This is a genomic window from Erythrobacter sp. S227, assembly GCF_057364925.1.
The window spans coordinates 1756206-1810775 of sequence record NZ_CP200280.1 but is presented as its reverse complement, the minus strand read 5'-3'; the positions used below and the strand labels follow the sequence as shown (position 1 = coordinate 1810775).

55 protein-coding genes and 1 riboswitch (2 of these 56 running past the window's edge) are annotated in these 54570 nt (G+C 58.5%); of the genes, 29 read left to right on the top strand and 26 right to left on the bottom strand.

Going from position 1 to position 54570, the window contains the following annotated elements:
* On the bottom strand, positions 1 to 287 hold the start of the coding sequence (gene wecB / locus AC0V6Q_RS08495) for a non-hydrolyzing UDP-N-acetylglucosamine 2-epimerase (protein ID WP_486167959.1). It extends 835 nt beyond the left edge of the window; only the first 287 of its 1122 coding nucleotides appear in the window; the start codon lies at positions 285 to 287; its stop codon lies off the left edge, out of view.
* Positions 288 to 317: 30 nt separating this feature from the next.
* A complete protein-coding gene (locus AC0V6Q_RS08490; RefSeq protein WP_486167958.1) occupies positions 318 to 1379 on the bottom strand; it encodes a CDP-alcohol phosphatidyltransferase family protein in 1062 nt (353 codons plus the stop codon).
* A gap of 135 nt (positions 1380 to 1514) precedes the next feature.
* On the opposite strand from AC0V6Q_RS08490, the gene AC0V6Q_RS08485 reads away from it, so the two are divergent.
* A complete protein-coding gene (locus tag AC0V6Q_RS08485; protein ID WP_486167957.1) occupies positions 1515 to 2414 on the top strand; it encodes a CDP-alcohol phosphatidyltransferase family protein in 900 nt (299 codons plus the stop codon).
* On the opposite strand, the gene AC0V6Q_RS08480 is transcribed toward AC0V6Q_RS08485, so the two are convergent.
* On the bottom strand, positions 2393 to 3514 hold the full coding sequence (locus tag AC0V6Q_RS08480) for a glycosyltransferase family 4 protein (protein ID WP_486167956.1): 1122 nt from the start codon (positions 3512 to 3514) through the stop codon (positions 2393 to 2395). The genes AC0V6Q_RS08485 and AC0V6Q_RS08480 overlap by 22 nt on opposite strands.
* Before the next feature lie 376 nt (positions 3515 to 3890).
* Here AC0V6Q_RS08480 and AC0V6Q_RS08475 point away from each other — a divergent pair, with 376 nt between their 5' ends.
* The 7 genes from AC0V6Q_RS08475 to AC0V6Q_RS08445 all read left to right on the top strand — a co-directional run bounded on the left by AC0V6Q_RS08475 (position 3891) and on the right by AC0V6Q_RS08445 (position 11709).
* Complete coding sequence (locus AC0V6Q_RS08475) at positions 3891 to 4994, top strand: inositol-3-phosphate synthase (RefSeq protein ID WP_486169281.1); 1104 nt, start codon at positions 3891 to 3893, stop codon at positions 4992 to 4994.
* 43 nt (positions 4995 to 5037) lie between these two features.
* Entirely contained in the window at positions 5038 to 5826 is a 789-nt protein-coding gene (locus tag AC0V6Q_RS08470; protein WP_486167955.1) for a phosphocholine cytidylyltransferase family protein, read from the top strand.
* Positions 5823 to 7052 carry a glycosyltransferase family 4 protein gene (locus AC0V6Q_RS08465; RefSeq protein WP_486167954.1) on the top strand — a complete coding sequence of 410 codons (1230 nt, stop codon included), beginning with the start codon at positions 5823 to 5825 and terminating at the stop codon, positions 7050 to 7052. The genes AC0V6Q_RS08470 and AC0V6Q_RS08465 overlap by 4 nt, the downstream gene beginning before the upstream one ends.
* Positions 7046 to 8149 (top strand): KpsE/RkpR family capsule polysaccharide export protein, encoded by a 1104-nt coding sequence (locus tag AC0V6Q_RS08460; protein WP_486167953.1) that lies wholly within the window; start codon positions 7046 to 7048, stop codon positions 8147 to 8149. Before AC0V6Q_RS08465 ends, AC0V6Q_RS08460 begins: the two co-directional genes overlap by 7 nt.
* A complete protein-coding gene (locus AC0V6Q_RS08455; RefSeq protein ID WP_486167952.1) occupies positions 8149 to 8952 on the top strand; it encodes an ABC transporter permease in 804 nt (267 codons plus the stop codon). Before AC0V6Q_RS08460 ends, AC0V6Q_RS08455 begins: the two co-directional genes overlap by 1 nt.
* The gene (locus tag AC0V6Q_RS08450) at positions 8949 to 10403 is read left to right on the top strand and encodes an ABC transporter ATP-binding protein (protein WP_486167951.1); all 1455 of its coding nucleotides are present in this window, start codon (positions 8949 to 8951) and stop codon (positions 10401 to 10403) included. The genes AC0V6Q_RS08455 and AC0V6Q_RS08450 overlap by 4 nt, the downstream gene beginning before the upstream one ends.
* A 115-nt stretch (positions 10404 to 10518) precedes the next feature.
* Positions 10519 to 11709, top strand: coding sequence for a polysaccharide biosynthesis/export family protein (locus AC0V6Q_RS08445; protein WP_486167950.1), 1191 nt, complete (start codon positions 10519 to 10521; stop codon positions 11707 to 11709).
* 13 nt (positions 11710 to 11722) lie between these two features.
* Here AC0V6Q_RS08445 and AC0V6Q_RS08440 read toward each other — a convergent pair whose 3' ends face one another.
* The 3 genes from AC0V6Q_RS08440 to AC0V6Q_RS08430 are packed head-to-tail and all read right to left on the bottom strand — an operon-like array spanning position 11723 to position 14825.
* Positions 11723 to 12820, bottom strand: coding sequence for an acyl-CoA dehydrogenase family protein (locus AC0V6Q_RS08440; protein WP_486167949.1), 1098 nt, complete (start codon positions 12818 to 12820; stop codon positions 11723 to 11725).
* A gap of 5 nt (positions 12821 to 12825) precedes the next feature.
* Entirely contained in the window at positions 12826 to 14034 is a 1209-nt protein-coding gene (locus AC0V6Q_RS08435; RefSeq protein WP_486167948.1) for an acyl-CoA dehydrogenase family protein, read from the bottom strand.
* The gene (locus AC0V6Q_RS08430; protein ID WP_486167947.1) at positions 14031 to 14825 is read right to left on the bottom strand and encodes an SDR family oxidoreductase; all 795 of its coding nucleotides are present in this window, start codon (positions 14823 to 14825) and stop codon (positions 14031 to 14033) included. Before AC0V6Q_RS08430 ends, AC0V6Q_RS08435 begins: the two co-directional genes overlap by 4 nt.
* Before the next feature lie 122 nt (positions 14826 to 14947).
* Here AC0V6Q_RS08430 and AC0V6Q_RS08425 point away from each other — a divergent pair, with 122 nt between their 5' ends.
* From AC0V6Q_RS08425 to AC0V6Q_RS08415, 3 genes are all read left to right on the top strand, one after another.
* Positions 14948 to 15511, top strand: a complete 564-nt coding sequence (locus AC0V6Q_RS08425; protein WP_486167946.1) for a TMEM165/GDT1 family protein — start codon at positions 14948 to 14950, stop codon at positions 15509 to 15511.
* A gap of 68 nt (positions 15512 to 15579) precedes the next feature.
* Positions 15580 to 16200, top strand: a complete 621-nt coding sequence (locus AC0V6Q_RS08420; protein ID WP_486169280.1) for a 6-phosphogluconolactonase — start codon at positions 15580 to 15582, stop codon at positions 16198 to 16200.
* Positions 16188 to 16700: an NUDIX domain-containing protein gene (locus tag AC0V6Q_RS08415; protein ID WP_486167945.1), complete on the top strand. Its 513-nt coding sequence runs from the start codon at positions 16188 to 16190 to the stop codon at positions 16698 to 16700. The genes AC0V6Q_RS08420 and AC0V6Q_RS08415 overlap by 13 nt, the downstream gene beginning before the upstream one ends.
* Here AC0V6Q_RS08415 and dinB read toward each other — a convergent pair.
* Positions 16682 to 17806: a DNA polymerase IV gene (dinB, locus tag AC0V6Q_RS08410; RefSeq protein ID WP_486167944.1), complete on the bottom strand. Its 1125-nt coding sequence runs from the start codon at positions 17804 to 17806 to the stop codon at positions 16682 to 16684. The two genes, AC0V6Q_RS08415 and dinB, sit on opposite strands and share 19 nt — an antisense overlap.
* A 104-nt stretch (positions 17807 to 17910) precedes the next feature.
* Here dinB and AC0V6Q_RS08405 point away from each other — a divergent pair, with 104 nt between their 5' ends.
* Positions 17911 to 19176, top strand: a complete 1266-nt coding sequence (locus AC0V6Q_RS08405) for a multidrug effflux MFS transporter (protein ID WP_486167943.1) — start codon at positions 17911 to 17913, stop codon at positions 19174 to 19176.
* A 10-nt stretch (positions 19177 to 19186) separates the two neighbouring features.
* Here AC0V6Q_RS08405 and AC0V6Q_RS08400 read toward each other — a convergent pair whose 3' ends face one another.
* The 8 genes from AC0V6Q_RS08400 to crtY all read right to left on the bottom strand — a co-directional run bounded on the left by AC0V6Q_RS08400 (position 19187) and on the right by crtY (position 28345).
* Positions 19187 to 20737: an acyl-CoA carboxylase subunit beta gene (locus AC0V6Q_RS08400; RefSeq protein ID WP_486167942.1), complete on the bottom strand. Its 1551-nt coding sequence runs from the start codon at positions 20735 to 20737 to the stop codon at positions 19187 to 19189.
* Between the two features lie 136 nt (positions 20738 to 20873).
* Entirely contained in the window at positions 20874 to 22823 is a 1950-nt protein-coding gene (locus AC0V6Q_RS08395; protein WP_486167941.1) for an acetyl/propionyl/methylcrotonyl-CoA carboxylase subunit alpha, read from the bottom strand.
* Positions 22823 to 23341, bottom strand: coding sequence for a hypothetical protein (locus AC0V6Q_RS08390; protein ID WP_486167940.1), 519 nt, complete (start codon positions 23339 to 23341; stop codon positions 22823 to 22825). The genes AC0V6Q_RS08395 and AC0V6Q_RS08390 overlap by 1 nt, the downstream gene beginning before the upstream one ends.
* A gap of 161 nt (positions 23342 to 23502) precedes the next feature.
* The gene (locus tag AC0V6Q_RS08385) at positions 23503 to 24453 is read right to left on the bottom strand and encodes a phytoene/squalene synthase family protein (protein ID WP_486167939.1); all 951 of its coding nucleotides are present in this window, start codon (positions 24451 to 24453) and stop codon (positions 23503 to 23505) included.
* 12 nt (positions 24454 to 24465) lie between these two features.
* Positions 24466 to 25047: an LOG family protein gene (locus tag AC0V6Q_RS08380; RefSeq protein ID WP_486167938.1), complete on the bottom strand. Its 582-nt coding sequence runs from the start codon at positions 25045 to 25047 to the stop codon at positions 24466 to 24468.
* Positions 25044 to 25496: a hypothetical protein gene (locus AC0V6Q_RS08375; protein ID WP_486167937.1), complete on the bottom strand. Its 453-nt coding sequence runs from the start codon at positions 25494 to 25496 to the stop codon at positions 25044 to 25046. Before AC0V6Q_RS08375 ends, AC0V6Q_RS08380 begins: the two co-directional genes overlap by 4 nt.
* Positions 25493 to 27070, bottom strand: coding sequence for a phytoene desaturase (locus AC0V6Q_RS08370; protein ID WP_486167936.1), 1578 nt, complete (start codon positions 27068 to 27070; stop codon positions 25493 to 25495). Before AC0V6Q_RS08370 ends, AC0V6Q_RS08375 begins: the two co-directional genes overlap by 4 nt.
* A gap of 3 nt (positions 27071 to 27073) precedes the next feature.
* On the bottom strand, positions 27074 to 28345 hold the full coding sequence (gene crtY, locus AC0V6Q_RS08365; protein ID WP_486167935.1) for a lycopene beta-cyclase CrtY: 1272 nt from the start codon (positions 28343 to 28345) through the stop codon (positions 27074 to 27076).
* Between the two features lie 103 nt (positions 28346 to 28448).
* Between crtY and AC0V6Q_RS08360 the strand changes: the two genes are divergently transcribed.
* The 3 genes from AC0V6Q_RS08360 (at position 28449) to AC0V6Q_RS08350 (ending at position 31496) form a co-directional block, all read left to right on the top strand.
* Positions 28449 to 29048 (top strand): DUF2585 family protein, encoded by a 600-nt coding sequence (locus AC0V6Q_RS08360; RefSeq protein WP_486167934.1) that lies wholly within the window; start codon positions 28449 to 28451, stop codon positions 29046 to 29048.
* A 97-nt stretch (positions 29049 to 29145) separates the two neighbouring features.
* Positions 29146 to 30117 carry a MipA/OmpV family protein gene (locus AC0V6Q_RS08355; RefSeq protein WP_486167933.1) on the top strand — a complete coding sequence of 324 codons (972 nt, stop codon included), beginning with the start codon at positions 29146 to 29148 and terminating at the stop codon, positions 30115 to 30117.
* Between the two features lie 74 nt (positions 30118 to 30191).
* On the top strand, positions 30192 to 31496 hold the full coding sequence (locus AC0V6Q_RS08350; protein ID WP_486167932.1) for a metal-dependent hydrolase family protein: 1305 nt from the start codon (positions 30192 to 30194) through the stop codon (positions 31494 to 31496).
* A 21-nt stretch (positions 31497 to 31517) separates the two neighbouring features.
* On the opposite strand, the gene AC0V6Q_RS08345 is transcribed toward AC0V6Q_RS08350, so the two are convergent.
* Genes AC0V6Q_RS08345 through AC0V6Q_RS08335 form a run of 3 tightly spaced genes read right to left on the bottom strand, consistent with a single transcriptional unit; the run spans position 31518 to position 34638 of the window.
* Positions 31518 to 32261, bottom strand: coding sequence for a hypothetical protein (locus AC0V6Q_RS08345; protein WP_486167931.1), 744 nt, complete (start codon positions 32259 to 32261; stop codon positions 31518 to 31520).
* Between the two features lie 10 nt (positions 32262 to 32271).
* On the bottom strand, positions 32272 to 33390 hold the full coding sequence (locus AC0V6Q_RS08340; protein WP_486167930.1) for an NAD(P)H-dependent flavin oxidoreductase: 1119 nt from the start codon (positions 33388 to 33390) through the stop codon (positions 32272 to 32274).
* A gap of 12 nt (positions 33391 to 33402) precedes the next feature.
* Entirely contained in the window at positions 33403 to 34638 is a 1236-nt protein-coding gene (locus tag AC0V6Q_RS08335; protein ID WP_486167929.1) for a cytochrome P450, read from the bottom strand.
* Positions 34639 to 34819: 181 nt separating this feature from the next.
* Between AC0V6Q_RS08335 and AC0V6Q_RS08330 the strand changes: the two genes are divergently transcribed.
* From AC0V6Q_RS08330 to AC0V6Q_RS08320, 3 genes are all read left to right on the top strand, one after another.
* Positions 34820 to 35428: a thiamine biosynthesis protein ThiC gene (locus AC0V6Q_RS08330; protein ID WP_486167928.1), complete on the top strand. Its 609-nt coding sequence runs from the start codon at positions 34820 to 34822 to the stop codon at positions 35426 to 35428.
* Positions 35429 to 35458: 30 nt separating this feature from the next.
* Positions 35459 to 35571, top strand: a riboswitch (TPP riboswitch).
* Between the two features lie 36 nt (positions 35572 to 35607).
* On the top strand, positions 35608 to 37506 hold the full coding sequence (gene thiC / locus AC0V6Q_RS08325; protein WP_486167927.1) for a phosphomethylpyrimidine synthase ThiC: 1899 nt from the start codon (positions 35608 to 35610) through the stop codon (positions 37504 to 37506).
* Between the two features lie 33 nt (positions 37507 to 37539).
* Entirely contained in the window at positions 37540 to 38124 is a 585-nt protein-coding gene (locus AC0V6Q_RS08320; RefSeq protein ID WP_486167926.1) for a hypothetical protein, read from the top strand.
* 369 nt (positions 38125 to 38493) lie between these two features.
* Here AC0V6Q_RS08320 and AC0V6Q_RS08315 read toward each other — a convergent pair whose 3' ends face one another.
* Complete coding sequence (locus tag AC0V6Q_RS08315; RefSeq protein WP_486167925.1) at positions 38494 to 38790, bottom strand: GIY-YIG nuclease family protein; 297 nt, start codon at positions 38788 to 38790, stop codon at positions 38494 to 38496.
* Between the two features lie 156 nt (positions 38791 to 38946).
* On the opposite strand from AC0V6Q_RS08315, the gene AC0V6Q_RS08310 reads away from it, so the two are divergent.
* The gene (locus AC0V6Q_RS08310) at positions 38947 to 39795 is read left to right on the top strand and encodes a RidA family protein (protein WP_486167924.1); all 849 of its coding nucleotides are present in this window, start codon (positions 38947 to 38949) and stop codon (positions 39793 to 39795) included.
* A gap of 31 nt (positions 39796 to 39826) precedes the next feature.
* On the opposite strand, the gene AC0V6Q_RS08305 is transcribed toward AC0V6Q_RS08310, so the two are convergent.
* On the bottom strand, positions 39827 to 40285 hold the full coding sequence (locus tag AC0V6Q_RS08305; protein ID WP_486167923.1) for a YaiI/YqxD family protein: 459 nt from the start codon (positions 40283 to 40285) through the stop codon (positions 39827 to 39829).
* Positions 40282 to 40890: a lipocalin family protein gene (locus AC0V6Q_RS08300; RefSeq protein ID WP_486167922.1), complete on the bottom strand. Its 609-nt coding sequence runs from the start codon at positions 40888 to 40890 to the stop codon at positions 40282 to 40284. Before AC0V6Q_RS08300 ends, AC0V6Q_RS08305 begins: the two co-directional genes overlap by 4 nt.
* Before the next feature lie 91 nt (positions 40891 to 40981).
* On the opposite strand from AC0V6Q_RS08300, the gene AC0V6Q_RS08295 reads away from it, so the two are divergent.
* The 4 genes from AC0V6Q_RS08295 (at position 40982) to AC0V6Q_RS08280 (ending at position 44369) form a co-directional block, all read left to right on the top strand.
* Positions 40982 to 41926, top strand: a complete 945-nt coding sequence (locus AC0V6Q_RS08295) for a hypothetical protein (protein ID WP_486167921.1) — start codon at positions 40982 to 40984, stop codon at positions 41924 to 41926.
* A 197-nt stretch (positions 41927 to 42123) separates the two neighbouring features.
* A complete protein-coding gene (locus tag AC0V6Q_RS08290; protein WP_486167920.1) occupies positions 42124 to 43113 on the top strand; it encodes a hypothetical protein in 990 nt (329 codons plus the stop codon).
* An 82-nt stretch (positions 43114 to 43195) separates the two neighbouring features.
* Positions 43196 to 43720 carry a hypothetical protein gene (locus AC0V6Q_RS08285; protein ID WP_486167919.1) on the top strand — a complete coding sequence of 175 codons (525 nt, stop codon included), beginning with the start codon at positions 43196 to 43198 and terminating at the stop codon, positions 43718 to 43720.
* 304 nt (positions 43721 to 44024) lie between these two features.
* Complete coding sequence (locus AC0V6Q_RS08280) at positions 44025 to 44369, top strand: HPF/RaiA family ribosome-associated protein (RefSeq protein ID WP_486167918.1); 345 nt, start codon at positions 44025 to 44027, stop codon at positions 44367 to 44369.
* A 19-nt stretch (positions 44370 to 44388) separates the two neighbouring features.
* Here the strand turns inward: AC0V6Q_RS08280 and AC0V6Q_RS08275 are convergent, their stop codons facing one another.
* Entirely contained in the window at positions 44389 to 45615 is a 1227-nt protein-coding gene (locus AC0V6Q_RS08275) for an FAD-binding domain-containing protein (protein ID WP_486167917.1), read from the bottom strand.
* A 140-nt stretch (positions 45616 to 45755) separates the two neighbouring features.
* On the opposite strand from AC0V6Q_RS08275, the gene AC0V6Q_RS08270 reads away from it, so the two are divergent.
* On the top strand, positions 45756 to 46337 hold the full coding sequence (locus AC0V6Q_RS08270; RefSeq protein ID WP_486167916.1) for a fasciclin domain-containing protein: 582 nt from the start codon (positions 45756 to 45758) through the stop codon (positions 46335 to 46337).
* Between the two features lie 60 nt (positions 46338 to 46397).
* The gene (locus tag AC0V6Q_RS08265; RefSeq protein WP_486167915.1) at positions 46398 to 46856 is read left to right on the top strand and encodes a COG3650 family protein; all 459 of its coding nucleotides are present in this window, start codon (positions 46398 to 46400) and stop codon (positions 46854 to 46856) included.
* 47 nt (positions 46857 to 46903) lie between these two features.
* Here AC0V6Q_RS08265 and AC0V6Q_RS08260 read toward each other — a convergent pair whose 3' ends face one another.
* Positions 46904 to 48349, bottom strand: a complete 1446-nt coding sequence (locus AC0V6Q_RS08260; RefSeq protein WP_486167914.1) for a S41 family peptidase — start codon at positions 48347 to 48349, stop codon at positions 46904 to 46906.
* 247 nt (positions 48350 to 48596) lie between these two features.
* Between AC0V6Q_RS08260 and AC0V6Q_RS08255 the strand changes: the two genes are divergently transcribed.
* Both AC0V6Q_RS08255 and AC0V6Q_RS08250 read left to right on the top strand, forming a co-directional pair.
* Positions 48597 to 49205, top strand: a complete 609-nt coding sequence (locus AC0V6Q_RS08255; protein WP_486167913.1) for a YbhB/YbcL family Raf kinase inhibitor-like protein — start codon at positions 48597 to 48599, stop codon at positions 49203 to 49205.
* A gap of 44 nt (positions 49206 to 49249) precedes the next feature.
* Positions 49250 to 49501 carry an SWIB/MDM2 domain-containing protein gene (locus tag AC0V6Q_RS08250; protein ID WP_298308976.1) on the top strand — a complete coding sequence of 84 codons (252 nt, stop codon included), beginning with the start codon at positions 49250 to 49252 and terminating at the stop codon, positions 49499 to 49501.
* 72 nt (positions 49502 to 49573) lie between these two features.
* Here the strand turns inward: AC0V6Q_RS08250 and AC0V6Q_RS08245 are convergent, their stop codons facing one another.
* A complete protein-coding gene (locus AC0V6Q_RS08245; protein ID WP_486167912.1) occupies positions 49574 to 49981 on the bottom strand; it encodes a DoxX family protein in 408 nt (135 codons plus the stop codon).
* A 158-nt stretch (positions 49982 to 50139) separates the two neighbouring features.
* On the opposite strand from AC0V6Q_RS08245, the gene AC0V6Q_RS08240 reads away from it, so the two are divergent.
* Positions 50140 to 51474, top strand: a complete 1335-nt coding sequence (locus AC0V6Q_RS08240) for a dipeptidase (protein ID WP_486167911.1) — start codon at positions 50140 to 50142, stop codon at positions 51472 to 51474.
* A gap of 1 nt (position 51475) precedes the next feature.
* Here AC0V6Q_RS08240 and AC0V6Q_RS08235 read toward each other — a convergent pair whose 3' ends face one another.
* Both AC0V6Q_RS08235 and dapD read right to left on the bottom strand, forming a co-directional pair.
* Entirely contained in the window at positions 51476 to 51628 is a 153-nt protein-coding gene (locus tag AC0V6Q_RS08235) for a hypothetical protein (RefSeq protein ID WP_486167910.1), read from the bottom strand.
* A 59-nt stretch (positions 51629 to 51687) separates the two neighbouring features.
* Positions 51688 to 52509, bottom strand: a complete 822-nt coding sequence (dapD, locus tag AC0V6Q_RS08230) for a 2,3,4,5-tetrahydropyridine-2,6-dicarboxylate N-succinyltransferase (RefSeq protein ID WP_486167909.1) — start codon at positions 52507 to 52509, stop codon at positions 51688 to 51690.
* Between the two features lie 165 nt (positions 52510 to 52674).
* On the opposite strand from dapD, the gene AC0V6Q_RS08225 reads away from it, so the two are divergent.
* Positions 52675 to 54570 carry the 5' portion of a S8 family peptidase gene (locus AC0V6Q_RS08225; RefSeq protein ID WP_486167908.1) on the top strand. 576 nt of this gene lie beyond the right edge of the window, so only the first 1896 of its 2472 coding nucleotides appear in the window; it begins with the start codon at positions 52675 to 52677; the stop codon falls past the right edge of the window.

Here is a 54570-nt window from a genome sequence, read left to right as displayed (position 1 = left end):
ACGACCACCCAATCGGGTTTCTCTTCGTCCATGACCTTGCCAAGCCCGGTGAGAGCCGCTGCAGTAAGCGCGTCCAAAGACTGGTTAGGCTTCATCAGGTCAAGATCATGGTGCGGCGTTACCCCCGCGATCTCCAGCACGCTGTCGAGCATCGAGCGGTGCTGTGCCGAGACGCAAATGCGGCTTTCAAACCGGCTGTCTGCCTCCAATGCGTGCAGCAAAGGGAACAGCTTGATCGCTTCTGGCCTTGTGCCGAATACGGTGAGGATGCGCTTTTGCTCTGACATGGCGGCCCTAATAGTCTGTCTTGGTTAGCATTATGTTGCTTTTGTCCTGACCAGGACGATCAGCACGGTGACAAGCCAGATCGCCGCCGCACTCGCAAAAATGAGCAACATCCACTCAGCAAATCCTAGCGCAAAAGTGAGGGCAAAGACGGCGGCATAGACGTCGCGCGAGGTGATCGCGGCTAGAAAACTCGTGATTTTGGAAGGGCGCGCGTGGAAATTGTTCTTCACTGCATCAAATGTGAAAGGACCGCCCATCGCTATGGACCTTAGCCCAAGCGCCGCGAGGCCAACCGCAAGAATCCCGAGGCCCACCGCGCCATAGGTCGCTGCCTCGACCTCGCCTTGCAACCACAGATTAAGTGAGGCGAGGCTGAGGAAGGCCAGATTGGTGATCCCGTCGATGATCGTATCCAGCTTTGCGCCAAATTCGGACGACCGCCTTGTCGCGCGCGCGATCTCCCCATCTACTCCGTCGATGACAGAAGCAGCGTGAAACAGCAGCGCACCGGCGATCAATCCACCAGCACCGCCAAAGATCAGGGCGAGCGCCATCAACACTCCGGTAAAGGCGGCCAATGCGGTTGCATGCATCGGTGTGACGCCCGGAAATTTGAGCAGCAGTTTCGAGATGGAACGCGAAATAGGCCTGTTCAAATAGCGCGAGACAAGACCATCGGACCGCTTGCCGGTCGCCCGAATGATGTCGGAGCCGATGCGATTGAGCAGGCGGATATCGTCTTGATTCTTGTCGCTATCCTCAAGCCACTGCGCCACAGCATCGCTGTTCGCCAGCACAACAGGCTCGCCGCAAAGCACGGAAACACCGTCCATAACCGGGCTTTGGACTGGCAAATTGTTGGCCTGCGGATCGCCCATTGCAATGCGCACCTCGGGCAATAGCCGCGCAAATTCCGACTTTGCCCAGGCCGATGCGTCCCATCCTCCCGGGATCGCAACAACCACGATGTCGCTGCTTCCCAATTCCTCGCTCTGGTGCACGATGACAGCAGCGCGTACAGCAGCGGGAATGCCTGCGATCAGGTGATTGGCATGAGCGCTACTGGAAAAAAGCAGAATTGCTCTTGCCATTACATCGGGGCTTTCAGGACAATAACGTAACTGTGAAACTTCTGGACTTGGGCTAAGACCAGCACAGGTTTGAGCCTAAGCAGTAATAGAAACCTATACAAGCGTGAGCCAAAAGAAGGGCGGCAACCTGCGCCAATGGTCGAGCAAGAGAAACCTGGACACGAGGAACCCGGCGCCAAGACGGCGCAGGGCCGCCCCGCCGAGTTGGAAGACTGGCTGAACGGCCGGATCTATCACCCGCTTTCCATGCGCCTTGCCAGGGCTTTGGTGCCAACGCCGGTTACGCCTAACATGGTGTCGGTTGCAGGCGGCGCGATGATTGTCCTTGCGACCTTTGCCTATGCGCTGGGGAGCACCTGGCCTGCGATCATGCTGGGCCTTGTGCTGCATATGGGCTGGCATGTTTTTGACGGCGCTGACGGGGACTTGGCCCGCATCACCGGAAGGACCAGCAGCACGGGCGAGGTTGTCGACGGCATTTGCGATTATGTCGGACACATCATTCTATACGTCACGCTGGGGACGATGCTCGCCGCCGAAATCGGCGCAGGCATTGCATGGGCATTTGCCATTGGTGCAGGCGCGGGACGTATTGTTCAGGCGGCCCATTACGAGGTGCAGCGCCGCCAGTATCAGCACTGGATCTACGGCACGGACTGGCTTCGTGTTTCTGCCAAAAATCCGGATCAGCCAGGCGGGATCATCAGCTTTTTCGCAAGCTATTATGTGAACCTGGCAAAGCTTCTTGCCCCTGGTGGGCGCGAGGTGGATGCGCTTATGGCTGAAGCAGGTGAGGAACAGCGCCCTGCCTTGCGTGCGATCATTCGCAAAGAGACGATCCCTGTCTTAAGGTCGACTTATCTGCTGAGCGCGAATTACCGCACGCTTGCGCTGGGTGCGTCCATGTTTGCGGGCACGCCGCTCTATTTCTTCGCATTCGAGGCCATTGGTCTGACCCTTGTGCTGATCGCCTCAATCATCACCGCCGCGCGCGCGACCCGCCGGATATGCGATCAGGCCAAAACCTTGCGATAAAGATCGAGGTTGGCTTTCGCAAAGCTCTCCCATGAAAGCTCCTTTGCCCGCGCGAGCCCTTTTGCACTGAGGTCACAGACGAGCGATTCGTCAGAGGCGATTCGCATGAGCGCGGCTGCGATATTTTCGGTGTCATCCGGGTTTATAAGCAAGGCCGCGCCCCCTGCCACCTCGGGCATAGCGCTCAGATTGCTGGTGATGACCGGACATCCGCACGCCATCGCTTCTGCGACCGGATTGCCAAACCCTTCGCACAAGGACGGGTGGAGCAGCGCCAACGCACCCGAATACAGCTCAAGCAGGGTGGGGAAGCTGACCGTGCCGGTAAAATGAACCCTGTTTGCAATGCCAAGCTTGCGCGCCAGCGAGGCAAGCTCGCCTGCGCCTGAATTGCGGCGTTGAACCATCACAAGGCTTATGTCGCTGCGTGATCCAAACGCGCGTGCAAATGCCCTGATCGCGCCATCGTGGTTTTTGAAGGGTGCAAATTGCCCTGCGGTGAGGATGAATTTCTGGCCCGGTTGTATGCCAATCGATGACAGCGTCTCCTCGCGCACTTCCACCGGGTGAAATTCGTCTGACACACCCGAGAGTGTGACCGCAAGTTTCGCTCCTGCATCAGGGCGAAGTCTGGCGATCTCCTGCCGTGTAGAATCGCTAACCGTGGCGATCGCGTCCGAGCGGTTTAGCGCGCGGTTGATCCCGTTGGCGTAAAAGTGGCGCTCGATCAGGCCGTAGAGCGAAGGATTGCACCATTTTGGATGCGTCAGCCACATGACGTCATGGATCGTCGTGACGGTCTTCATGGTGAGGCCGGCGGGCAGGATATTGAACGGGGCATGGAACAGGTCCACCGCGCTCAAATCAGCAATCCGGGGCAGCCACCACATGGTCGCAGGGCTGTTGGCGGGGCTTTTGACGATGGTTTCCGCCACATTGGAAGCATCGCTAAGGCGGCCTTGGTACTGCGGGTTTTTGAGGAAAAGAAAGCGTAAATCTGGGGCAAGCGCGGGCAAATGCCGCAACAGGCCCCAGGTGACCTCGCCAATCCCGCTGGGATTGTTGCCGATATACCTGCAATCGACGCAAACAAGTGTCACTTTGGCTCTATCCCTGTTGACGATTGTGCACCGGTTCTGCGATCCAAATTCATGCGACGTTTCTCGATAGCGTAATATTTCCGGTGCTTTATGTCTTCTTGAATAGCGGTTCTGGAGATGTGGCGCACCTGCCAAGGTTACCAGAGTTTCATCCAAACCGATGTTTTTAAGGTTGTATGCACGATAAAATTGTGGGACGCAGCATTCAGGTAATACTGGCGTTTTGCAAAATAGCGTGGCCGATGGGGATGGCCACTCATTGCTGCAGTTTGAAGCGGTGTGTGTTCAGGCTGTATATATCAGCAAATACCAAGGGGAGGGGGCAAAGTAGCCGCGTTTTCTAGAGCGCGGTATCATGGGTGTACTAGGAAATATGATGCATTCGATTAGAGTCGCTATCGTTGGTATTGGCAATTGTGCAAGCTCACTTGTTCAGGGAATTGACTTTTACAGAGCGAACAATTCGACCAGCGGTTTGATACGAGAGATTGTCGGCGGTTATTCCGTGTCCGACATCCAGTTCGTCCTTGGTATCGACGTGGACGATCGCAAAGTTGGCAAGGACCTGTCCGAGGCCATTTTTGCCCAACCCAACAACACAACCGTTTTTCATGCAGATGTCGCCTCAAACGGCGCGAAGGTTATTCGCGGGCCCTCGCTTGATGGTGTTGCGGAGCACATGACCAAAGCGGGCGACCGCGGCTTTATGCTCTCCGACAGCGAAATCCCCGTTTCCAAAGACGAAATCGTCTCTGCTCTGCGCGAGGCGAAGGCTGATATTCTGGTCAACTTCCTGCCTGTCGGCTCTCAGAAGGCGACCGAATTCTACATGGAATGCGCGCTTGAAGCAGGCTGCGCAGTGGTCAATTGCATCCCTGTTTTCATCGCCAGCGATGAGGCATGGGAGGCGCGCTTCAAGGCGAAAGGTCTGCCAATTGTCGGAGACGATATCAAAGCGCAGGTCGGAGCGACCATCGTTCACCGCGCTTTGTCGAGCCTGTTTGCAGCGCGCGGCGCCAATATTGAGCGCACCTACCAGCTTAACACCGGCGGCAATACGGACTTCATGAACATGCTCGACCGTGACCGGTTGAGCGACAAGAAAGAATCCAAGACCATGGCGGTGCAGGCAGCGCTGGCAACGCGTCTTGCAGATGAGAATATCCTTATCGGCCCGTCCGAATATGTCGCGTGGCAAAAAGACAATAAGGTCTGTTTCCTGCGCGTCGAGGGAACGCAGTGGGGCGATGTCCCGATGAACCTTGAGCTGCGCCTGTCGGTTGAAGACAGCCCGAATGCGGCGGCCTGCGTCGTCGATGCAATCCGTTTTTGCAAGCAAGCGCTTGACCGCGGCGAGAGCGGGGCACTGACCCTTCCTTCCGCCTATTATTGCAAGCACCCGCCAGAGCAGATCCCCGAAGACGTGGCGAACAGCCTGCTCGACCAATATCAAACCGCATTGCCAGAAGCGGCCGAGTAATTCGGGCGCCTGGCGCGAGGAAAGCAACAAAAGAGGATCGACTATGGACGGTCTCATTCTTGCTGCGGGTTTTGGAAGCCGGCTGCGCGATCTGTTCGCCTCAAAGCCTCTGGCCAAGGTGAACGGCGTTACCCTGCTTGAAATCGCTGTCCGCCAGCTTGCGAGCGCTGGCGTGACGCGAATTGTCGTTGTGACCGGCTATCAGGCGGATTTGGTCGAGGCGGCGGCGGCTGACCTGCGGTCCCGGCTTGGCCTGGATATCGTCACAACACGGGTCGATGATTGGGAAAAGCCCAACGGATATTCGGTCGTCGCGGGCGCTGCGCTTTTGCCAGCGAATTACCTTTTGGTGATGTGCGACCATATTTTGTCGAGCGCTATCCTGCGTGGCTTGGCGAGGCAGGGTCATAGAGGGTACGGCGATAAAGATCACGGCGTCACCCTTGCGATTGATCGGCAAACCGTCAGCCCGCTGATCGATCCCGACGATGCGACCTGGGTGCAAACGGGCGAAGACGGTCGGATCGCGCGGATCGGCAAAGACCTTCAGACCTACGACGCCGTTGATTGCGGGGCGTTCCTCGCAACGCCGGCATTGGCTAAGGCGATCCTCAAGGCCATCGATCAGGGCAAGCAGGGCTCTTTGTCTGACGGTATGCAAATGCTGGCGAATCAGGGGCGCGCGGCCACACTCGATATTGGTGATGCATGGTGGATGGACGTTGACGATCCCAAGGCCCACCACATGGCAGAAAAGTTGCTCGACGAGCGGTTTTCCCTCCTTGGCAATATGGCTTGGGGTCAAGGTGTGAAGGCAGACGCACTATCATGAGCACCGAAATGCTTCTGGATGTGACGCGGCTTGTCTCGCGCAGTTGGACCAATCGCAGTTCAACCGGCATCGACCGCGTATGCGATGCATACGCCAGACACTTTCGCGAGCGTGCGCGTGCGGTGGTCCAACATCGCGGGGTGGTAAAGGTGCTGAGCCGCCGCGACTCTGACAAATTGTTCGAAATGCTTTTGCAGCCGGGTGAGCGTTTCCGTTCGAAATTGCTGCGGTTTGCACCTTTGGCACTTGCCCGTTCGCCGTCCCGAATTGCGGGCAACGGTATGCTGTATATCAATCCCAGCCACACCGATTTCGACTTGCCAACGCACCATGAATGGGTCGGGAAAAGCGATCTTCGCTCGGTGTATTTCCTGCACGATCTGATCCCGCTAACCCACCCGAGGTTGACGAGCGCCCATGCGGTCAAGCGGCATCTGGGAAGGGTTCGCGGACTGCTTCGACACGGCTATGGCGCGATTGTGAACACGCGCGCGACAATGGTTGAGCTGGCAAAATTTGCAGGCAAGCGGCGACTTGAATTGCCGCCGGTCACTGTTGCCCCGCTTGCAGGGGCGCATTTGGACGATCCGCGGGCCGCCAATCGCGATCGGCATCAGAACATGACCACCCCCACAGCCGAAAATGACCCTTACTTCTTGTGCATTGGCACAATCGAGCGCCGGAAGAATTATGGGATGCTTTTGCGGATATGGGAAGAAATGGCCCGCGAATTCGGGGCGTCATGTCCTAGACTGGTTATCGTCGGGCAAGAGGGCCCGCAAAGCGCGCCGATCTTCGAAACCTACCGCGCCAAACCTGCGCTGTCGAAACTGGTAAAGTTTGAAACGGGCGCAAAGGACGGTGATGTCGGGGCGCTGCTAAAGGGGGCGCGTGCCTTGTTGATGCCCACCCACGCTGAAGGATACGGCCTGCCTGTTGTTGAAGCCTTGCAGCATGGCACCCCTGTAATCGCCAACAACATCCCAAGTTTTCAAGAAATTGGGCAAGGCATCCCGATGCTGCTAGATGTCGAGAATGAAGGCGCATGGAAGCGGGCGATTGGCCGCTTTGCTTTCACAGATCACGAGCGTGATCGACAAATCAACATGATGGGACGTTTCGTTCCTCCTACCTGGCAAAATCATTTTGCGATTATAGACCCTTGGCTTGAAAATCTGGCTAGTGTCGAACAGGTGGCAATCGAGAGAATGCAAGCCGAGTGTTAGATCGTCTGAAGTTCATCAATCCGCTTTTCATCGTAACGGTCATTGTGCCGACCCTTTTGGCTGTCGTGTATTTCGGTTTCCTGGCGAGCGATGTGTATATTTCGGAAAGCCGCTTTGTCGTGCGGTCTCCGTCAAAAAGCTCTGTATCGCCTTTCACTGCTGTACTGGGTCAGGCGGGCATTAACGCAGGCGGCGATGTCGAAAGCACCGATTCTGTCGAGCAATATGTCCTCTCGCGCGGCGCTCTGGAAGAGGCAAATGAGGACGGATATGTCCGCAGCGCCTACACCGGTGATGATGTGTTCTTCCTTGACCGGTTCGGGGCACTGTTCGGCACCAGCAAAGAGCAATTGTACGAATATTTCACTGGCAAGGTCCTGATAGAACAAGGTGTTACCAGTCAGGTGATGAGCTTGCGGGTGAGCGCGTTTGATCCTGTGGAAGCCAAAGAGATCAACACCCGCCTTTTGACCCAGTCAGAGGCCCTGGTGAACAGCCTGTCCGAACGCGCCCGCGCTGATTCCCTCGGCGTTGCGCAAGAGCAAGTGGACGAAGCCACCGAAAAAGCGCGTTCCGCGCGGCTGGAGCTGGCCGAATTTCGCGGCGCCAAAGGGATTGTCGATCCGGAGGCGCAATCTCTTGCTGGTCTTCAGATGATCGGCAAGCTCCAGGATGAACTGATCGCATCGAAAACGCAGCTGCGCCAATTGCAAACCTACACGCCGCAAGCCTCGCAGATTCCGTTTTTGCGGACGCAGGTGCGCGCGATTGAACAAGAGATCGAAAAGACGCGAGAGGCGCTTGCAGGCGGGGGCTCTTCCTCGCTTTCTTCTGCCATGGTGCGTTATCAGGAATTAGCGGTGAACGCCGAATTTGCAGAGCAGCAATTGGGCATCGCGCTGGCCTCGCTTCAAGAAGCGCAAGCCGAAGCCCGCCGTAAGCGCGCCTATGTCGAGCGTATTTCGGACCCCAGCCTGCCCGATTATGCCGAAGAACCGCGCCGCATTCGCAGCATCCTTGCAACGCTCGTAATGGGTCTTCTTGCGTGGGGCGTTTTGTCGATGCTTATGATTGGTGTGAGGGAGCACCGCGACTAATGGCTTCCCGGCCTCTCGACAGACCTCCTTTACGCGAAAGCCTGAAAGTCCAGGGCCGGGTAATCGGTGCCTTGCTTATCCGCGAAACGCTGACCCGCTATGGCCGGCACAATATCGGCTTTTTATGGCTGTTTGTGGAGCCGATGCTGTTCACACTGGGTGTGACGGCGCTTTGGACAGCGATAAAATCTGTGCACGGCAGCGACCTGCCTATCGTTGCTTTTGCGCTTACCGGATATTCGAGCGTGCTTTTGTGGCGGAATATGCCAGGGCGCTGCATCGGCGCATTGATGGCTAATTCCAACCTTTTGTATCACCGCAATATCAAGGCGCTGGACATTTATGCGGCGCGTGTTTTGCTTGAATTTGGCGGTGCGACCATATCCTTTTTCACATTGGCGGTCGTCTTTATCAGCATCGGCTGGCTTGAGCCGCCGGAGGATTTCCTCACTGTGGCGGCAGGGTGGCTCATCATCGCATGGTTCGGGGCAGGACTTGCTATCACGCTTGGCGCGCTGTCTTACCTTAACGAGCTTGTCGACAAGTTCTGGCACCCCGCATCCTACCTCATGTTCCCGCTTTCGGGTGCAGGTTTTATCGTTGCAGCACTGCCGGAATTCGCTCAGGAAATTGTGCTGTGGGTGCCCATGGTTCACGGGATCGAGATGGTCCGTGACGGATATTTCGGCAGCCAGGCACGGGCAATTTATGACCTGTCTTACGTCATTCCGGTGAACATGGTGATCATCACTGTTGCCCTTCTGCTGACGCGCTATGTCTCCAAACGACTGGTGCCCGGATGATCCAGGTTCAGAACGTCTCCAAGATTTACCCGACGCGCTTCGGGGAAAAGCTGGTTCTCGATAACATCAGCTTTAATCTGGATCGCGGTGAGAAACTGGGCGTTCTGGGCCGCAATGGCGCGGGCAAATCGACCCTTGTGCGCCTTATCAGCGGGGCAGAGCTTCCCACGAAAGGCCGTATCGACACCAGCATGAGCGTTTCATGGCCGCTTGCCTTTGGCGGGGCGTTTCAGGACACGCTGACCGGCGTTGACAATGTCCGTTTCATCAGCCGCATCTACAATCAGGACTTTGAAAAGAATCTCGCCTTTGTTGAGGATTTTTCCGAGCTTGGCGCCTATTTGCGCGAAGAAGTGCGGACCTATTCATCGGGTATGCGGGCAAGGCTGGCCTTTGCGATTTCGATGATCATTGAGTTTGATTGCTTCCTCATCGACGAGGTGGGCGCAGTTGGCGATGCGCGCTTTCACCAGCGCTGCAACCAAGAATTGTTCGGCAATCGCGGCGACCGGGCGATGGTTATCATCTCGCACGATGCCTCCTATGTGCGCGACCATTGCACCCGCTTTGCGGTCTTGAACGAAGGGCAATTTGTCGAGTTCGACGATTTTGAGCTCGCCTATGCCGACTTTCGCGAGAAGATTGGGATCAGCGAGAAAAAGCAATCGAAACGCGAAGAATTGGCTGCCGATCGCAAACAACTGGTCGAGAGCACCCACTTGGTGGCCGTGCGCGATGATGCGTTTATGGTTCTGGTGCAGGACGCGGATTGGAAACGCGATCAGAAACGCTGGGAAGAGGCCGAGGCGGACTATGCCGCGGCGCTCGCGCTCTACCCCTATCAACGCTCCTATTGGGTGCAAAAGGGCCATTGCGCCAAGGAGGCAGGCGCATATCTTCGCGCAGAAGCAGCCTACCGCACGGCCTGCGCATTGGGAGAGCCGTATCTTGATGTGCAGCCGCACCTCAATTTTACGATGAAGAAACAGAAAGTCTCTCCTGAAACCTACCCCGTGCCGGCCTATTCCGGCGGGACGGGCGAGAAAACGGCTGCAAAGAACCAGCCACCCGGTATTCCCGACATCGAATTGTTCGCGCGCGCCGTCTGGTTAAGCGAAGAGATTTCCGACGAGGATGTGCTGGGCCTCTTGCGCACCCATCAGACATGCGATGCGCTTTTGGCAGCGATGATTGATGATGCACGATTTGCCGCAAGTGCCGATACGGGGGAGCCTTCAGCCAGCAGCGAAGCGCAGGACACTTCTACTCCTGAAGCATGGGCGAAAAACCTTGTGGTGATCGCCCGGCCAAGCAGCGCGTCCGAGGATGCCCTGTCGATTGCGAGCCGTATCTCGTTACCCCAGGATGCGTGGCCGCAATTGATGCAGGTTGATGGCTTTGCCGGTTGGCCCCTCACACAGGCCGCGATTGAGCGCCGGACCCTATCGTGAGGCAAGGGAACATGCGACAATGCGCCATCAAACAAGATCACATGGAATTTGGGGCCCCGCGACAATACGAGACTGGACGATTGAAATGAATGTTAAGCCCTCAAGGAAACCGAATATGGTCTCAGGCAAAATGGTCTCAGGCGTTGCCCTTCTGGCGATGACAGCGGCGCTCGCGGGCTGCTCCACCCTAGGCGCAAGCGGTCCGACCGGCGGCAATGTGCGTGAGGCGGCCGAGCAAAGCTATCAAGGCGAAGGCATTGAAATCGTCGAGCTGGACGGCAGAGCGCTCTCCCGGCTTCAACAATATGGGCGGTCATCCCAGTTTGCCGAAGTGTTCACCCAGCCTGCGCCTTCTATCGAACTCATCGGATTTGGCGATGTGCTCGATATTGCCATTTGGGAAGCGCCGCCTGCGGTCTTGTTCGGGGCAGGAGCGCTAAGCTCTAGCGCAGCCGCAGGTGTGCCCGATGTTGCCCAGCAGGCAAGCATTCCCCAGCAGATGGTGAACGATGATGGCACCGTAAATGTGCCCTTCGTCGGCGCTGTGAATGTGGTGGGCCGCAAGGTTTCTGCGGTTGAACGGGAAATCGTCTCAAAGCTTTCGGGCCGGGCGCATAACCCGCAAGTGATTGTGCGGCTGGTTCAAAATGACAACCGCGCGGTCACAGTGCTTGGCGAAGTTGCAAACAGCACGCGCATGACTTTGACGGCGCGCGGAGAGCGCCTGCTCGACGCGGTGGCCACAGCAGGGGGCACGCGCGGTCCGGCTGACCGGTCGATTGTGCAGATCACCCGCGGGGAAACCGTCGCCGCAATGCCGCTACAACGTGTGGTAAAAGACCCTGCTCAAAATGTGCAGCTTCACCCTGATGATGTTGTCACCGTGTTGCAGCAACCCTTCAGCTTTGTCGCCCTTGGCGCGGTCCGCAACAGCACCGAGGTGCCCTTTGATGGCGCGGGTGTGACCCTCGCAGAGGCTCTGGGCCGGGTCGGCGGGCTCAATGACAACCGCGCGGATGTGAAGGGCGTCTTTGTCTTCCGCCTCGAAGACCGTGAGGCACTGGGAGAGGGGCTTGATGGCGATGTGCGAACGCTTGCCGATGGCCGCGTGCCGGTGATTTATCGCCTCGACCTGTCAGACCCCGCCAGCCTTTTTGCGATGCAGGATTTCGCCGTTCAGGACGATGATGTCCTCTATGTTTCCACTGCGCCTGGCGCCGATCTTCAGCGGTTCGTCTCAACCATATCCAGCGCGGCCTTCTCCGTCATTGGCATCACCAACGCGCTTTCGACGAACAACAATTGATCAGGCGCGGTGGTCAGGCCATCTGCCCGACTCTGCGCAAGTGAAAGGCGTACCCGCCAAGGCTGGCGTCAAAGGTGAGGATGCGTTTGTGGAAATGGCTGACGCTAAGCTCGTCGGTCATGCCAACCCCGCCATGCGTCTGGATCGCCGCTTCCCCGATTTCACGGCCAAGCTTACCCATCTGCCCCTTTAGCGTCGCAATATCGCGGGGGGTGGCCGCGCCAGAATTGGCAAGCGCGGTGGTATAGGTGAGCGTTGAAAGCGCCTTGGTGTAAGCGATTTTCATGTCCGCCAGTCGGTGCGCAACCACTTGAAACATGCCGATGGGCTGGCCGAATTGCTTTCGGGTCATGGCATATTCGGACGTGAGGGCTAGCAGCGCCTTCATCGCGCCCAAGGCCTCAGCGGACGCGACAATAATCGCCTTAGCAAGGATCGCGTCCAGCGCTTCGCCTGCGTCTTTGAGAAGGATTGAAGCGCGCACATTGTTGAAGGAGATTGTCGCTGCGGCGCGCCCGTCGATGGTTTTGTAGGGGCGGGTGGTGAGCCCGCTCGCGTCCTTTTCAACGAGGCAGAAACCCAGCTTTCCTTTGTCCGCATCCCTCGCGACAACGACCAGCGCATCTGCCGCATCGCCTGCGATCACAAGGCGTTTCTCGCCGGTTAGAGTGACGACGTCGCCCGCCGTGCCCGCCGTCATCGCAATTTGCTCAGGAGTGGCGGTGCCGTTCCCTTCCTCATAGGCGAAAGCGAGGGTGACCTCGCCGCCGCCCAGCTTTTCGATCCATTCGAGGGCCAGCGGCGTACCGCTAGCGGCCAGCGCGCCGCCTGCAAGGATTATGGAGGCCACATAAGGCTCCACCACCAGATGCTCACCGAATACCCCTGCAAAGGCGACACAATCGGCGACTGATCCGCCAAGCCCGCCTTGCTCCTCGCTAAAAGGCAGCATGGTCAGGCCAAGCTCTGCGAACTGTGCCCAAACTTCCGCCGACCAAGGCGCGTCGGACGCCACAAGCGCTTGGCGTGTGTCGAAATCGTAATTGCGTTCCAACAGTTTCGCGACACTCTCGCGCAGCATGTCTTGTTCTTGTGAGAAGCTGAAATCCATGGGGTTTAAGCTCCCGCCGCCAAGCTGCGCGAGATGAGATCGCGCTGGACCTCGTTCGAGCCAGCGTAAATCGAGGCCGCGCGGCTGTTCAAATAGAGCGGCATGGAGATGAGATCGAACTCGCTTCCCTGCGGTTCGACGTTCGAGCCCACCCGCAAGGCTTCCAATTGCCGCGCCAGACCGCCGACGCCTGAGACCTTGCTCATCAAGGTCGAGGCGCGCTGGAGAAGCTCTGAATTGATCGTCTTGTTGAGCGATGGGTAAGCGGGGTCATCGGCAATCGGATGCCCGCTGATCGCAAGCTTTTCCATATGGCCAAGGCTTGCAACATCGGCGTGAAGTTCGCCAAATTCGCTTTGGAATACGGGATCATCGGCCAGCATTCCGCCAAAGGGCGAGGGCGTCACCGCCGCGGCCTCCTTGGCCTTTTCAAGATAGCGCACGAGGGTCGGCGAGGCGGCAGAACCGCCGCGTTCGTGTTTGAGAAGGTGCTTCGCAACGCTCCACCCGTCGTTTTCTGCGCCCACGCAGCCCGATTGGGGAACGCGGCAATTGTCGAAGAACACCTCGCATTGTTCGGGCATTCCATCGAGCCCGACGATGGGGCGGATTTCCATGCCGGGATAGTCGACCCGGTCGAGCAGAAGGAATGTGATTCCCTGCTGTTTCTTGCCCGAATTGTCGGTGCGCACCAGCATGAACATGCGGTTGGCGTGGTGAGCGTAAGTGGTCCAGATTTTGGAGCCGTTGATGATGTAATCATCGCCATCCGGCTCGGCGCGGCATTGGAGCGAGGCAAGGTCAGAACCGGAGCCCGGCTCTGAATACCCTTGCGCCCAGAAGTCATGGCCAGCGAGGATCGGCGGCAGATACTTTGCCTTCTGTTCCTCAGTTCCAATGTCGATCAGCAGCGGCCCGACCATGCCAAGGCTTTGCGGCAGAAGCGGGGGGAGGTCGGCCTTGCGGTATTCTTCGGCGAAGATGAAGCGCTGCTCCACGCTCCACCCTGTGCCGCCATACTCGACTGGCCAATGCGGTGCAGACCACCCCTTTCTGGCGAGGATCTGGTGCCATTCCATACACTGGTCAAACGGTGCGAACACGCTCGTTGTCTTGCGCCCTGCCTCACGGATGGCAGGCGTTGGAGCGGTGGCGAAGAATTCGGCGACTTCAGCGCGAAAGGCTTCGAGCTCGGGTGAAAATTCAACGTTCATTTAGGGGGCATCCTGATTGCACCGTCCAAACGGAACTGGTGGCCGTTGATATAGCTATTGCCCGCAATCTCGCAGATGAGCGAGGCGAATTCTTCGGGCTCGCCCAAGCGCTTGGGGAAGGGGACACTGGCATTCAGCTGGTCCCACATTTGCGGATTGCGATCCTTCATCCCCAGCATTAGCGGCGTCGCAAATATACCCGGCATCACGCTGTTCACGCGGATGCCAAGGTCCATCAAATCGCGCGCCATTGGTAGCACCAGCCCGTTCACCCCCGACTTGCACGAACCGTAAATCACCTGACCAATCTGGCCGTCTTGTGCCGCGACACTGGCGGTCAAGGTGATCGAGCCGCGCTCGCCATCGTCATTGACGGGATCGCTGTTCGCCATGCCAAGCGCCGAGATACTGGCGACGCGGTAACTCGCGACCAGAATGCCCTCTGCTCCAAAGGCATAATCTACTGTCGGAAGGCGCTTGAACCCGCCTGTGGTCTTGTCAAAGCCGATGGTCTTGCCGCGTTTACTCGCCATGGCGCAGTGGACGGTGACGCGCTCCTGACCATTGGCGGCGCGCGCGGCGGCAAAGCCTGCCTCGACGCTTTCCTCGTCCATAATATCGACATGGTGGAAGGTGCCGCCAATCGCCTTGGCATGAGCCTCGCCATCCTCGTCATTGATATCGAAAATTGCGACTTTCAGGCCTTTATCCGCCAGCGCCGCAGCGCTCGCCCGGCCAAGTCCTGATGCGCCGCCGGTTACAACCGCGGCCATTCCAGCTTCGAGTTTCATTGCCTCTCCTATCCTCTCTGGCACAGGCGTAACGCGTATTTTGCTCTCACGCTAGGTTTCAAATCGCAATTGTTTCACGCCGCCCCACTAGTCAGCGGCCATGCCCATGCTAGAGGGCGCATATGGACGCGTTTTTGCTCGCCTTGATCCTGACATTTCTGATCGCGCTTGGTGGGCGCGAACAGATGATTGTCGCGCAGTTTTCCTCCGCAACGGATCGCAATGTGCCGCTGCTTATTATCGGTGTCGCCTGTGCCATCGCGACCGCTGTGGTGATGGCTTATGCGGGCTCTACAATGGCCGAAATCCTGCCCCGGCGCGCAGCGGAAATGCTTGTGGCCTTTGCCCTCATTGCAGGTGCGGTGGAACTTGCGTGGCCGGTCAAAATCAAGCCGATGAAAGAGCCCACCCGCTCTTATGTGGCAATCGGCGCGGTGCTGATCTTCCGCCAGATGCAGGATGCCGCGCGCTTCGCCATATTCGCGCTCGCCGCCTGGGCGGTGTTCCCGACAACCGCGCTTTTGGGAGGCGCATTGGCCGGTGTCGCAGCGGTGGTTCTGGGGTGGTCGCTTGGCGCAGAGACTTTGCGCAAGATGCCGCTCAGAACCATTCGTCTGGTGTTTGCCTTCTGCATGGGAATTGCGGGCGCTGTAATCGGCCTGAACGCGCGGCTCCAGTTTCTCTAAACGTCCGCAAACGTATTCTGGTCGCATTGCACTGGCCCAATACGGCCGGTTTGCTATGCATGGAAGCTATGGACAATGTGACCTTACTTGGCGGCCAAAGCGCCAGCGATATCGCGCAGTGGATTGCGGTTAGGCTGAGCGCTGCTCTAGCCGCATCAGACGGCGAGATCGCGATTAGCGTGCCAGGCGGCTCGACCCCGTTTCCGATATTCGAAGAGTTGGTAAAGGCGCCTCTTGATTGGTCGCGCATCGCGGTGTGGCCGGGTGATGACCGGATTGTGCCAGAGGACCACGAAGCGTCCAACACAGGCAAAATCCGCAAGCTTTTCGAGCCTGTCGGAGCGAGTGTAGCAACGCTTAGCGAGGACGCTGTACCACCGCATTTCACGCTGTGCTGGATGGGTATGGGCGGCGATGGGCATATAGCCTCGCTTTTCCCGAACACTGATCCGCAAGTGGATGACGCAAAGGTCATGCGCCGCCTCACGCCGGACCCGCTGCCACCCGAAGCGCCCTTTGACCGGATCACTTTAACGATCCCCGCGTTGTTGAACAGCGAGGCAATTATGTTTGTGATCAGAGGCGACGATAAACTGAGCGTAATTAACGCGGCTATGGCAGGCGAGCACGACCTGCCCATTGCACGCCTGTTAGGGGCGGCGAACCAGCAGGTCACATGCTTCACCTGATGGAGAAGGCCGCTGGGGCGGTATTGCCGCCAAAGCTGCACCGTTCGGCTTTGCAAGCCGCGCACAAGGTCCGCCATCGCTGGCGCAAATGGCGCAAAACTCCGATTTCCGGGATCAGTGTGATCGTCACCAATGAGGCGGGTGAGGTGATGCTTTTAAAGCACTCCTATGGCCCGAAAGCCTGGGGACTTCCCGGTGGCGGTATGGCGGCGGGCGAGGATGCAGCTGACTGTGCGCGGCGCGAGCTTCGCGAAGAAGTCGGCCTTGAGGTGAAGGACTTGAAGCCGCTGGGTGTCTTGAAAGAGACGCTTTCAGGCTCTCCGCACAGCTCGCACATCTTCACAGTTCAGGTGTCGCAAGACCCCAAGCCTGACGGACGGGAAATTCTGGAGGCGCGATTTTTTGCAGCCGATGCTCTGCCAGAATTGCTCACCCGCAACGTGCCGAAGCGCTTGGCGATCTGGCGCGATTACAAGGCGTCTCACAACAAGGAAAGCTGAGCGCTGTCTTCCTTGGGGCTCTCATCCTCGCCGTGATCGAGGTTTGAAAGCGTCAATCCCATCAAGCGGATCGGCATGGGGAGGGGAAGCGCCTCTTCCAAAAGCTCGCGGGCGAGCCTTGCCCATTCCTCTTTGGTCTCGATCCAGTGGGTGACGGATTTGGAGCGCGTCATGTTTTTGAAGTCGTTGAACTTGACTTTGAGCGTCACAGTGCGCCCGCGCGCTTTGGTGCGCTCAATACTCTCCCAGACATAGTCGATCGTATTTTCCAGCGTCTCGCGAAGCATGCTGCCGCTGGAGATGTCTTCGCTAAAGGTGCGTTCCCCGCCAACGGATTTGCGGACCCGATGCGCGCGAACCGGGCGCAGGTCGATGCCCCGTGCCGCGCGGTAGAGATAGTCGGCAAAGCTCCCGAAGTTTGCGCGCAAAAACGCGATATCCTTGGTCGCCAAATCTCCGCCCGTTTCAATCCCGAGCCGCTTCATCTTCTCCTCGGCCTTTGGCCCGACGCCGTGAAAGCGGCGAATGGGAAGGCCCGCGACAAAGTCCGCACCTTCACCAGGCCGGATCACACACATGCCATCGGGCTTGTTCTGATCGCTCGCAATCTTGGCGAGAAATTTGTTGTAGGAGATACCAGCGCTCGCGGTGAGTCTGGTCTTCGCCCGGATCTCTTGCCGGATGAGTTCCGCAATGCGGGTGGCAGACCCAATGCCAAGCCTATCCTCGGTCACATCCAGATACGCCTCATCAAGGCTAAGCGGCTCCACATGCGGCGTGTGATGCTCAAAGATTGCACGGATGGTCCGGCTGGCCTCTTTATACGCGTCGAACCGGTGGCGCACGAAAATGAGGTCCGGGCACAGCCGCTTGGCCGTCACCGATGGCATCGCGCTGCGCACACCGAACCGCCTCGCCTCATAGCTCGCCGCCGCCACAACGCCGCGCCCGCCAGAGCCGCCCACTGCGACAGGTTTGCCGCGCAATTCCGGATTGTCCCGCTGCTCTACGCTCGCAAAAAACGCGTCCATATCGACATGGATAATCTTGCGCAGACCAGCTGTCTCATCGGGCAATTCGTCTTCGTTTCGCGCATCGTCAGCCATCGGCGTCAAACTAGTGACTTTCCGCGCCCGAAGAAAGTGCGAGGGCAATGCCGCGCTGGAACCATGCGCAGGCCCACCCATTTTGTTCGCATGCGCAACAATTTGTGGCCAATCTTAACGCTAACGTGCAAAGCCGCATGATGTCTGCGTCCATTCCTCTAAATCCTGAGCAAAAGCCGCTGGGACAGCGCGAATTGATCGTGCTTATGGCGATGCTGATGAGCCTTCAGGCGTTTGGCATTGACGCGATGTTGCCAGCGCTTGGCGATATTGCGCGCGATCTGTCAGCGCAAGGCAATGACCGCCAGCTTGTGATCGGGATCTATTTCCTTGGCGCAGGGATCGGGGCGCTTTTCCCGGGCGCATTGGCAGACCGGTTTGGACGCCGGCCCATCCTGTTTATCTCGCTTGCGACCTATATCGGCTTCTCGCTTGCCTGCATGTTTGTGCCTGATTTTCAGAGCCTTTTGGTGATGCGTTTTACCCAAGGGCTGTGCACTGCGGGCCTCAGCGTGCTTCCCGCAGCCATCGTGCGGGACCGCGTGGGCGGCGACCAGATGGCAAAGCTGATGAGCCTTATCATGATGACCTTTCTGGTCGTGCCCCTTATCGCGCCTGCAATCGGGCAATTGATCCAAATGGTGGCCGGGTGGAAGGCGATTTTCGGCTTTATGGCATTCATGGGCATTGGCGTCGGGGCCTGGGCCTATTTCCGCATGCCCGAGACATTGGCCCCTGAAAACGCGCAAACCATCCGTCCGGGCACTATCGCACGCAACATGGCTGAGGCGCTCTCCAACCGTAGTGCTATCGGATATGTGATCGGCTCTGCCCTTGTGTTCGGATCGCTGTTCGGCTTCCTCAATTCCTCGCAGCAATTGATCGCCGAGAGCTTTGGCATGGGCGATTACTTTGCCATCATCTTTGGCGGCTGTGTGCTGGGCATGGTGCTCGCCAACTTCCTCAATTCGCGCATCGTTGAACGGTTCGGCGCGCGGCGGGTGAGCCAGACTGCGCTTTTCGCCTTCATCATATCGGCCAGCCTTCAGATGTGGTCAGCGAGCGACGGGCAACAGACCTTGTGGGAATTCCTTCCGCTTTTGAGCGTCAACATGGCGATGCTGGGTTTCGTCGGCGCGAATTTCGGCTCCATCGCAATGCAGCCGTTCTACCATATCGCAGGGGCGGCAAGCTCGATCCACACCGCTTTGCGCATGACCGCAGGCGGCGCTTTGGGCGCAGTGATCGGCGCATATTATGACGGCACCGCTTTCCCGCTCGCTACCGCGATGGTCGTGTGCTCGTTAACGACGGTTTGCTTTGTTCTCTTCAGCGAGAAGGGCAAGCTGTTCACACGCCCTAACGCTTGAGGCCTAACGCTTAGCCGTCAGCTTTAAGCCTTCGCCAAGCCAGATCCGCAAATTCGCACAGCAGTGGCCGCGTGTCGCGCGGGTCGATGATATCCTCGACGTTGAAGAGTTCTGCCGAGCGGAAAGGGCTGGTGACTTTGTTTAGGCGCTCTTTGATCTTCTCAAGCTCGGCTTCTGGGTCATCGGACGCGGCGATTTCCGACTTATAGGCGACTTCCAAACCGCCGGCGATGGGCAGGCTCCCCCAATCGCCCGACGGCCAGCAATAGCGATATTGATACAGATCCGCATTGCTCATCGCGCTGCCCGCAATGCCATAGGCGCGGCGCATGACCACGCTCGCCAGCGGCACGGTGGCGCGGTAGATCGCGTTCATCGCTTGGACGCCATATCGGATCGTCCCCGCCATCTCCGCCTCGCGCCCGATCATGAAGCCGGGGTTGTCGACCAGATGCACTATCGGCAGGCGGAATTGATCGGCGAGTTTGACGAAGCGCTCGACCTTTTCGCTCGTTTTCGCCTCCCATGATCCGCCAAGGTAGCTGGGGTCGCTCGCCACAACGGCAACGGGCCAGCCATCGAGGCGCGCGAGTGCCGTGATTGCCGCGCGGCCCCAATTCTTGCCGATCTCGAACACAGTGCCTGTATCGAGGATCAAGTCCATCGCGCGGCGCATGGAATAGACTTGTTTGGGATCGCGCGGGACGAGGCTGAGCAGCGCTTCCTCGCGCCGGTCAATGGGGTCGGTGGGCGCGGTGCGGCGGGCGTGCTGGCCTACATGCTCCGGCATAAAGGAGAGGAAATAGCGCGCCCTTGCAAAGGCTTCCGCTTCGCTCGCCACCTCATCATCGACCACGCCGTTGCGGGTATGGATGTCGACACCGCCAAGCTCTTCCTTGGCCTGTTGGTGATCTTCGGCGCTTTTGTAAGCCTCGCCCAAACCATCGACCACCGCAGGGCCCGCTGCGAACAATTGAGAGAGCCCGCGCACCATGATCGAATAATGGCTTGCCGCAATCCGCGCCGCGCCAAGGCCAGCGGTTGGGCCAAGCGCCAGAGCGACCACGGGCACCGTGTCCAAGTTCTTGACCGTATCGCCCCATCCCGGAACCGCGGGAATGTAAGTGGCGCCGATTTGCTCAAGCGTTTTGACGGAGCCCCCGCCGCCGGTGCCGTCGATCATCTTGATGATGGGGAGCTTTAGCTCATGCGCCATCTGCTCGGCCTGCACCATCTTGCGCTTGATGCCAGCGTCCGCCGCGCCCCCGCGAATGGTGAAGTCGTCTGCGGTGGCGACTACGGGCCGGCCGTTTACCGTCGCCTTGCCGAAGAGGAAGGGGGCGGGGGTGACGCCTTGTAGGTCGCCATTCTCGTCATAATGGCCCTTGCCCGCGATCTTGCCGATCTCGCGGAAGGAACCGGGGTCGCAGATCGCATCAAGCCGAGCGCGCGCATCCATCTTGCCGCGAGAATGCTGGCGCGCGACTTTGTCTGCTCCGCCCATTTCCTCGGCGTGGCGCTGGCGGTGGCGCAATTCTTCGAGTTCTTTTTCCCAGGTCATCAGTCCTCCCCAGCATGGGGAGGGGGACCGCCCGCAGGGTGGTGGAGGGGTACGTACCGCAAGCGCGACGTCGGCACGTGCAGGTAGTACCCCTCCGTCAGCGCTTCGCGCTGCGACCTCCCCGGATCGGGGAGGATCATGAGCCCTCATCCGCTTTCGACGGCTCCACCACACAAAGCACCGCCTCGACCTGCACCTGCCCGCCTGTCGAGGCCGTGAGGCCCGTCACAGTCCCATCAAAGGGCGCGGTGAGCGCGTGCTCCATCTTCATCGCCTCCAAGACCATCAGCCGCTGCCCAGCGGTGACTTGGTCCCCCTCGGCCACGTCGACAGCGATGACCTTGCCCGGCATGGGCGCGAGGATAGCACCGTCGGCGGCTGAAGCGGTCGCTCCCCCGTCCACACGAACCTTGGCCAACGCAGCCTCGCCGTAATCAAAAACGACGAGGCCATCTTGCGTTATTTCGCTTGAAACGTAGCGGGTTTCCCAATCATGCGCCTGTTCGACAATCTCATGGGGCTGTCCATTGAACGAGAAGGCTACCGATGTTTTCGGTTCCGCATTTAATCTAATTCCCGGCTTTGCTCTCCAGACCGATTGAGCGAAACGCCGCTCATTTGCGATAGAACCATAGATGGTTCCAGTGGCCGTCATTTGCGAAGCAATAAGCGCGGCTGCTGCTTCGAGCTTAAGCGAGCTCATCACTCTGGAGTTATCGAGCAACTGCTCTTCGTACTTCTCGATAAATGCGGTGGTTAATTCACCATTGATGAAACCCTGATGATCGAGCGCCCGCATCAAAAAACCTGCATTGGTTTTGATAGGCCAAACCTCAGTCCCCGCACACATGTCCGCCAAGTCAGCAATGGCCGTTTCGCGCTCATCTGCATGAGCAATGAGTTTGGCGATCATTGGATCATAAAACGGAGAGATTTCAGATTGGTCGGTAATTCCGAAATCAACACGTGCGTTTACGCCCGTTGGCTGCGGAATTATGAGATGCTCCAATCGCCCCGTGCTCGGCAAAAAGCCCTTCGCGGGGTCTTCCGCATAGAGCCGCGCCTCAATCGCCCACCCGTTGATGGAGAGCTCATCCTGCTTCAGCGGGATTGGCTCACCGCTTGCCACGCGCAGTTGCCACTCGACCAAGTCCACGCCGGTGATCTCTTCGGTGACGGGGTGTTCAACCTGAAGCCTGGTGTTCATCTCCATAAAGAAGATGCGGTCGGCCCGCAGGCCCTCAGACGCGTCGGCGATGAATTCGATGGTGCCCGCGCCCTCATAGTCCACCGCTTTGGCAGCGCGCACGGCGGCGGCGCAGATTTCCGCGCGGGTGGCCTCGTCCATGCCGGGAGCAGGGGCCTCTTCGATCACCTTTTGGTGGCGGCGTTGGAGCGAGCAGTCGCGCTCGAACAGGTGGACGACATTGCCGTGGCTGTCGCCGAAGACCTGCACCTCAATATGGCGGGGGGAGGTGATCCACTTCTCCAGCAGCACCTCATCATTGCTAAAGCTCGCCTTGGCTTCGCGCTGGCAGCTTTCGAGGGAGGCCGCGAAATCGGCAGGGTCATCAACCTTGCGCATCCCCTTACCACCGCCGCCTGCAACGGCCTTGATCAGTACGGGGTAGCCGATTTTCTCTGCTTCTGCAGAGAGGCGCTCAAGCGATTGGTCCTCGCCGAGATATCCGGGCGTCACCGGCACGCCGGCGGCAATCATGCGCTCTTTGGCGGCGTCCTTGAGGCCCATTGCCTCAATGCTCTCAGGCTTCGGCCCAACCCAGATGAGCCCCGCCTCAATCACGCTCCTCGCAAAGTCTGCATTCTCTGAAAGGAAGCCATAGCCCGGATGGATCGCCTCAGCGCCGGTCTCCTTGGCGGCAAAGATGATCTTTGCGCCCACAAGGTAGCTTTCAGCGGCTGGCGAGGGGCCAATATGCACCGCCTCGTCGGCCGTGCGCGTATGCAGCGCCTTGGCGTCGGCGTCGGAATAGACCGCAACCGTCGCAATGCCCATCTCGCGGCAGGTGCGCATAATCCGGCAGGCAATCTCGCCCCGGTTGGCGATAAGGAGTTTTTTGATCATTACTGGTCGTCTCTGATTTCTTCCACGGGAAAGCCCGGAACGCCAAGCCTTTCGCACTCGCTCGGGCGCTCCATCGTGAAGCTCGTGTTGGCAATCTTCCAGCCCTCGCCAGTGCGCACAAGGCTGAGCGAATTGATCCCGCAATGGGAAAGCCCGTAATTCACCCAAAAGGAATAAGGGCCCCATGCGTGCGCCATATCGCCGTCAACAAGCACACTGGTAAACCCCATGTCCTCGATATAGCGCGCATCGCGCTTGGCCCAGTTTTCGAGGTGAGTGGCAACCGGCAGGTGATCGACGCGCGGGTTGTCAGGGTCCATCCTGTTGTGGACGAAAATCATCGCTTGCGGGATCATATGGTCGGCAATGTCGGTTTTATCGTCGCTGGAGATTGCGTTCATAAAGCCGTTTACAGCCAGCTTTACCGCGTTTTCCGCTTCAGATTGGTGATCGTCGGCAAGGGCGGGTGTGGCCCCCAATAGGAACGGCGCGGCGGCGAATGTCAGAAGTCCTCTCATGGGCGAAAGGACTAGCGCAACTTTATTACAATGGGAACAGGTCCCTTTGCTCGTCATCCCGGACTTGATCCGGGATAACCATTGAGGCGTGGCACAAGTCTGAAAGGGTTATCCTGAAACGAGTTCAGGATGACGTTTTTGTGTCTTTGACGGCGGTGCGATCACACGGGCCGAAAATCCTTGATGCCCCAGGTGATCTCCCCGTCGGGATGCTTCTCGCGGTTGATCGCAGCGGAGAGGAAGGCGCGCATGCCGTAGAGCGCTTTTTCCCAGCGCGGCACAAAGGTGCGGCTGTTCCATGCCTCGGTGCCGCGGTCGCGCACCTTACGGCCAATCGCACCATAGATGCGCGCGGCGGCAAGCACGGCCCAGCGGCTGCGGAAGGGGAGGCGTTCTGCGCCCACTCGGGCGGCAGCTTCGTGTTTCTCAACCAGTTCCACAAGGCGCGCGGCCATTTCGGCTAGCTCCTCGCGGTGGTGGGGTTTGGTGTGTTGGCCCGGCTCAATATCCTGTTCGACCAGCCAGTTGATGGGGAGATAACAGCGGCCAGCGGCATCATCCTCAACGATATCGCGGGCGATGTTGGACAGCTGAAAGGCTAGCCCCAGATCGTTGGCGCGGTCGAGCGTGTCCTGATCCTCGGGGTCAACACCCATTACCACCGCCATCATCACGCCGACGGCGCCCGCTACGTGGTAGCAATAGCGCATCATATCGGCCTCTGAACGTGGCCTCCAATCATCGGCATCGAGCGCGAAACCGGCGATCACGTCCTCGGCCATGGCGGGGGTGAGCCCGCATTCCTCGGCCACCACGCCCAGCGCGTCGAACGCCGGGTCGCCGGTGGGCTTGCCCTCAAACGCCAAAGCGGTGAGGCGGCGGATGTGGGCAAGCCGCTCGTTCAAATCGGATTGGTCGCCCAGTTCCCCGCCAAGCACTTGATTGTCGGCAATATCATCGCATTGGCGGCACCAGGCATAGAGCAGCCACGCGCGCTCTCGCGTTTTGCTGTCGAACAATTGCGATGCGGCAGAGAAGCTTTGCGAGCCGTGTTTGATCGTTGCCCTTGCATGGGCGACCAATTCAGCGCGTCTTTCAGGGTCGACTGACATTCTTTGCGCGCCCTAGAGGTCGTCGGCCTTCATCCGAAAGATCGGAGTGTGGGGTTCGTAAGCTTTCATTTTTTCGATCAGATCATCGATTGTTTGCGCGTGCACAAGGATGCCGGAGTGCACCGGTCGTACAAAGCCGACATCGGACATTTTTTGATTGAAAGCGATGAGCTCATCATAAAAGCCAAAAGCGTTGAGGAGGCCAACGGGGTCTGAGTGATAGCCAAGCTGAGCCCAGCTCATCGCCTCCCACAATTCGTCCATGGTGCCAACGCCGCCGGGCAGGGTTACGAACCCATCGGAGAGGTCGGTGAAGCGCTGTTTGCGTTCATGCATGCCCGAAACGGTGATGAGTTCATTGCAATCGTGATTGGCAACTTCGGAATTGGCGAGCGCTTCGGGGATCACCCCGATCACCTCGCCGCCCGCATCAAGCGCGCCCTTGGCAACCGCGCCCATAAGGCCCAGCCGCCCGCCGCCATAAACGGTGCCGATGCCCCGTTCGGCGAGGGCTTTGCCCACTTGCGTGGCGAGTTCCATATAGCGCGGGTCTTCGGGCGTGGCCGAGCCGCAGTAGACAGCGAGGCGTTTCATTGTTGGTATTCATAGCTCCATTGCGGGCCGCAAACATGCTGAAAAACTGCGGTCTGCGTTCTTTTATCGCGTTCGTTTTGGCTTGGTGGCTCGAATTTGCCTAGCCTTGGATTTTCTTCATCAGCAGGAAATCCTTCAAGGTCAGGGGTGTTGACTGCGACCATTGCGATCGCAGGCGTATCACAATCGACCGCCACAAGGATGTCGGCATAAAAGATTTCGCCGACAAGACCCTTTTCCGCGCCGCGCATAAGCACAGTTGGGAAGGTGGTGTCACCCGCTTGGTAGTCAGGGGTCGCGCTGCGGTCGAGCCAGATGGCTTCCTCGCGCCGCTTTTCCTCGTGTTCGATCAGCACCCAATCGTGGGCATGCTCTTCGCCCACCAACTTGGATGGGGGAAGAGGCGCTGTAACAAGGCTGAGAAAAAGCGGAGCGAGAAATGCAATCACGCGCCCGCTTTCACCGCCAAATCTTCAAGCATCAGCCCGGCGGTTGCCTTTGCACTTCCGACAACGCCCGGAATGCCAGCGCCCGGGTGCGTACCAGCGCCCACGAGATAGAAGTTGTCGATCACATCGTCGCGGTTGTGGCCGCGCATATAGGCGCTTTGCCACAGCACGGGCTCTAGGCTGAACGCGCTGCCCATATGGGCGTTGAGGTCGCTTTGAAAGTCAGTGGGGGCGTAGGAGAATTTGGTCACGATCCGGTCGTGGATGTCCGGGATCAGGCGGCGGCCGATCTCGTCCAAGATCGCCTTTTCAAACTTGGGTCCTTCGACCTCCCAGTCGATCGGCATCTTGCCCATATGAGCGACGGGGACGAGCGCGTAGAAAGTGCTCATGCCCTTGGGCGCCATGCTTGGGTCGGTGACGGTCGGGTGGTGGAGATAGATCGAGAAATCCTGCGGCAGAACGCCGTGTTTATAGATGTCGTCAACCAGCCCTTTGTAGCGCGGGCCGAAGAGGATCATGTGGTGGGCGATGCCCGGCCAAGTGCCCTCAAGCCCGAAGTGCACGACGAAGAGCGACGGGCTGTAGCTTTTGCGAGCGAGTGACTTTGCCTGTTTTTTGCCCCGGTCGGAATTGCCAAGCAGTTCCTTGTAGGAATGCATAATGTCAGCATTCGAGCAGACCGCGTCAAAGCGCTGTTTCCAGCCTGACTTGGTCTCGACTTCTGTTGCCTTGGTGCCTTGAGTGTGGACCTGCACCACGGGATCGCCCACGCGCATTGTGCCGCCGAGGCGTTCAAAATGGCGCACCATTCCGGCGATGAGACGGTTTGTCCCGCCGCGCGCCCACCAAACACCGCCGTCTTTTTCAAGCTTGTGGATCAGCGCATAAATCGCGCTGGTCTTCATCGGCGAGCCACCGACAAGCAGCGTGTGGAAGCTGAACGCTTCGCGCAGCCGCTCATCCTTGATGTAGCTTGAAACCATGTCGTAAACGCTGCGCCATGCGCGCTCTTTGACGAGGGCGGGGGCGGCTTTGAGCATGCTCTTGAAATCGAGGAAGGGCACGGTGCCCAGCTTCACATAGCCTTCTTCGTGTACGCGGGCCGAATATTCGAGGAAACGCTGATAGCCGATCACATCGTCGGGGTTCAGCTTGGCAATTTCGGCGTTCAGTTCATCGTCAACGTTCGAATAATCGAAGTTGGTGCCGTCGGGCCAGTTGAGGCGGTAGAAGGGGTGGACCTTCATCAGCTCGACATCTTCGGAAATGTCGTGGCCGGTCAGCTCCCACAGTTCTTTCAAACACGGAGGGTCGGTGATGACCGTGGGGCCAGCGTCAAAGGTGAAGCCGTCCTTTTCCCAAAAGTACGCCCGGCCACCCGGCTTGTCGCGCGCTTCGACCACGGTGGTGGCGATTCCATGCGATTGCAGGCGCAAAGCCAAGGCCATGCCGCCAAAGCCTGAACCGATCACACAGGCGGTTTTGCCGGCATATTTTTCGGCAATGACCGGATTGATGCCGCGCTCACCGGTTGCGGCAGGTGAGAAATCGAGAGTGGGATCGGCGTTCATGGCCTATTTCTCCGTTTGTAATTCATCGTCAAGCGCGGCCTGCTTTGTACCCCGATCAGACTTCTCCGATTTGAGCGCTGGGCCTGACTTGAACATGGCCATGATGGCCGAGTGTATAGCTACGGGGGGCTCACCCCACAGGACGCGGACCTTGTCGAAAGTGTTGGACCGCGCGGCATAAAACCGCTCGATCAATCCTTCGCGAAGTCCGTAAAAGCGTTGGAACACCTTTACGCGCTTCTCCGGCTTGGCCGCGAAGAACAAGAAACGCGCAAGCAGCCGGTAGTATCCCGTCTTTGCCCAATGTCGCCGCGCGCGTGCATCAAAAAAGGCCGCCAATTGCTCGCCCGAAAGGTCAGGTTGCTCGGCAATGGCAAGGGCGTTTTCGACCGCGACGCACATGGTGTAGCTGGTCAGCGGGTGAGTGAACCCGCCGCGCGCGCCCGCAATGGCAACGCCGGGAATGCGCACTTCGCTTTGATAGGCGGCAAAATCGCCGCCCGTCAGGACCGGCAAAACGCCTGCTTCGTGATGAACGGGTGTGCCGTTCTCCCAACCGTTGGCGCGGGCATATTGGTCAATCCGGCCCGACAAGGCATTGCGGTCAAGCAACGGGTCATCGGCATAATAAGTGTCTTCGATAAAGACATCGTGGCTTCCCAAAGGAAGGACATAGACGAACCGGTATGAACCGCCATTGCCGTGGGGCGCAAGCTGATCGACTGTTGCGTCCATGATGACCGGATCTTCCACCCCGTGCGGTTCTTGCAGCCGCATATGTCGGCCAAGAAACACCTGCCAGCCGCCTTTAAGGTGCGCGCTTGGTTTGAAGCTGCGGCAGTCGATGACACTGCGCGCGTTGATGCGGCTCGCGGGGCCATATTGCGACGGCGCCAAGTCGACGCCGCGCGCGTCCAAACTCACCGCTTTGCGCCCCAGGATCACCGATCCTTCGGGCAGAGCGCGCAAAAGCCCTTCGTGAAAATCGGTCGACGCCATGGAGCGATAGGCGGTCTTCAGCTTGCGGCGGTATTTGGGAAAGCGGACCTCGTATCCCCCTTCCCAATCGGTCTGGCGAAAGGCGGCCAGGAGCGAGCGACCATCTTCGGACAAATCGCTGTCAAACCAGCTCCAGCGATGATTGCCGCCGATGGTGCGCCCTGCCTCGATCACGCGGATGCGAAATTCGGGCCGCGCACGCTGAAGCGCAAGCGCAATCAATCCGCCTGCAAGTCCGCCGCCAACTATGACGCAATCCATTTGTGAGTCGCTCATCTGCGTAAAGGCCCTAGGACACACGCCGTGTGGGGGCAACGTTACAGTGGGTATTCCGCGAATACTCTTGCGCGTTTACCGCTTTTGATTCAGGATTTTGCGCATGGCATTACTCAAACCGACCCGCATGACTATTATCGTCTCCATCGTTATCGCTCTTGCGACCGTTGGCATTCTGCTTGGCATGAACCGCCCGCCGATCTGTGAATGCGGATATGTGAAGCTGTGGCATGGCGACATCAATTCGATGGGCAACAGCCAGCATATCGCCGATTGGTACACCCCCAGCCACATCATCCACGGGCCGCTATTCTATGCGTTTGGGTGGCTGTTGTTCGCCAAATGGAAGATTGGCGGCGAGAATGCGGTTCGCTGGGGTCTGCCGCTGGCCGTGTTCCTTGAGGCCGCTTGGGAAGTTCTGGAAAACACACCGATGGTGATCGACCGTTTCCGCTCTGTCACCGCCAATTGGGGGTATTCGGGTGATAGTGTGCTCAATTCCTTTGCCGATATCGGCTGGATGGCTTTTGGCTTTTACCTTGCCATGCGATTGCCGGTGAAAGTGACGATTGTTGGTGCAATCGTGCTTGAGGTGCTGGCGGCATATGTGGTGCGCGACGGGTTGACGCTGACGGTTATCATGCTGCTGTTCCCGATTGATGCCATTGCGCAGTGGCAGGCAGCGGGCGCGGGCGGCGCTTAAGTACAGCCCCGGGTAAATCATAGGTAAAGGCCGCTCGCTGTATCCGGGGAACCCCATCACACCCAAGCTGTTGTGTGGGCAGAAACGGAGCTTACCCATGCGATCAGGTCAAACATATCGAAAATTTGCAGCAATTGCATTGGTTGGCACGATCGCAAGCCCGCTTGCCGCGAATGAAGGGGAGCCTTCAGAAAGCGCGGCCTTAGATAGTGAGGCGCCGCAAGGGCAGGCTGGCCCACCGCCCGGAGTTGCAACGGGAGCTGGCGGGGAACGACCGCCCTTTGAAAAACCCGTGTTCGACGAAACATGGGCAACTGTTGGCATTGGCGTGGGGCTAGTGCCCAGTTATTCGGGCTCAGACGATTATCGCCTGTTCCCGCTTCCACTGGTGGTCGGGCGCGTGGGCGGTATCGGGATCAGCCCCAATGGCCCCGGCTTTTCGCTCAATCTCCTTTCCGAAGATCCGCCCGCTGGCCCTCCGACAGGCTCGAAGAGACCCTCTTTTTCCTTTGGCCCCTCCTTCCGTTTCCGCAATGACCGCGCCAACCAGATTCAGGATGACGTGGTCGAACTCGCCGAACCGCTCGACACCGCATTGGAAGTGGGCGCGAATGCAGGAGTGAGCTTTCCCGAAGTGTTCAACAAGGGCGACCGGATCAGTGTCTCGGGCCAAGTTACGTGGGATGTGCTGGGCGCGCATAGCGGGATGATTATTAGCCCAAGCGTCGGCTATTTCACGCCCATCGGCCGCGCAGCCAGTCTGCAACTGAGCGCAAGCGCTGCAATCGTTGATGATAGCTATGCCGACTATTATTACACGGTGACGCCTGCGCAAAGCGCGGCGACAGGGCTCGCGCAATTTGCCGCAGACGGGGGGATTGAATCGCTCGGTCTCACCGCAATTGGCACTTATGATCTGGACGGTAACGCCTTGAACGGCGGTTTTGGCGTCTATGGAATTGTCGGTTATTCGCGCCTTGTGGGTGATGCAGCCGACACGCCTTTCACAGCGGTTCGCGGCACGCCCAACCAATTGTTTGGCGGCATCGGGGTTGCCTATACTTTCTAAAGCCTGACCCCTTGCCAGACGGTCCCTTGCGTTCCATCACTGGCGCGAGAGAGAACGACAAAGGGGCCTCAACCATGAAAAAATTCAACCCGCTGCGTAGCTTGTGCGCGAGCGCCGTCTCCGCCTTGGCATTGATGGCAACGCCGGCGGCAGCTGACACGCTGATCTATGCAGGCAGCGTCATCACCGACGCAGACAGCGAGCCCACAGGCCCCAAAGTGATCGTGGTGGTTGATGGCAAAATCCAGTCGATTTACGAGCCCGGCGCGGCACCCGTGGCCGAGTGGGAGGCGCGGGGCACCGAACAGATCGACCTGTCAGACAAGACCGTCCTTCCCGGCCTGATTGACCTTCACGTCCATTTGTCGGGTGATCCATCGGGCGAGTTCTGGCGCGCAGCCACCACGCCGCCTGAGTATTCGACCCTGATCGCGGCCAAAAACGCGCGCATCACCGCGCTCGCAGGCTTTACCACCGTGCGCGATCTTGGCAGCCGCACCGATCAAGCCACACAGTCCCTTCGCCGCGCAACGGCCGAAGGGATTGTGCCTGGCCCACGGGTTGTCGCTGCTGGGCGCACAATCTCTATCGTGGGCGGGCATGGCGATGTCTCTGGCTTTACCCGCAATGTGAACGAACAATTGGCCAGCGGCTTTGCTTGCACCGGCCCTGTCGAATGCGCTCAGAAAGTGCGGCAGGCCTCGCAATATGGTGCTGACCTCATCAAGATCACCGCAACCGGCGGCGTTCTGTCACAACAAGGGCGCGGGCTTGAGGCGCATTTCAGCAATGCGGAAATGGTCTCTATCGTTGAAACCGCGCAAAGCCTTGGCCTCAATGTCGCAGCCCACGCCCACGGTGCACGCGGGATCGAAGATGCCGCACGAGCAGGCGTTCAGACCATCGAACATGGCACCTATATCGACGAAGACGCAGCGCGCGCAATGAAGGAAAGCGGCACCTATCTGGTGCCGACATTGATGGCGTTTGAAGGTATCAAAGGCGGACTTGGCAATGGTGTTTACACTCCGATCGTCGAGGAAAAAATCCGCGTGGTGGCGGCCTATGCCGACAGCATTATCGAGCGCGCGATTGAATACGATGTACCGATTGCCTTTGGCACCGATGCAGGCGTCTTTCCCCACGGCGAGAACGCAGGCGAATTTGCCCTGATGGTGAAGGGCGGAATGAGCAACCAGCAGGCTTTGGCGAGCGCCACAACCGTGGCCGCAGGCGTGCTAGGCCTTGAAGACGAGATCGGTCAGATCAAAGCAGGCTTTTCTGCCGACATTATCGCAGTCGATGGCAATCCGCTGGCCGATGTGACCGTGCTGGAAGACGTGGACTTCGTGATGGTGCGCGGGCGGGTTATTGAATAGCGAGATTTCTACGGAAGACTCTTATTGGTAGGCCTCACAGGCATTCACATGCGAGTTGCTGAAACCCTCTGCGACCGCATCCAATTTCGCCTCGATTTCAGGTGAGAACTCACGGTTCAGCATTTGAAGCCCTAACGTCCGCACTTCGGGAATGATGGCGAAGAAGCGCGGAAACCATTCTGCGCCGCTCAACTCCGCGTTGAGCGCGGCCATCTGTTCAGGGGTCATCGTTTCCAGCATTCGGCGCGCCGCGGCATCTTGATCTGCATTGAAAGCCTCGGCCGATATTGGCTTTTCGGCCTCTATCTCTTCCACCATCTCTGCGACTGTGTTTTCACCGGACATGCTGGCGATTGCGTGGGCGAGCAGGTTTTGCCCCTGCTGGGAACCGTAAAAAAGTGCTCCCTGGGCTGCATCCTCTTTGCTGAGATTTGCGCGGAATAGTGATTCCAACTGATTTTGGAACCAGGCATTGCTTTCCATATGCCCTTCAAAAAGCGCCGGCCTCATGGCTTTGCCAATGCCGACTAAATAGCCGGGGCAATCCTTTTCCAGCTGAGCGATTTCGGGAATCTGCTTGAGGCCAGCAAAGAGACTAATCTTCATGTCCTGCTCGAACCGAAGGACTGCAATTTCATCTGAAGAGTAAGCAAGCGCGAGGGCCCTGTGAGGATCCTCATCGGTGGTATCTTGCGCAAGCAGAGCTCCGTGAAAAAGGGCAAGGGCTGCAAGGATTAAGGTCTTGATCGAATTACGCATGGTCATCTTATTGCCGCTACTCCACCGCTTCGGCAAGCCCTTCAAACCCGCGGGCAAAGCCTGCTTTGAAGTCCTGCACGATGGTGCCGACACCGCGGCTGTCTTGCACAAGGCCTAGCCCTTGGCCGACCCAATAGCTGGAGAGCGCTTGTGCCTGAGGGTTGCCGCCAACAGCGGCCTGATCAATCGCGCGCAGTACGGGCTCTGCAAGCAGGCTCATCAATGGCATGGGCAGGGCAGGCAGGCCTGCGCTTTCCCAGCGTTCGTGCCATTCGCTTTTCAACTGGCGCGAGAATTTGCCGGTGCGGTGTTTGGAGCGGATGGTGTCACGTGACCCTGCGGCAATCATCTTCTCGCGGAAGACTTGGGTTGTCTCCGCTTCTGGTGAGGCGAGCCACACGCTTCCGCACCATGCACCCGCTGCGCCCATAGCCATCATGCCGGCCATCTGTTCGCCGGTCATAATCCCGCCCGCTGCCAGCACGGGAATATCTGCACCGGCCTCTTTGATCGCGCGCACCACTTCGGGGATCAGCACAACCGTAGACACATCGCCGCAATGCCCGCCGCCTTCGCCGCCTTGGGCAACGATGATATCGACGCCCGCCTCAACCTGCTTGAGAGCGTGTTCCTTTGCCCCCACCAAAGCCGCCACGGGAATGCCGTGTTTTTTGCCAGCCGCAATCATCTCAGGGGGAGCCGTGCCAAGCGCATTGGCGATCAGGCGCACCGGGTGATTGAAGCTGACCTCAAGCAGTTCCTGCCCCAGTGATGTGTTGGGTGCCTGATTGCCACCTTGAGGGCTCCCGGCCTCCTCGCTCACCCCCGCATCGCGCAGGATTTGGCGCGCGAAATCGCGATATTCGCCGGGGATTTGTGCGATGATGGCATCGGCGGTGATGGATTTGTCGACCGCCTGCACTTCGGGGATCAGAACATCGACGCCGTAAGGTTTGCCCTCGACATGATCGTCAATCCATCTGAGCTCATGCTCCAACTGTTCAGGCGTGTAAGAAACCGCGCCCAGCACGCCAAAACCACCCGCGCGCGACGCAGCGGCAACAACATCGCGGCAATGGCTAAAGGCAAAAAGCGGGAATTCGCATCCCACCATCTCGGTCATTTTGAACGGCATATCGGGTCCTGTTTAGCTTCGTTTCTCAATCCGCACGGGCATTGTGTTAAAGGCGCGCAGGAACGGGCTTTTGACGCGTTCCACGGGCCCGTCTTGCACAATGCGCCAGCTGCGCTCAACAATCTGGGTGATCACCGTACCAATCTGGATTTCTGCCAGCCGAGCACCGACACAGCGGTGGACGCCGTGTCCAAAGGCCAGATGCCGCCGCGCATTCTTTCGCGCCACATCAAAGCGGTCCGCGCTCTCGAAAACCGCTTCATCCCGGTTGGCAGAGATATACCACATGACGACCTTGTCCCCCTTGGCGATGTGCTGCCCGCCAAGCTCGGTATCAGCCATGGCCGTGCGCCGCATGTGGAGCACAGGGGATTGCCAGCGGATGATCTCTTGCGCGGCATTGGGGATCAGCTCGGGGTCACCGTGGAGCTTGTCCAGCTCGCCCGGAAAATCGTTTAAGGCCGCGACGAGCCCGCTCATCGAATTGCGCGTCGTGTCATTGCCGCCCACGATCAGCAGCGCGATATTCGCCAACCGCTCAAACGGGTTCATATTCCCCATGGCATCGGAATGCACCATGCGACTGATCAGATCATCGGCGGGCTCTTCTCCGCGCCGTGCGTCAAACAATTGGTCAAACCGGGCAAGCATCGCCTGCATATGCTGCATCCATTCGGCGCGCCATTCGTCATTGAGATTGTCCGAGGAAACCCCGCCCGCATAATCCGACCACAGCTTCATCTGCGGGCGTTCTTCGAGCGGGATATCAAACAAAATGCACAGCATCCCCATAGTGAGCGGGATAGAGACGCGGTCCACCCAATCAAAGGTTTCGCCTTGCGGCAGCTCATCGAATACTCTCGTGCAAAGGTCCACCACCTGCTGCTCGCGGGTGCGCATCTGGCTGGGGGAGAAAGCGGGGGTGATAACCTTGCGCTGCTCTGTATGCGTGGGCGGATCAGCGGCGATGAAATTGGGCAGATTGCTTTCGGGTGGCGGGTCCGCAATGACAATATTACCGTTTTTATAAGAGCTTGAGTAGGTTTCCCAATCCAGCTCAACCGCGCTCACCATATCATGCGTGACCACCGACCAATAGGGGCCAAAGGGGCTTTCGGGGCAATAGCTGACCGGCATTTCATCGCGAAGCTTTGCAAATTTGTCCCGCCATGAATCTTCCACATAGAGCGTTTCATCGCTTACATCGAAGGGGGCTATGGCTCTTTCGGCAGGCGAAATCGTAGCCATGGTGTGTTTGTCCTCTCTTGTCTCTCTCGTTTGTTCATGTGCACGGCATGGCGCGCCGTGTCATCCCCATTCGAACGTTTCGCCGCTCCCAAAGGTGCCGTTCTCAAGAACGAAGTGTAACCGTGCTTGATCGCGGATCGAATAGCCGCGAGAAGGCTTTCAAACAGGGGACTATCAATCCATGGAAATGACATTCGACCGGACGGTCAAACTCACAGGCGTGCTGCTCTTGCTCGCAGCCATTTCGCAAGGCGTCTACACCGTGCTTTATGTCGCTGCCCCCGAGGTTAATCGCAGCCCGATCTGGTCGTTTGAGTCGCTTTTGTTCGTCCTAATGGCGGCTCTCGCCGGATCCGCTCTGGTACAGGCCAAACGTCACCATCTGGCCTGGTCGGCAATCACCGCCGCTGCTGTGCTGAACGTGGTGCAAGTCGGCATTGGCCTTACCCAGTTTGGCCCGTTTCGCGAGGTCGCCGAGGCTGCGCCTGATGTGGCCCCGCTGGCCGGATCGGTCGTGGCCTATTCCTTCTTCGGCTATAACGCGGCCAAGGTCTTGCTCGGCCTTGCCGCACTGGTGTTCGGCATGGCGAAACTCAATCAGGGCTCCAAAGTGCTCGGCGGTCTGACCTTTCTTGCCGGAGCCATTGCATTGTTCTCCAATGCGGTGGTGATGGGTTTTGGCCTGTCTATGTCCACGAGCGGCGGCGGCTTGATGCCATCGGGCGCAAGCGGCGTTCTGGCGACGGTGCTGCTGGCGGTGTGTTTGTTCACTCTTCCGGCTGAAGAGTGATGGACTCATCCGGTCACTAGGCCTATGACGTCCCCATCCCCGGGGAGCGTAGCTTTATGCGCTGAGAGGGACGAGTAAGCACCGTCCGACCCGTTGAACCTGAACCTGTTAACACAGGCGGAGGGAGCGGGCATGGCTTTGACCACACGCTCGCATTCCGCCTTTAGGAGCGAGCAAACATGGCCGACATCAACTCACCCGTCGAAATCGGAGTCACCACCGGACCCATTCGGGGCAGCCGCAAGGTTTATGTCGGCGCGCGCACGGGTTCTGGCATTCGCGTCGCCATGCGTGAAATCGACCTTGAGGGGGATGAGCCATCGGTACGCGTCTACGACACCTCCGGTCCCTACACCGACGCTGACGCCAATATCGACATTAACGCAGGGCTTCCCGGCCTTCGCTCCGACTGGATCAACGCACGCGGCGATGTCGAGGAATATGACGGGCGCGAAGTAAAGCCCGAGGACAACGGCCAGCTTGGCCCGGACCGTTCAGGCGGCGTCCCGCAATTCCCCAATGTGGTGAAGCGTCCCCTACGCGCCAAAGCCGGCCACAACGTCAGCCAAATGCACTACGCGCGCAAAGGCATCATCACGCCGGAGATGGAATATGTCGCCGAGCGCGAGAACCTTGGCCGCGAGCTTGCCGCTGATTTCAGGCGTGATGGCGAGAGCTGGGGCGCGCAAATCCCCGATGTGATCACGCCGGAGTTTGTCCGCGATGAGGTTGCCCGTGGCCGCGCGATCATCCCCAACAACATCAACCACCCGGAATCAGAGCCCATGGCAATCGGGCGCAATTTCCTTGTTAAGATCAACGCCAATATCGGCAATTCCGCCGTTGCCTCTGATGTCGCGACCGAAGTCGACAAGATGGTCTGGGCCACCCGCTGGGGCGCGGATACGATCATGGACCTCTCCACGGGGCGCAACATCCACGACACCCGCGAATGGATCATCCGCAACTCTGCCGTGCCGGTTGGCACCGTGCCGATCTACCAAGCGCTCGAGAAAGTGGGCGGGGTTGCCGAAGACCTCACCTGGGACATCTTCCGCGACACTTTGATCGAACAGGCTGAGCAAGGCGTCGACTATTTCACTATCCACGCGGGCGTTCGCCTCGCCTATGTGCCCATGGCCGCAAAGCGCGTCACCGGCATCGTATCACGCGGCGGATCGATCATGGCGAAATGGTGCCTCGCGCACCACAAGGAAAGCTTCCTCTACGAGCATTTCGACGACATCACCGAGATCATGAAAGCCTATGACATCGCCTATTCGCTGGGCGATGGCCTGCGTCCGGGCTCCATCGCAGATGCCAATGACGAGGCGCAATTCTCCGAACTCTACACATTGGGAGAGCTCACCCACCGCGCGTGGGAACAGGACGTTCAGGTCATGATCGAGGGGCCGGGCCACGTGCCCATGCACAAGATCAAAGAGAATATGGAAAAGCAGCTGCAGGTCTGCGGCGAGGCGCCTTTCTACACCTTGGGCCCGCTCGTCACCGACATTGCGCCCGGATACGACCACATCACCAGCGGCATTGGGGCAGCCCAAATCGGTTGGTACGGCACCGCCATGCTTTGTTACGTGACGCCCAAGGAGCACTTGGGCCTCCCCGACCGCGACGATGTGAAGGTTGGCGTAGTCACCTACAAACTCGCCGCCCACGCAGCCGACATCGCCAAGGGCCACCCGGCGGCAAAGGTGCGCGATGATGCCCTGTCAAAAGCGCGTTTCGAATTCCGCTGGCGTGACCAGTTCAACCTCTCCCTCGACCCCGAAACGGCGGAAGAATTCCACGACCAAACGCTCCCCGCAGAGGGCGCCAAAACCGCCCACTTCTGCTCCATGTGCGGGCCCAAGTTCTGCTCGATGCAGATCAGCCAAGAGGTCCGCGACTTCGCCGCCAAGCAAAACGAAAGCCCCGAAAGCTTCCTTGCAGCCGAGAAACTGGGCGCAGAAACCGCCGAGGCCAGCAGGCAGGCCGCGATCAAGGGGATGGAGGAGATGTCCAAACTCTATGATGAGAAAGGCCGCGAGCTGTACTTGCCGGAGGACGCGGCGGAGTAAGGGCATAGGGCGCGACGCACTTGTTGAGCTAAGATGGAACTCTATCTTTCGATCATAGCCACTGTTTTAGCCACCCTCGCATTTGGCCGAGAGGTGTGGCGTACATGGCGAGATCGCCCTAGGTTACGCTTCTATGTCTCAGCGATTACATTCCAAAATGTACCCCACCTCGGAGAGATGCGGCAAATTCGGATTTTGATCTGTAACGTCGGTTTTACTCCGATCATATTGTTAGGCTTCAGAGCTATCGGCGAGCGAAGTTGGTTTTCGATGGGAATCCATGACGAACCCGCTGATGTAGTTGGGCTAGAGGACCGGAAGTTCCCTGCCAAAATCGATCCGGGTCAGTGCGTGACAATCCATCCACTTGGTGTGGATGCCCTCGAAAGGAACCAAACCGACCCCGAAGATGAGAAAGTCCACTTCGATCCGTGGCGTTTGTTCGCGCTTGAAGATAGCTTTGGGCGTTTACATCCGATAGAAGTTGAAGATGTCAAGCGAGAGCTTCGTGTTGGTGGCCGGTGGAGTCATTATCGAGGACTTCGAAAGATGAAGCGCTGGTGGACCAGGTGGCTGTTCCTGCGGCGCTTTAAAAAGCGTAATGCCCTCTCTTGGTAGGCAAGCGTTCTTGTTATCCCGGATCAGGTCCGGGATGACGTGTTTAGGAGGGCAGTCCTATTTTCCGTCATCCTGAACTTGTTTCAGGATAACAGCGGGTTTGTGCTCACATCGAGGGTTATTCCGAAACGAGTTCGGAATGACGGTGGTGGTGTTGTCCTTGATGGTTATCCTGAAATGAATTCAGGATGACAAATGGGGGTGACGACTATGGGGGACGTTTCCTCTTTTCGTCATCCCGGACTTGATCCGGGATAACCCTCTAAGTTTTGCGCGTGGTTGATGGGGTTATCCTGAAACAAGTTCAGGATGACGGTGGTGGGTTCAGGATGACGAATGGGGCGGACGATTGCGGGTGATTAAGGTCCCTCACCGCAATCCCATCTCCAGCCCCAAATCGCGCCATTCCGGGTTATCCCCCTCAACCAAACTGATCTTCCAATCGCGGTGCCAGTTCTTGAGTTGTTTCTCGCGGGTGATGGCATCGTCCATCGTTGCAAACATCTCGACATGCACCAGCCGTTTGCAATTGCGGCGCTTGGCGAAGCCTTCGAAGGTGCCTTCTTGGTGTTGGTGGTACCGCGCGGCCATCTCGGAAGTAACTCCGATGTAGATATAGCCACGTTTTCCGCTGGCCAGGATGTAGACGCAGGGGTGTTTCGCCATGGGACGAGGATAGCGCCCTCCACCCAATTCGTCATCCCGAACTTGCTTCGGGATAACCCTCGAAGCTTGGCGTGTGACCGATGGGGTTATCCTGAAACGAGTTCAGGATGACGGGGCGGGGTTCAGGATGACGTTTCTCTAGTGTATGGCCTTCTCATGCCCCACCCAACCACCACCCTAACCGCAACCCTCACCCTAGCGCTCGCCGCCGCGCCAGCGCTTGCGCAAGATGCGCCTGCTGAGTCGGAGTTTCTTTCCCACGCCAATCCCGAAACGCCCTTCTCCCGCGCAGTGCAGGTGGGCGATACGCTCTATCTCGCGGGGCAACTTGGCCTTCCGCGGCGGATTACCGAGACCGAGGACACCGGCATCGAGGCCGAGACGCGGCGGGCTATGGATCGGATTGGGGAGACTTTGGGCGAATATGGCCTCACCCACGATGCTCTGTTCAAATGCACCGTTTGGCTCGCTGATATTGAGGACTTTGCGGCGTTCAATTCGGTCTATCAGACCTATTTCAAACAGGGCCGCTATCCGGTGCGCTCTACCATGGCGGTGAAGACCCTAGTCGCTGGTGCCAAGATCGAGATCGAGTGTATCGCGCACAATCCGAAAGAGGCGCCGGTGCGCGCCGTGGATTGGGATATGGCGGTCACCTATCTTTATGCGGGCGAGGCGAAGGCATCCAATGTCTACACGGCTGAGGAAGCGAGCGTTTGTGTGGGCCGGTGGAGGCTGCACGCTGATGCGATAGATGACGGCGCGTTTCCAAAGCCTGCTCTCGATGCCTTTACGCGGCCCTTGCAATTGCAGGAAGCGATCGCTTCGGCCGATCTGTTCCGGCTCGATGATATGGACCGCGCCATCATGCAAAGCGCGGGGCAGGAGGCCGAGGCGCGGCTGCGCAAGGTTCTTGGCGGGGATGGGCAGGCGTTTCGCCAGTACTTCGAGGCGCTGGGTGAGTGTTCGTCCCCGGCTGAAGCAGTGGTGGATACAGGCGAATAGGGTGGGTCATGCGCGCTCACCCCGAGACCTCTTAACCCCGAGATAGGGCCATCATCACCCGGTCGAGGCTTTGCAGAAACTTTGACCTGTCCGCCTTGCTAAACGGGGGAGGGCCCCCTCCAATTCCGTCCATTCCTGCGCGCAAATCTTCCATGATTGCGCGGGTGGCAAGAGCGCTGCCGATGCTGGCGGGGGTGAATTCATCGCCATTGTGTTTGAGGACGCGCGCGCCTGCTTTCAGGCAGCGGTCGGCAAGCGGAATGTCGCCGGTGATGACCACGCTGCGCGCATCCGCATTCTCCGCGATCCAGTCATCAGCGGCATCGAAGCTGTCGTCCACCACAACGCGCTTTACTCGCGGGCTGTCAGGGATGCGAAAGGGGGAGTTGCTGACGACGCGCACCTCTGATTTAAACCGGGCGGCGACGCGGTAAACCTCGTCCTTTACAGGGCAAGCGTCGGCGTCAATCAGTACGGTGATTGAACTCATGGAACAGGCTGTTTGGTCATGCGCACCAGATCCCAGTCATAGCCAAGCTCGCGCACGCGGGTCTCTAGCATGGCTCGGCGTTCTTCGCTGGGCACAGCCTCGCGGGTGAGCATCCAGAGGTATCGCCCGCTCGGCTCACCAACGATGGACCATTCATATTGGCCATCCGCGCCCGGCTCGCTGCGGTCGAGCACCCAATAATCGCCAAAGAAGGGGCCGAAGAAGCTCACCTTAAGCTTTGCACCGTCCGATCCCTCGACGATTTTAGCGCGGCCGGTGGATTGTTCAAACTCTCCATCGAGCCCGCCTTTGTAACACGAATTGACCACGCGGATGTTGGAGGCAGACGAGGTGTCGCGCCCATCTGTCTCTTTAAGCGAATAGTCCGCCGTCACCCCTTCGCAGCCCTCTTGGAAAGGGGCCTCATAACGGGCGTATTCGTACCATTTGCCAAGGTAGGCGTTAAGCTCCACCGGCTTTGCAGGCTCTGGCACGGCCACATTGCCAACCGGGCCGGGCGAGCCGACACATGCGCCAAGCGCAAAGGGCGCGGCGAGCGCGAGCCAGAATGCGGTAGGTAGGGTGCGAAGGTGATGGGCGGTCATATCTCTTCAATCCTTATGGGCCCATTTTGCCCATTTGCAATTCCGGCGGGGCGCGATAGGTTTCGGCAGGCCTTGGGAGGGGCCCAATTCTATGAACTGCGTCAAAGCCTTACGCCTATCTATAATCAGCCTGCCTTTACTGGGGCTGAGCGCAACTTCGACCAATGCGCAATATATGCCGCATCTCGACCCGTCGCTTTACGCCAATGTTATCGCAGGGATGCAGGGGCCGGGTACTTGCGGGCCCATGCCTGAGAAAGAAATCGACGAGGCGCGCCTGCCTGCGCCGGGGATCATGCAAGGGTATTTCAACGCTGCACAATCAGGCGGGCGGATCAGCGCGCATTTCAAGCTTAACGGCAAGACCAAATGGACGCATGGCGAGACCGATTTTGGCGCCGAAGAGCTCAATGCGCTGGCCGATCCGTTGGCGGCAGCGGGCAACACGCTCGACATGGAAACCGTGCGTTTCTTTCGCGCTGGCACCCACCAGACAGCCCAAGGGCAATGGCTGGTCCGCAATGCGGCAGGCGAGGATGTGGGCGTCTACAACGGGCAATTCGAGCGGGAGAAGGGCGAATGGCGGCTTCACAAGCTGGAAGTTTTCACTGCAGACCAAAAAGTCGCACCGATCATGCATTATTGCTCTGAGCCCGGTGACCTTGATGAACGCCGCGTCGATGGTCTGACGGCTCAGGTGGAAAGCCTCGAAAAGCGCGTTGCGAGCCGGACAAAGCGCTACGAACGCGATGTGGCAAAGTTTGAAGAGGCGCAGGCAAAGGCTGACGAAAAGCCGAACAGCAAGAGCAGGGCGCGCAAGCTGGCCGAGCGGCGCACGTCAATGCGCAACCGGCAGCAGAAACTGCAAGAAGCCCAAGAACAGCTGGCAGAGGCGAAGACCGATCTTGCCGAGGCCACAGCCGAGCTTGCCGACTTGCGGTCGCAGACAACGCTCGCCCGCCATGCCCGCGTCTTTCGAGAACTCAATGATGAAGGCAAGCTAAAAAGCGAAGAGGATGAGGCGGCAGAAGAGTAGAGCTTTCTTTACAAAGCGATACAAATGGATGTGACCAACTGCACAGTACAGTTGGGCTGTGTTCACTAAAAAATATGCATTGCGAGCAGGAACACACAAGCTTTTGTGTTTTAATGCTTTTGCTTGATTTTTGCCTGATCTTTGAGCGCCCCTTTTACGCTCGAGTGAACCAATGCCCCCGCGCTTGAGGAGTGAACATGCCCTGGAGAGGACCGCTTGGCGGTGATCCCTTAGAGACCTTGCCCGGGCCCGCTAACCCTTGGCTTTCGTGCAACGCTGCGGGGAACGCGCGTCCTGCCTTGGCCGGTGCGGACCAGCCCGAGCTTCCCGATTTTGCCTTTCCGAAAGAAGGCGCGATTGCGATCGACTGGAAGAAGATCGGTGTCGGCCATTCCATGGTCACATCCGGCGTCACTGTCATCGCCGCCGGAATTGTCGGGGCGGTTGCGGTGGCGGCCAATTTGCCGGCGACGGCGGCTGGCACCGCGGCCAATGTCTCCACCTCGACCATCGGCGCGATCCTTGCGGCGGGTGGCAGTGTGCTCATCGGCGCTGGCCTTGCGACGATGATCGGCGGGATCGATCCTGCGATCAGCGATTATAAAAAGCACGTACCAGCCGTGCCCACCCGCAAACTCGCGCTTCCCGGAGATCTTCCCGCGCCCGTTTCAGGCTTCATGCAGGCAGCTACCGAGATCGAGCGGCTATCGACCGCCGAAACCGATATCATCGACCATGCGCGCGCGGCGGCAAAGGCGAATGACAAAAGCTGGACCGAATTGCATCTGCGCGATTTGTACCATGTGCAAAACGCCAAGCAGCATTTCACCGGCGAGCTTGCCCGCGCGCTTAGGGACATCAACGCGGCGTTCGGCAAGGGTTTTGACCATCACCGCATCGATCCGGATGAATGTTCGCGCGATCTCATAAACCCGCTGATCGAAATGCGTTCGACCTTGAACGAGGTCGCGGGGCTCAGCAGCACCGAGATCAACAACATTCTGGCAACCGTGCGCGTGCCATCGCCCGTGTCAGAGGCAATCGATGCCTCGGTCCACAAATTCGCCAGACAGGCCGGGGGGCAGCCTTCGATCATGGTCGATATGGCAGCCGGGCAGCTTGAGCGACTGGATGTTATTGATCACGCAGCATTTGGGCTGAAGGGTGGAAGCGGGGCAGCGGGCTGAGGCGCAGGACCGGGGCACTGGCCGCCCGTTTGTGAAGCGCCCAAACTTTCCTACTTCGCCAAAATCTGTCTTATCCTGCCCGATGGCAGACAAACCTTCAAAATCCACCGACCTTGCCCGAAACCCGGCGCAGGCGATTGTCGAACCCGAGCGCAGGCGCTGGACCACCGATATGCAATGCGCGTTTCTGCGTGCCTTGGCGAGCACGCATTGTGTCGCCGAGGCGGCGCGGATGGTGGGGGTTGGGCGGTCCTCGGCTTATCGCTTGCGCGCCGACCTTAAGGGCGAGGCGTTTGATCTGGCGTGGGAGGCGGCGATTTCATGCGGGATGGATGCGCTTGCCGATGCGGCTTTGGACCGGGCATTGAACGGGGTCGAGGTTCCGCATTTTTATCAAGGCGAGCTGATCCATACATCGCGCAAATATGATGAGCGGCTGACGATTGCGCTGCTGGCTTTGCGCGAGCAGGCGCGGCCGAGTTACATTCCGCAATCCCATCCCGCATCGGCCTACCAGCCTGATGGCACCCGCAGCGAATTCGAGAGCCTTTTGCGGCGGATCGAGCTCGGTCTGGAGCGGTGGAGTGATGAATGGCCCCTGGATTGATGAAACAGCATGGGTGAAAAGGCCAAGTTTCCGGCTCTCACGCCAATGTGTCTCATAGGGTTAACAAGGGAAATTTAGCAATTTCAGCATTTTATGGCGACTACGGATGTAGGCTATGAGACACCAGTGTCTCATAGCGGGGTATGATCGCCCCTCACAAACCATCGGATGGCCCGGTCCAAAGCTTACGCCAATCAGCCTATCGCATAAGTAGGATTGTCTAGCTTACAAGACTTCAAATCCCGCCCCTTAATCACCACATTTGAAGTGCACAAAAGGTGCTATCAAAAGAGGAGATGCAAATATGCAATTTCAATTCAATTCCGACAGTTCCGTCATGGGCACCGCCAATGTGGCAGAGCGAATTGAAGAGATGGTGCGAGAGAAGCTCTCCCGCTTCGAGGAACGCCTTACCCGCGTTGAGGTGCATGTGAGCGACGTCAACGGCTCCAAACATGGCGCAGATGACAAGCACTGCACGATCGAAGCGCGTCCGCGCGGTGGCCGCCCGATTGGCGTCACCGGTAAAGCGGACAAGGTCGATGATGCGGCGCGCAAGGCTGCCAACACTCTGGCCCAGCGGTTAGAGCGCTTGTTCGGCAAGGAAGAGAGCCGCAAGCACGAACCTCGCCCCGACAAGGTAATGTGATCAACCCGTGGCTTGGGGCCTAACCGCCCGTGATGCCTAGCTCTCCCAGAATGTCGGGAATGGCTTTTTTGACGCGGAAGAAACCGGCCCTTGCGTGGGGCCAGGTTGCCCTGTCGAGTTCGCTGACCAACTGGGCGAGCTCGCCGTGACTTTCGAGCACGGACAGCTCGCCCGACAAGGCATCGCGGGTCCAGCCTGCGGGCAGATAGGGCGTGACCACATTTTCGATCCCTGCCTTGGCAAGGATATCGGAAAGGCTCTGATCTGTGCCCCACTCGGCAATGTCGCAGCCAAACGCTTCGGCGGCTGCTTTTGCGCCATTGGTGACAGACTGGAGAGCAAATGTTGCGGCATGTTCGCCCACCGCCTCGGGTGATCGGTCGCCGGGACGCGCAGCGGCAATGACAAGTGCCGGCGAATGGCTGAGGTCAAGCGGGACGTGGCTTGCCCCTTCATCGTGAAGGAGAAGCGCAAAGGGTTCATCGCCCAGCTCCGAGATGGGCAGATCCGGCATGGCGCGATAGTGTTCTTGCGCCTCTTCAAGCGGCTCTGCCTCCTCGGCGAGGCCTTGTGCGGCGAGCGGGCCTTGCGGATGTCTTTGGGTGTAGCGCTCAATATTGTCGGCGCGCGCCAGATAGGTCTTGCCCTTGGTATGAAGCCCCGCGACCCAGCGCCACGACAGCGTGTTCGAGGCCGCATCGCCATCAACGAGGTGGCGCAAAAAGAAATCGGCCCCAAGCTGCCAGTCGAGCTTGAGTGTGAAAATCCAGATGCTCGCAAACCACATGCGGGCATGGTTGTGAAGGTAGCCTGTTTGAACAAGTTCGCGTGCCCAATGATCAAACGCTTCGATGCCGGTGCGCCCCTGCGTCGCCTCGGCGTAAGCTTTGGCGAGCCCGGCATTGCCGTCCACGCGTGCGAGCGCCGCATTGCGCCCTTCGACAAAGCTTGCCCAAACGGTGGGACGCTGTTCGAGGTACCCCTTGAAATAGACCCGCCAGAATACTTCGGAGACAAAACTTTCTGCCTTTTCGGGACCATGTTCAGCCAGGGCCGCCGCAATCACTTCGCTTTCGCTCAGCAATCCGGCATGCAACCAGGGCGACAATTGCGAGACATTGCCGCGCATCGCGTTCCCGGGCGTGCCATCATCAAAATTGCGCGAGCGCGCATAGGCAGTGCCCGCATGAGGCGTGAATTCTTGCAGCCGGTCAAGGCCCGCTTGGCGGGTAGGGATGAAGGTCATGCGAAAGTCCTGCAAAGGTAAATGGATCCATCACCAAGTCTCGTGCGTACTACATAGTGAAGTCGTCAGAACCCCTGCGGCTTCTCGAAGTTCCCAGTCGGTCCCCAGGGGGCCGAACAATTGAAGGAAAATCCCCCGAAATGAATATGCTGAAGAAAACTCTCACCACCGGCTTTGCAGCGGTAAGCGCTCTGGCTCTCACCGCATGCGGTGCAGAAGCAGGCGGCGACGACGCGATGGCTGATGACAGCATGATGGCTGAAGAAGCACCCGCCGCTGGCACGATCCCCGAAGTTGCAGCAGGCGATGAGAGCTTCTCGACCCTCGTCGCAGCGGTGACCGCAGCTGAATTGGGTGAAACCTTGAGCGGCGAAGGCCCGTTCACAGTCTTCGCGCCGACCAATGATGCATTTGGCAAGCTGCCAGAAGGCACGGTTGAAACGCTCACCACCACCGACACCGAGACGCTGACCAGCATCCTCACATATCACGTCGTTCCCGGCGCGATTAATGCAGAGACGCTGACCGCCGCGATCACCGAAGCAGGTGATGCAGGCTACACAGTGACCACCGTTGGTGGCGGCACATTCACCGCGACCGTGGTTGATGGCGCAGTTGTCCTCACCGATGCAACCGGTGCGACCGCAACCGTCACTGCGACCGATGTCGAAGCATCAAACGGCCTGATCCACGTGATCGACACGGTTTTGATGCCCGGCTAAATCATTCGTTGCTCTGCGGGCGGTTTCCTACTGCCCGCAGACAATGTTAAGGGGGCGGGCATGAAACGGCTCGAACACCCTTATCGCCTTTGCCTTTTGGCTCTTGCGCCAGCCTTGCTTGCCGGATGCAGCGAAACCCCCGGCGAAATCTCCCGCGATAGTCAGCCCTTCGATGGCATCGGTGAAGCCGAAGTCATCGACGTAGGCGGAACAGAGCCGTTCTGGGCACTTACCATCATCCCTTACGGCGACGGCTATCAAGCCAAATATTCAACGCCTGAGCTAATCGACGGGGAGACTTTTTCTCTCACGCGTTTTGCGGGCAATAACGGTCTTGGTTTCTCTGGCGATTGGGCAGGGGCACCGGTGACCCTCGCGCTGACACCGGGTGATTGCAGCGATGGGATGAGCGATCGGACCTATCCCTACACCGCGACATTGCAATTGGACGAGGTGACATTGTTTGGTTGTGCACACACCGATGCGCAGCCATTTACCGATGGCGAGACTATTCCCTGATAATCGCAGCAAATGGCCCCGTTACCGGATGCCCTTAAGAAAGCCGCCTAGAAAAGTCCGGGCACCTGGTACTGCGCAGCGGTCGGCGCTTCCGGCTTCATCATTTCCATCGCTGGAGCGCGCTGTGCGATCTGGCCTTTGTCGCCGCTGATCGCTGTACAGCTGCGTCCTGCAAGAAAGTCGAGCGCGGTTGCGATTGACGCCTCGTTCGGATCGCCAAGGGGCCGGGTAAAGTCATCATTGGCGCGGCAGGTGTTGGGCATGACGCTGGCAAGGCCGGTGAAATATTCGCCTTCGTTATTGGCGTTCAATGTCTGGAAAGTGACAGCGCGAACCCGCAGGTCACATTCGTCGAGGTCGAAGGCAAACTGGCCCACAGGCTTACCCGAAGTGTCCGAACCCACCAGAGCAATGCGATTGGAGGCAACATAAGGAAGCATGGCGTTGGTCACCAGTTCACTTGCCGAGGCGGTGCTGCCGGTGCCGATAAGGACGAGGCCCTCTGGCTGAAGCGCGTTGAGTTCGTTCTGGAACAGACGCGTCGTATTGTTGTCCGAACGCTCTGGCCGAAGCACGGTGCTGCTGAACAGTGATCCGATCTGGTCACGGCCCATCAAATCGCCCAGCGTCTCCGCTACGCTGACAAGCCCGCCGCCATTATAGCGGAAGTCCATAATCAGCTCGTCAACATTGTTGGCGGCAAACAGTTGAAATGCACCGCGCAGCTCATCGGCTGCGGAACCCACGATAAAGGTCCGCAGATTGAGATAGCCGACGTTGCGCCCGCCATCCTGGATAATGACCGCGCCATAACGGTCAGACACCGGATCAAGCGAGAAGTCCGCTTTGGCAACGCTGCGTTCGAGAACAGTGCCATCGGCCTGTGCAAAGCGAAGGACGCGGGTGATGCCCGCTTCTGTCGGGCCAAGCGCATCGACAACTGCGCCCGGGCCACCGCTGGCGAGCAGGCTGCTGACGGTTTGAAGGTTCGATGCATCGGTGCCGATCGCGAGGATTTCCGTTCCGCGATCAATGCCGGCGGCAAAACCGGGCGCATTTTCGAAGGCTTCGAGAATGAACAGGCGGTTGTTGACCTGATCAAAGCTCAAGCGAACGCCGAAACCGGCGCTTGAGCCGGAATTGATCAAGGCGTTCTCATCAGCGATCGAGGTCGCAAAGGTAAAACCAACGTCGCGCGATTGTGCGCGAGCAGGCGCAACGCGTGCATCAAGAAAGGATTGGACAGTGGTGAAATCGGCCTGGTTGACCGTATTGTCCAGAAGGTCCGGAAACAGATACCAGTCGTTCAGCACATCGTTGGCGAACACGATTTGGTTGCTGACCGAACAGGCGCTCGATGTTGGAGGGACCGGGGCTGGCGATGGTCCGGCTGTCGGAGGAGCACTGCCCCCGCCGCCGCCACATGCTGCCAGTGCCAATGCCAATGTTCCAGTGAGAGCTGTGCGACCAGCTACATTGAGATCGAATTTCATGATAAAAGGGTGTGCTCCCGCATCTTTTAGTGTCGTCAATACCCCTAGCGCCGAGCATTCATGCATACATCTGGAATGCGGGCAAGGTTTGTCTTTGCACCTCCCTATCATGCCTGTTGTTCGGGATTGGAGGATTTTCGGTGTAAATTTTATTGAGTTTTCCTCAGAAAGCGGGGCAAATCGCGCCTCTCTCTCTCGTTTTGCCCCCGTGTTCGGACTAGCACCATAGGGATGGAAAGACAGAATCATGCCTGATTTGCCTGACTGGCTCACCAACGCCCAATCTGGAATGGGCCTGCCCGAAGCGGCGCGTCACCCTGGGCTCGCGATTGCGACCCTTGGCGATGCAAAGACGCTTGGCAAAGGCGGGTTCAAGCTTTGGAGCCCTGCTTTTGAAGGCGGGGAAGAGCTTGATCCTTGCTTTACCGCTGTCGAAGAAGACGCTGTGGCCCCGCCGCTGGAATGGAGCGCACCTCCGCCCGGCTCGCAAGAGATGGTAATCATCGTCGAGGAAGCTTCAAGCGAGGGCGACACGCCAGCTTGCCAATGGGTGGTCTGGGGACTGCCTGGCCAAAAAGGAGAATTGCTTGAGGGCGAAGTGCCGCCCCGGGCTGGCAAAAACGCGGTCGGCAACTCCGACTGGCTCTTGCCTGATCCGCCCATTGGCGAGACACGCCATTACGTTTTTCAGATTTTCTCCACAGACTTGCCGCTGACAATCATGCCGGGGGCTAGCGTGGAGGAAGTCAAGAAAGCAATACAAGGTTTCGTGACCGGCTGCGCAATGCTGTATGCGCCTTTTACAGGTGTTGAGGCGGCGGATGCTGATTTTGAAGATGATTTTGATTTCGACTAATTTTGATTTTGACTGAACTGCCATAAATACAAGGGAGACTAACCATGGCTGGCAAGACAAACGCACTTCAGAAGCCCGTAACACTTTCAGGCGATCTTGAAGCGGTAATCGGCAAAGGCCCGATGACCCGCGCTCAGGTAACCTCAAAGGTTTGGGAGTATATCAAGGCAAACAGCCTTCAGGATTCCAAAGACAAGCGTCAGATCAATCCAGACGGCAAGCTTGGCGCAGTGATCGGCAAAGACCAGATCTCTATGTTCAAGATGACGGCTGCGGTTTCAAAGCACCTTAGCTAAGATCTGAAAATAAACACGGCCAGGCCGGCGGCGCGATGCGAGAAGTACCGCGCCGCCGGCTTTGCTTTTTGGTCAATTGGTTCTGGACCGCATAGACCACGGCATGGGTGTGTCGCTCACCCAAAGAGCAAGCCAGATGATCACCGGCTGCGCAATCATGCGGGGCACGTGATAGGCCAAACCCAGACCGCCATCTTCGCGTGCCATGTCGATGATGAAATGATTGATATTGGCAGGCCAAACACACAGCGCATAAAGCGCAAGGCCAATCCCGCCTGCCTGTCTCAACCGCTTATGAAATGGCTGGGCGAGGGCAATCGCGCCGAGCAATTCGGCAATGCCAGTCCAGAAAACGACCTGTTCCGGAAAGGGAATGGCCCCGGGCATGATCGACAGGAACGGCTCAGGCTTTGCCAGATGCATGTATCCTGCAAAGCCGTAAAACAGGCTCAAGATGATGCGAAGAACTGTTTTTGCCATTGTGTCATGCCCCGCTTGATGCCTGGACGCGGCATCGAAATGCATTTGTCAGTTCAGATGGGCGCTAATGCCCGATTGTTGGATTAATTCGCGCGCGCTACCTTATGATCGGTTACACATTGTATGACGAGCCGAGTTTACCGGGAGAGCCCCTAATTATGCAACCTATTGCCTGGCCCCTTACCGCGATCGCTGCGGTTTTGAGTTCGCCTCTATCCGCGCAAGATGCAGCGCCAACACCCGATGTGGATGGTCAGGAAGCCTCGGCTCCGGAACCTGCCCCACCCCTTGATCCCGCACTTGAAGAGGCGTTGATTGCGCTGGAAGTGGCCCCTGTTTTTGATGGGCACAATGACGTCCCCTACCAATTGCGGATCAGGAACGACAACCAGTTAGGCGGCTTTGACTTTACCGACACAACCGGCACGGGCGAGGATCACCCGGATGGCCGCATGATGCACACCGATCTGAACCGCTTGGCAGAAGGCCGCGTGGGAGCACAATTCTGGTCGGTGTTTGTCTCGGTGAACCAGACCGAGGCAGAGGCGGTGCGCCAGACGCTCGAACAGATCGATGTGATGAAACGTCTGATCGACCAATATCCTGCGCAATTGGCATACACCGATACAGCCGATGCGATCGAGTTCGCGATGGCCAACGGGAGGATCGCCTCCATCATCGGGATGGAGGGCGGTCACTCCATCGGTTCAAGCCTCGCGGTGCTTCGCCAGATGTATGATCTGGGCGCGCGCTATATGACGCTCACCCACTTCCAGAACACGCCTTGGGCCGATAGCGCGACCGATAATCCCGAGCACAATGGGCTCACCGATTTTGGCAAGGATGTGGTGCGCGAGATGAACCGGCTCGGCATGCTGGTCGATCTCAGCCATGTCAGCGAAAAGACGATGATGGACGCGCTCAATGTGGCGCGTGCTCCGGTGATTTTCAGCCATTCTGGCGCGCGCGCGGTCAACGGTCATTCGCGCAATGTGCCTGACACGGTGCTCACGCGCTTGCCCGAGAACGGCGGTATTGTGATGGTGGATGCGGTGCCCGGCTATCTCAATGAAGAGCGGCGCGTTTGGTTTGCCGAGCGTGTTGCTGTCGAGGCGCGGCAAAAGTCACTTTTTCCAGGCCAGCCCGAATTGATCGAGATGGCAATGGCGGAATGGGATTCGCAAAATCCGGAGCCGGAGACCACAATCGGACATATGGCCGACCACATTGATCATATCCGCGACCTGATCGGCGTCGAATACATCGGAATCGGAGGAGATTTTGACGGCATTCCTAACGGTCCTGTCGGCTTTGAGGATGTCAGTGACTACCCGCAGCTTTTCGCCGAATTGGTCAGGCGCGGTTACAGCCAGGTCGAGCTCGAACTTATCGCAAACCGCAATATCCTTCGCGTCTTGCGTGAAGGAGAACGTTACGCTGCGAGTGTAAGGGACCAGCGCCCGATTGAGACGCTGATCCCTGTAAGCGATTAAGTCAGCCGTAGAGAGCTGGAATAATCCAGATGAGGCTCATCGCTATGACGGCAAACAGCAGGCTGAAGGCCAGAACATAGCGAAGCACACCCGGAGTGCTTGCTGCACGGGCATCGTCATCTTCAATGTGGATTGCGTCTTTATCGTCGGCCATGTGTCCCTCGTTTTGTTCTCTAATACAAACTAATGGGTGAACCGGCCCATAGTTCCGGCTTAGTCCCGCAAAAGCTCGTTAATGCCGGTTTTGGAACGGGTCTGTGCATCCACGGTCTTCACAATCACCGCGCAGGCAAGCGATGGACCACCGTTTGGATCTGGCAGTGTTCCGGGCACAACGACAGAGTAGGGAGGAATTTGCCCTTTGATGATTTCGCCTGTGTCGCGGTAAACGATCTTGGTCGACTGCGTGATGAAAACGCCCATCGCCACAACGCATCCCTCGCCAACGATGACGCCCTCGACGATCTCTGAACGCGCGCCGATAAAGCAATTGTCACCGATGATTGTTGGGTTTGCCTGCATAGGCTCGAGCACCCCGCCGATCCCTGTACCTGCTGATATGTGGCAGTTTTTACCGATTTGAGCGCAGGACCCGATGGAACCCCATGTGTCGACCATCGTGCCTTCACCGACATAGGCTCCGATGTTCACAAAGCTTGGCATCAGAACGCAGCCCGGCGCGATGAAGGAGGCATGACGGGCAATCGCACCTGGAACCACGCGGATACCAGCCTCAGCATAGCGGGCCTCGTCCCAGCCTTCGAACTTGCTCGGGACTTTATCGTAAGCTGGCGCTCCCGCAGAGCCGCCATCCATGATGCGGTTGTCATTGAGGCGGAACGACAAAAGTACTGCTTTCTTAAGCCATTGATTGACCTGCCACCCGCCATCAGATGTTGGCTCTGCGACCCTTGCCTCGCCGCTGTCGAGAAGCTCAAGCGCCTGCTCAACCGCGCCGCGCACCTCGCTTTGCGGGGTTATTGTATCGCGCGCTTCCCATGCTTGTTCGATGTCATTGATGAGGGTGTCAGTCATAAATACTCCAGAATAGAGGCGCGTTTGGCGAAGAAAGGGGGCGGCATGAAAGCAGCAAGCGTCCGATACGCAGTTGCTGCTAGCCCGTGATGAGCAGCCCGGCAAGGTTGCGGTGATAGCAAAATTTGCAGGAGCCCGGCTGGGTGAACGCAAAGGAAAACTCGGATGTCTGTTACCTCTTGGCTGCTTGCCGGTGCCTCAAAACGGGTCTCGGTTTTTTGTGAGCGAGCAAAGCGTCAAGGGCGGTCTGAATTCGCCTTCGCGGGAATTGAGACCGAGCATCGCGTCTTATCACCGATCGTCCGGAAAACCGTTGGCGTTGCGGCTGCTTGCGCGGCGCTGTCGGCGTGCGGCGGTGGCGGAGGCGGGCAAGGCATTAGCAATCTGCCGCCTCCTCCGCCGGTTTCCCCCATACCAACTCCGCCGCCGCCCCCACCTCCGCCAGTCACGTCTTTTGATACGGCCGAGGTTAGGCGCTCAGACGGACCTGGCTTCCACAGCGCAGAAGTCGCCTGGCTTGGTGGAAGTACGGGCACAGGCGAGATCATCGCCATTGTCGACACCGGCCTCGACACAGACAGCCCCGAGTTTGCGGGGCGTTTGCACCCGGATTCTCAAGATGTAACCGGTTCCGGACGCGGGGTTGATCCCGAAGATGACCACGGCACCAATGTGGCACTTATCGCAGCAGCTGCCCGTAACGATGTCGGTGTGCTTGGCATTGCCTTTGACGCGCAGGTTTTGGCGCTCAGGGCGGATCGACCCGGATCTTGCGGCACTGATACCCCGCAGGACGCCAGCCTTGGGTGTGTCTTTGCCGACAGCGATATTGCGCGCGGCATTGATGTGGCGGTTGCGGCGGGTGCGGCGGTCGTGAACCTGAGCCTTGGCGGAAGTGCGGCCTCACCCGAATTGCAAGACGCGGTGCGCCGGGCTTCTAACGCAGGCTTGGTTATCGTGGCGGCAGCTGGAAATGATGGACTGTCGGCTGATGAGGTGGACGAGTTCTCGCGCACCATCATTAACGCTGGCGGTGACAATGTCATCATCGTGGGGTCGGTCAACGAAAACGGTGACATGTCCGGTTTCAGCAACCGCGCAGGCCAGTTTGCCGAAAACTATATCGCTGCGCGCGGAGAGCGAATTTGCTGCGTCTATGACGACGGCGAACTGTTCGTCGAAAACATCGATGGGCAGGAGTTTGTGACCCTGTTTGGGGGCACCAGCTTTGCAGCACCTCAAGTAGCGGGGGCGGTCGCCTTGTTGGCGCAAGCCTTCCCCAATCTAACGGGACAGGAGATCGCGGAAATCCTGCTGGATACCGCGCGCGATGCGGGCGCGGTTGGTACGGACAATGTGTTTGGCACGGGCATTTTGGACATTGGCGCGGCATTCAGGCCGATTGGAACAACAAGTATCGCAGGAACAGACCGGGTGCTCGCGCTGGCTGATAATTTCGCCATTGGCTCTGCGGCTATGGGCGATGCATTGAACAGCGCGTCACTCACCACGATTGTGACCGACCGATATGATCGCGCCTTTACTGCACAACTGGGCCGTAACACGCGCAACGCACCCCAACTGCAACGCCTTCGCGCCGCGGTGGGGCAGGGCTCCCGTACGCGTGTCGGCGGGAGCGATCAGCTATCGGTTGCTGTTACCGTTGGGGAAGGGCGGAGAGCTGCTGGGATTGGTTGGGCTCAAGACCTGCAGCTCTCCAGCGAAGAGGCCTTTGGTGCGCGCGTTCTTGTTGGTCAGGTGTTGGCGCGCATTGCGCCGGAAATGCAGGTTGGTTTTGCGATATCCCAAAACGCTTCTGGTCTGGTGGCACAGCTTCAAGGCGCAAGCCGTGGTGCGTTTCAAATCGCGCCCGAGGCTGGCCATGACAGCGGCTTTTCAGGCGATAGCGAGATCGCCATTGCCACAAGGCGAGAAATTGGAAATTGGGGCGTAACACTATCGGCGCAGCGCGGTCGTGCGTGGCTTTCCGATTTCAGGGGTGCAAGCGACGCCATAAATGGCCGAACAGACCGCAGGCCAACAACACAAGTCGCGCTCGCA

Bases quoted from the DNA above. Each gene is read 5' to 3' on its own strand.
- AC0V6Q_RS08490 (WP_486167958.1), bottom strand. From the start codon at position 1,379: ATGGCAAGAGCAATTCTGCTTTTTTCCAGTAGCGCTCATGCCAATCAC.
- AC0V6Q_RS08485 (WP_486167957.1), top strand. From the start codon at position 1,515: ATGGTCGAGCAAGAGAAACCTGGACACGAGGAACCCGGCGCCAAGACG.
- AC0V6Q_RS08475 (WP_486169281.1), top strand. From the start codon at position 3,891: ATGCATTCGATTAGAGTCGCTATCGTTGGTATTGGCAATTGTGCAAGC.
- AC0V6Q_RS08470 (WP_486167955.1), top strand. From the start codon at position 5,038: ATGGACGGTCTCATTCTTGCTGCGGGTTTTGGAAGCCGGCTGCGCGAT.
- AC0V6Q_RS08465 (WP_486167954.1), top strand. From the start codon at position 5,823: ATGAGCACCGAAATGCTTCTGGATGTGACGCGGCTTGTCTCGCGCAGT.
- AC0V6Q_RS08455 (WP_486167952.1), top strand. From the start codon at position 8,149: ATGGCTTCCCGGCCTCTCGACAGACCTCCTTTACGCGAAAGCCTGAAA.
- AC0V6Q_RS08450 (WP_486167951.1), top strand. From the start codon at position 8,949: ATGATCCAGGTTCAGAACGTCTCCAAGATTTACCCGACGCGCTTCGGG.
- AC0V6Q_RS08445 (WP_486167950.1), top strand. From the start codon at position 10,519: ATGGTCTCAGGCAAAATGGTCTCAGGCGTTGCCCTTCTGGCGATGACA.
- AC0V6Q_RS08440 (WP_486167949.1), bottom strand. From the start codon at position 12,820: ATGGATTTCAGCTTCTCACAAGAACAAGACATGCTGCGCGAGAGTGTC.
- AC0V6Q_RS08435 (WP_486167948.1), bottom strand. From the start codon at position 14,034: ATGAACGTTGAATTTTCACCCGAGCTCGAAGCCTTTCGCGCTGAAGTC.
- AC0V6Q_RS08430 (WP_486167947.1), bottom strand. From the start codon at position 14,825: ATGAAACTCGAAGCTGGAATGGCCGCGGTTGTAACCGGCGGCGCATCA.
- AC0V6Q_RS08425 (WP_486167946.1), top strand. From the start codon at position 14,948: ATGGACGCGTTTTTGCTCGCCTTGATCCTGACATTTCTGATCGCGCTT.
- AC0V6Q_RS08420 (WP_486169280.1), top strand. From the start codon at position 15,580: ATGGACAATGTGACCTTACTTGGCGGCCAAAGCGCCAGCGATATCGCG.
- AC0V6Q_RS08415 (WP_486167945.1), top strand. From the start codon at position 16,188: ATGCTTCACCTGATGGAGAAGGCCGCTGGGGCGGTATTGCCGCCAAAG.
- dinB (WP_486167944.1), bottom strand. From the start codon at position 17,806: ATGGCTGACGATGCGCGAAACGAAGACGAATTGCCCGATGAGACAGCT.
- AC0V6Q_RS08400 (WP_486167942.1), bottom strand. From the start codon at position 20,737: ATGACCTGGGAAAAAGAACTCGAAGAATTGCGCCACCGCCAGCGCCAC.
- AC0V6Q_RS08395 (WP_486167941.1), bottom strand. From the start codon at position 22,823: ATGATCAAAAAACTCCTTATCGCCAACCGGGGCGAGATTGCCTGCCGG.
- AC0V6Q_RS08390 (WP_486167940.1), bottom strand. From the start codon at position 23,341: ATGAGAGGACTTCTGACATTCGCCGCCGCGCCGTTCCTATTGGGGGCC.
- AC0V6Q_RS08385 (WP_486167939.1), bottom strand. From the start codon at position 24,453: ATGTCAGTCGACCCTGAAAGACGCGCTGAATTGGTCGCCCATGCAAGG.
- AC0V6Q_RS08380 (WP_486167938.1), bottom strand. From the start codon at position 25,047: ATGAAACGCCTCGCTGTCTACTGCGGCTCGGCCACGCCCGAAGACCCG.
- AC0V6Q_RS08370 (WP_486167936.1), bottom strand. From the start codon at position 27,070: ATGAACGCCGATCCCACTCTCGATTTCTCACCTGCCGCAACCGGTGAG.
- crtY (WP_486167935.1), bottom strand. From the start codon at position 28,345: ATGAGCGACTCACAAATGGATTGCGTCATAGTTGGCGGCGGACTTGCA.
- AC0V6Q_RS08360 (WP_486167934.1), top strand. From the start codon at position 28,449: ATGGCATTACTCAAACCGACCCGCATGACTATTATCGTCTCCATCGTT.
- AC0V6Q_RS08355 (WP_486167933.1), top strand. From the start codon at position 29,146: ATGCGATCAGGTCAAACATATCGAAAATTTGCAGCAATTGCATTGGTT.
- AC0V6Q_RS08350 (WP_486167932.1), top strand. From the start codon at position 30,192: ATGAAAAAATTCAACCCGCTGCGTAGCTTGTGCGCGAGCGCCGTCTCC.
- AC0V6Q_RS08345 (WP_486167931.1), bottom strand. From the start codon at position 32,261: ATGACCATGCGTAATTCGATCAAGACCTTAATCCTTGCAGCCCTTGCC.
- AC0V6Q_RS08340 (WP_486167930.1), bottom strand. From the start codon at position 33,390: ATGCCGTTCAAAATGACCGAGATGGTGGGATGCGAATTCCCGCTTTTT.
- AC0V6Q_RS08335 (WP_486167929.1), bottom strand. From the start codon at position 34,638: ATGGCTACGATTTCGCCTGCCGAAAGAGCCATAGCCCCCTTCGATGTA.
- AC0V6Q_RS08330 (WP_486167928.1), top strand. From the start codon at position 34,820: ATGGAAATGACATTCGACCGGACGGTCAAACTCACAGGCGTGCTGCTC.
- thiC (WP_486167927.1), top strand. From the start codon at position 35,608: ATGGCCGACATCAACTCACCCGTCGAAATCGGAGTCACCACCGGACCC.
- AC0V6Q_RS08320 (WP_486167926.1), top strand. From the start codon at position 37,540: ATGGAACTCTATCTTTCGATCATAGCCACTGTTTTAGCCACCCTCGCA.
- AC0V6Q_RS08315 (WP_486167925.1), bottom strand. From the start codon at position 38,790: ATGGCGAAACACCCCTGCGTCTACATCCTGGCCAGCGGAAAACGTGGC.
- AC0V6Q_RS08310 (WP_486167924.1), top strand. From the start codon at position 38,947: ATGCCCCACCCAACCACCACCCTAACCGCAACCCTCACCCTAGCGCTC.
- AC0V6Q_RS08305 (WP_486167923.1), bottom strand. From the start codon at position 40,285: ATGAGTTCAATCACCGTACTGATTGACGCCGACGCTTGCCCTGTAAAG.
- AC0V6Q_RS08300 (WP_486167922.1), bottom strand. From the start codon at position 40,890: ATGACCGCCCATCACCTTCGCACCCTACCTACCGCATTCTGGCTCGCG.
- AC0V6Q_RS08295 (WP_486167921.1), top strand. From the start codon at position 40,982: ATGAACTGCGTCAAAGCCTTACGCCTATCTATAATCAGCCTGCCTTTA.
- AC0V6Q_RS08290 (WP_486167920.1), top strand. From the start codon at position 42,124: ATGCCCTGGAGAGGACCGCTTGGCGGTGATCCCTTAGAGACCTTGCCC.
- AC0V6Q_RS08285 (WP_486167919.1), top strand. From the start codon at position 43,196: ATGGCAGACAAACCTTCAAAATCCACCGACCTTGCCCGAAACCCGGCG.
- AC0V6Q_RS08280 (WP_486167918.1), top strand. From the start codon at position 44,025: ATGCAATTTCAATTCAATTCCGACAGTTCCGTCATGGGCACCGCCAAT.
- AC0V6Q_RS08275 (WP_486167917.1), bottom strand. From the start codon at position 45,615: ATGACCTTCATCCCTACCCGCCAAGCGGGCCTTGACCGGCTGCAAGAA.
- AC0V6Q_RS08270 (WP_486167916.1), top strand. From the start codon at position 45,756: ATGAATATGCTGAAGAAAACTCTCACCACCGGCTTTGCAGCGGTAAGC.
- AC0V6Q_RS08265 (WP_486167915.1), top strand. From the start codon at position 46,398: ATGAAACGGCTCGAACACCCTTATCGCCTTTGCCTTTTGGCTCTTGCG.
- AC0V6Q_RS08260 (WP_486167914.1), bottom strand. From the start codon at position 48,349: ATGAAATTCGATCTCAATGTAGCTGGTCGCACAGCTCTCACTGGAACA.
- AC0V6Q_RS08255 (WP_486167913.1), top strand. From the start codon at position 48,597: ATGCCTGATTTGCCTGACTGGCTCACCAACGCCCAATCTGGAATGGGC.
- AC0V6Q_RS08250 (WP_298308976.1), top strand. From the start codon at position 49,250: ATGGCTGGCAAGACAAACGCACTTCAGAAGCCCGTAACACTTTCAGGC.
- AC0V6Q_RS08245 (WP_486167912.1), bottom strand. From the start codon at position 49,981: ATGGCAAAAACAGTTCTTCGCATCATCTTGAGCCTGTTTTACGGCTTT.
- AC0V6Q_RS08240 (WP_486167911.1), top strand. From the start codon at position 50,140: ATGCAACCTATTGCCTGGCCCCTTACCGCGATCGCTGCGGTTTTGAGT.
- AC0V6Q_RS08235 (WP_486167910.1), bottom strand. From the start codon at position 51,628: ATGGCCGACGATAAAGACGCAATCCACATTGAAGATGACGATGCCCGT.
- dapD (WP_486167909.1), bottom strand. From the start codon at position 52,509: ATGACTGACACCCTCATCAATGACATCGAACAAGCATGGGAAGCGCGC.